49 protein-coding genes, 4 tRNA genes, 1 rRNA gene, 1 pseudogene and 1 other annotated feature (2 of these 56 cut by a window edge) are annotated in these 57671 nt (G+C 47.5%); of the genes and pseudogenes, 13 read left to right on the top strand and 42 right to left on the bottom strand.

The genetic code is table 11. From position 1 onward, the window contains the following. From RIL182_RS00400 to RIL182_RS00330, 15 genes are all read right to left on the bottom strand, one after another. Nucleotides 1–1199: the 5' portion of a sensor histidine kinase gene (locus RIL182_RS00400; RefSeq protein ID WP_006857123.1), read on the bottom strand. Its footprint begins 115 nt before the window's first position; the window shows 1199 of its 1314 coding nt (coding positions 1–1199); its start codon is at nt 1197–1199; the stop codon falls past the left edge of the window. After that, nucleotides 1196–1867 carry a response regulator transcription factor gene (locus RIL182_RS00395; RefSeq protein WP_006857124.1) on the bottom strand — a complete coding sequence of 224 codons (672 nt, stop codon included), beginning with the start codon at nt 1865–1867 and terminating at the stop codon, nt 1196–1198. The genes RIL182_RS00400 and RIL182_RS00395 overlap by 4 nt, the downstream gene beginning before the upstream one ends. Nucleotides 1868–1896: 29 nt before the next feature. After that, a complete protein-coding gene (locus RIL182_RS00390) occupies nt 1897–3657 on the bottom strand; it encodes a Na/Pi cotransporter family protein (RefSeq protein WP_006857125.1) in 1761 nt (586 codons plus the stop codon). 178 nt (nt 3658–3835) lie between these two features. Then, nucleotides 3836–4492: a phosphate signaling complex protein PhoU gene (phoU, locus tag RIL182_RS00385; RefSeq protein ID WP_015561527.1), complete on the bottom strand. Its 657-nt coding sequence runs from the start codon at nt 4490–4492 to the stop codon at nt 3836–3838. A 92-nt stretch (nt 4493–4584) separates the two neighbouring features. Further along, nucleotides 4585–5337, bottom strand: coding sequence for a phosphate ABC transporter ATP-binding protein PstB (pstB, locus tag RIL182_RS00380; protein ID WP_006857127.1), 753 nt, complete (start codon nt 5335–5337; stop codon nt 4585–4587). Between the two features lie 14 nt (nt 5338–5351). Further along, a complete protein-coding gene (gene pstA, locus RIL182_RS00375) occupies nt 5352–6245 on the bottom strand; it encodes a phosphate ABC transporter permease PstA (protein WP_006857128.1) in 894 nt (297 codons plus the stop codon). 15 nt (nt 6246–6260) lie between these two features. After that, complete coding sequence (gene pstC, locus RIL182_RS00370) at nt 6261–7115, bottom strand: phosphate ABC transporter permease subunit PstC (protein WP_006857129.1); 855 nt, start codon at nt 7113–7115, stop codon at nt 6261–6263. A gap of 135 nt (nt 7116–7250) precedes the next feature. Then, a complete protein-coding gene (locus RIL182_RS00365; RefSeq protein ID WP_044998996.1) occupies nt 7251–8258 on the bottom strand; it encodes a substrate-binding domain-containing protein in 1008 nt (335 codons plus the stop codon). A gap of 151 nt (nt 8259–8409) precedes the next feature. After that, nucleotides 8410–10479 carry a polyphosphate kinase 1 gene (gene ppk1, locus RIL182_RS00360; protein WP_006857130.1) on the bottom strand — a complete coding sequence of 690 codons (2070 nt, stop codon included), beginning with the start codon at nt 10477–10479 and terminating at the stop codon, nt 8410–8412. A 21-nt stretch (nt 10480–10500) separates the two neighbouring features. Continuing rightward, nucleotides 10501–11196 (bottom strand): GTP pyrophosphokinase, encoded by a 696-nt coding sequence (locus tag RIL182_RS00355; protein WP_006857131.1) that lies wholly within the window; start codon nt 11194–11196, stop codon nt 10501–10503. Then, complete coding sequence (locus RIL182_RS00350) at nt 11177–12553, bottom strand: MFS transporter (RefSeq protein WP_006857132.1); 1377 nt, start codon at nt 12551–12553, stop codon at nt 11177–11179. Before RIL182_RS00350 ends, RIL182_RS00355 begins: the two co-directional genes overlap by 20 nt. Next, nucleotides 12534–13535: an alpha/beta fold hydrolase gene (locus RIL182_RS00345; RefSeq protein WP_006857133.1), complete on the bottom strand. Its 1002-nt coding sequence runs from the start codon at nt 13533–13535 to the stop codon at nt 12534–12536. The genes RIL182_RS00350 and RIL182_RS00345 overlap by 20 nt, the downstream gene beginning before the upstream one ends. Continuing rightward, entirely contained in the window at nt 13532–14359 is an 828-nt protein-coding gene (locus tag RIL182_RS00340; RefSeq protein WP_006857134.1) for a glycerophosphodiester phosphodiesterase, read from the bottom strand. Before RIL182_RS00340 ends, RIL182_RS00345 begins: the two co-directional genes overlap by 4 nt. Nucleotides 14360–14699: 340 nt before the next feature. After that, on the bottom strand, nt 14700–15554 hold the full coding sequence (locus RIL182_RS00335) for a DMT family transporter (RefSeq protein WP_006857135.1): 855 nt from the start codon (nt 15552–15554) through the stop codon (nt 14700–14702). Nucleotides 15555–15572: 18 nt separating this feature from the next. Further along, nucleotides 15573–16718 (bottom strand): SLC13 family permease, encoded by a 1146-nt coding sequence (locus tag RIL182_RS00330; protein WP_006857136.1) that lies wholly within the window; start codon nt 16716–16718, stop codon nt 15573–15575. A 163-nt stretch (nt 16719–16881) separates the two neighbouring features. On the opposite strand from RIL182_RS00330, the gene RIL182_RS00325 reads away from it, so the two are divergent. After that, the gene (locus RIL182_RS00325; RefSeq protein WP_006857187.1) at nt 16882–18003 is read left to right on the top strand and encodes a 2-oxoacid:acceptor oxidoreductase family protein; all 1122 of its coding nucleotides are present in this window, start codon (nt 16882–16884) and stop codon (nt 18001–18003) included. Next, on the top strand, nt 18003–20384 hold the full coding sequence (locus tag RIL182_RS00320; protein ID WP_006857137.1) for a transketolase C-terminal domain-containing protein: 2382 nt from the start codon (nt 18003–18005) through the stop codon (nt 20382–20384). Before RIL182_RS00325 ends, RIL182_RS00320 begins: the two co-directional genes overlap by 1 nt. Before the next feature lie 3 nt (nt 20385–20387). Here the strand turns inward: RIL182_RS00320 and RIL182_RS00315 are convergent, their stop codons facing one another. The 9 genes from RIL182_RS00315 to RIL182_RS00275 all read right to left on the bottom strand — a co-directional run bounded on the left by RIL182_RS00315 (nt 20388) and on the right by RIL182_RS00275 (nt 28423). Beyond that, entirely contained in the window at nt 20388–20603 is a 216-nt protein-coding gene (locus RIL182_RS00315; protein ID WP_006857138.1) for a hypothetical protein, read from the bottom strand. A gap of 84 nt (nt 20604–20687) precedes the next feature. Continuing rightward, on the bottom strand, nt 20688–21878 hold the full coding sequence (gene bioA, locus RIL182_RS00310; protein ID WP_006857139.1) for an adenosylmethionine--8-amino-7-oxononanoate transaminase: 1191 nt from the start codon (nt 21876–21878) through the stop codon (nt 20688–20690). Nucleotides 21879–21959: 81 nt separating this feature from the next. Then, the gene (bioD, locus tag RIL182_RS00305; RefSeq protein ID WP_006857140.1) at nt 21960–22700 is read right to left on the bottom strand and encodes a dethiobiotin synthase; all 741 of its coding nucleotides are present in this window, start codon (nt 22698–22700) and stop codon (nt 21960–21962) included. Between the two features lie 13 nt (nt 22701–22713). After that, nucleotides 22714–23709, bottom strand: coding sequence for a biotin synthase BioB (gene bioB / locus RIL182_RS00300; protein WP_055195646.1), 996 nt, complete (start codon nt 23707–23709; stop codon nt 22714–22716). 94 nt (nt 23710–23803) lie between these two features. Beyond that, entirely contained in the window at nt 23804–24361 is a 558-nt protein-coding gene (locus RIL182_RS00295) for a biotin transporter BioY (RefSeq protein ID WP_055195643.1), read from the bottom strand. A 184-nt stretch (nt 24362–24545) separates the two neighbouring features. Beyond that, nucleotides 24546–25385, bottom strand: coding sequence for a hypothetical protein (locus tag RIL182_RS00290; RefSeq protein WP_006857142.1), 840 nt, complete (start codon nt 25383–25385; stop codon nt 24546–24548). Nucleotides 25386–25460: 75 nt separating this feature from the next. Further along, nucleotides 25461–26291 (bottom strand): HAD family hydrolase, encoded by an 831-nt coding sequence (locus RIL182_RS00285; RefSeq protein WP_006857143.1) that lies wholly within the window; start codon nt 26289–26291, stop codon nt 25461–25463. Between the two features lie 210 nt (nt 26292–26501). Beyond that, on the bottom strand, nt 26502–27932 hold the full coding sequence (locus RIL182_RS00280) for a DUF4367 domain-containing protein (RefSeq protein ID WP_006857144.1): 1431 nt from the start codon (nt 27930–27932) through the stop codon (nt 26502–26504). A gap of 2 nt (nt 27933–27934) precedes the next feature. Then, nucleotides 27935–28423, bottom strand: coding sequence for an RNA polymerase sigma factor (locus tag RIL182_RS00275; RefSeq protein ID WP_006857145.1), 489 nt, complete (start codon nt 28421–28423; stop codon nt 27935–27937). Between the two features lie 270 nt (nt 28424–28693). Beyond that, nucleotides 28694–28952 (top strand) — a binding site (T-box leader). A 50-nt stretch (nt 28953–29002) separates the two neighbouring features. On the opposite strand from RIL182_RS00275, the gene tyrS reads away from it, so the two are divergent. Next, nucleotides 29003–30229 (top strand): tyrosine--tRNA ligase, encoded by a 1227-nt coding sequence (gene tyrS / locus RIL182_RS00270; protein WP_006857146.1) that lies wholly within the window; start codon nt 29003–29005, stop codon nt 30227–30229. A gap of 4 nt (nt 30230–30233) precedes the next feature. Here the strand turns inward: tyrS and RIL182_RS00265 are convergent, their stop codons facing one another. The 10 genes from RIL182_RS00265 to RIL182_RS00215 all read right to left on the bottom strand — a co-directional run bounded on the left by RIL182_RS00265 (nt 30234) and on the right by RIL182_RS00215 (nt 41659). After that, nucleotides 30234–31067, bottom strand: coding sequence for an alpha/beta hydrolase (locus RIL182_RS00265; protein ID WP_006857147.1), 834 nt, complete (start codon nt 31065–31067; stop codon nt 30234–30236). Between the two features lie 119 nt (nt 31068–31186). Continuing rightward, a tRNA-Cys gene (locus tag RIL182_RS00260) sits at nt 31187–31257 on the bottom strand. A gap of 89 nt (nt 31258–31346) precedes the next feature. Then, a complete protein-coding gene (locus RIL182_RS00255; RefSeq protein WP_242655563.1) occupies nt 31347–33542 on the bottom strand; it encodes a beta-propeller domain-containing protein in 2196 nt (731 codons plus the stop codon). A gap of 63 nt (nt 33543–33605) precedes the next feature. Further along, nucleotides 33606–34118, bottom strand: a complete 513-nt coding sequence (locus RIL182_RS00250) for an RNA polymerase sigma factor (RefSeq protein WP_022111773.1) — start codon at nt 34116–34118, stop codon at nt 33606–33608. Nucleotides 34119–34560: 442 nt separating this feature from the next. Then, complete coding sequence (locus tag RIL182_RS00245) at nt 34561–36612, bottom strand: alkyl/aryl-sulfatase (RefSeq protein ID WP_134522968.1); 2052 nt, start codon at nt 36610–36612, stop codon at nt 34561–34563. Between the two features lie 14 nt (nt 36613–36626). Next, on the bottom strand, nt 36627–38000 hold the full coding sequence (locus RIL182_RS00240) for a DUF1254 domain-containing protein (RefSeq protein ID WP_015561501.1): 1374 nt from the start codon (nt 37998–38000) through the stop codon (nt 36627–36629). A gap of 103 nt (nt 38001–38103) precedes the next feature. Next, nucleotides 38104–38502, bottom strand: a complete 399-nt coding sequence (locus RIL182_RS00235; protein WP_006857150.1) for a TetR/AcrR family transcriptional regulator — start codon at nt 38500–38502, stop codon at nt 38104–38106. 123 nt (nt 38503–38625) lie between these two features. Then, nucleotides 38626–38850 carry a hypothetical protein gene (locus RIL182_RS00230; RefSeq protein WP_006857151.1) on the bottom strand — a complete coding sequence of 75 codons (225 nt, stop codon included), beginning with the start codon at nt 38848–38850 and terminating at the stop codon, nt 38626–38628. 350 nt (nt 38851–39200) lie between these two features. Next, a complete protein-coding gene (locus RIL182_RS00220; protein ID WP_006857153.1) occupies nt 39201–41264 on the bottom strand; it encodes a PQQ-binding-like beta-propeller repeat protein in 2064 nt (687 codons plus the stop codon). Between the two features lie 50 nt (nt 41265–41314). Beyond that, the gene (locus RIL182_RS00215) at nt 41315–41659 is read right to left on the bottom strand and encodes a response regulator (RefSeq protein WP_243128754.1); all 345 of its coding nucleotides are present in this window, start codon (nt 41657–41659) and stop codon (nt 41315–41317) included. Nucleotides 41660–41864: 205 nt separating this feature from the next. Between RIL182_RS00215 and RIL182_RS00210 the strand changes: the two genes are divergently transcribed. Then, nucleotides 41865–42587, top strand: a complete 723-nt coding sequence (locus RIL182_RS00210; RefSeq protein WP_006857154.1) for a LytR/AlgR family response regulator transcription factor — start codon at nt 41865–41867, stop codon at nt 42585–42587. Further along, on the top strand, nt 42587–43903 hold the full coding sequence (locus tag RIL182_RS00205) for a sensor histidine kinase (protein ID WP_006857155.1): 1317 nt from the start codon (nt 42587–42589) through the stop codon (nt 43901–43903). Before RIL182_RS00210 ends, RIL182_RS00205 begins: the two co-directional genes overlap by 1 nt. Here RIL182_RS00205 and RIL182_RS00200 read toward each other — a convergent pair whose 3' ends face one another. The 3 genes from RIL182_RS00200 to RIL182_RS00190 form a co-directional block, all read right to left on the bottom strand. Next, nucleotides 43904–44332, bottom strand: a complete 429-nt coding sequence (locus RIL182_RS00200; RefSeq protein ID WP_006857156.1) for a hypothetical protein — start codon at nt 44330–44332, stop codon at nt 43904–43906. A gap of 110 nt (nt 44333–44442) precedes the next feature. Further along, on the bottom strand, nt 44443–45282 hold the full coding sequence (locus tag RIL182_RS21040; protein ID WP_006857193.1) for a hypothetical protein: 840 nt from the start codon (nt 45280–45282) through the stop codon (nt 44443–44445). An 80-nt stretch (nt 45283–45362) separates the two neighbouring features. Beyond that, nucleotides 45363–46484, bottom strand: a complete 1122-nt coding sequence (locus RIL182_RS00190) for a DUF6076 domain-containing protein (RefSeq protein ID WP_006857157.1) — start codon at nt 46482–46484, stop codon at nt 45363–45365. 130 nt (nt 46485–46614) lie between these two features. Between RIL182_RS00190 and RIL182_RS00185 the strand changes: the two genes are divergently transcribed. The 8 genes and pseudogenes from RIL182_RS00185 (at nt 46615) to RIL182_RS00150 (ending at nt 52099) form a co-directional block, all read left to right on the top strand. After that, nucleotides 46615–47100 carry a CHC2 zinc finger domain-containing protein gene (locus RIL182_RS00185; protein WP_006857158.1) on the top strand — a complete coding sequence of 162 codons (486 nt, stop codon included), beginning with the start codon at nt 46615–46617 and terminating at the stop codon, nt 47098–47100. Further along, on the top strand, nt 47097–48455 hold the full coding sequence (locus tag RIL182_RS00180; protein ID WP_134522966.1) for a DNA primase family protein: 1359 nt from the start codon (nt 47097–47099) through the stop codon (nt 48453–48455). The genes RIL182_RS00185 and RIL182_RS00180 overlap by 4 nt, the downstream gene beginning before the upstream one ends. A gap of 68 nt (nt 48456–48523) precedes the next feature. Continuing rightward, complete coding sequence (locus RIL182_RS21035) at nt 48524–48877, top strand: hypothetical protein (RefSeq protein WP_006857194.1); 354 nt, start codon at nt 48524–48526, stop codon at nt 48875–48877. Then, nucleotides 48877–49095, top strand: a complete 219-nt coding sequence (locus tag RIL182_RS00170; protein ID WP_006857161.1) for a phosphoribosylglycinamide formyltransferase — start codon at nt 48877–48879, stop codon at nt 49093–49095. The genes RIL182_RS21035 and RIL182_RS00170 overlap by 1 nt, the downstream gene beginning before the upstream one ends. 273 nt (nt 49096–49368) lie before the next feature. Next, nucleotides 49369–49686, top strand: a complete 318-nt coding sequence (locus RIL182_RS00165) for a DUF3847 domain-containing protein (protein WP_006857162.1) — start codon at nt 49369–49371, stop codon at nt 49684–49686. Nucleotides 49687–49688: 2 nt separating this feature from the next. Beyond that, a pseudogene (gene mobQ, locus RIL182_RS00160) lies at nt 49689–50597 on the top strand (MobQ family relaxase); the annotation flags it as partial. A gap of 157 nt (nt 50598–50754) precedes the next feature. After that, on the top strand, nt 50755–51804 hold the full coding sequence (locus RIL182_RS00155) for an IS30 family transposase (protein ID WP_006857164.1): 1050 nt from the start codon (nt 50755–50757) through the stop codon (nt 51802–51804). After that, entirely contained in the window at nt 51791–52099 is a 309-nt protein-coding gene (locus RIL182_RS00150) for a hypothetical protein (RefSeq protein WP_006857165.1), read from the top strand. Before RIL182_RS00155 ends, RIL182_RS00150 begins: the two co-directional genes overlap by 14 nt. A gap of 180 nt (nt 52100–52279) precedes the next feature. On the opposite strand, the gene RIL182_RS00145 is transcribed toward RIL182_RS00150, so the two are convergent. The 5 genes from RIL182_RS00145 to RIL182_RS00125 form a co-directional block, all read right to left on the bottom strand. Then, nucleotides 52280–54340, bottom strand: a complete 2061-nt coding sequence (locus tag RIL182_RS00145; RefSeq protein ID WP_242655564.1) for a methyl-accepting chemotaxis protein — start codon at nt 54338–54340, stop codon at nt 52280–52282. Nucleotides 54341–54624: 284 nt separating this feature from the next. Continuing rightward, nucleotides 54625–54695 (bottom strand) — tRNA-Cys (locus tag RIL182_RS00140). Between the two features lie 15 nt (nt 54696–54710). Beyond that, nucleotides 54711–54782: transfer RNA gene (locus tag RIL182_RS00135), tRNA-Glu, on the bottom strand. A 48-nt stretch (nt 54783–54830) separates the two neighbouring features. Then, nucleotides 54831–54903: transfer RNA gene (locus tag RIL182_RS00130), tRNA-Asn, on the bottom strand. A gap of 146 nt (nt 54904–55049) precedes the next feature. Further along, nucleotides 55050–57671, bottom strand: a 23S ribosomal RNA gene (locus RIL182_RS00125); it runs 294 nt beyond the window's last position.

Below are 57671 nucleotides of genomic sequence, written 5' to 3'. Positions count from 1 at the left end.
GTGGATTTTGACCGGCTCTTATCGACACGGTAGAAACGCTCAAAGACGCGTTCCTGCTGTTCTTTCGGGATTCCGATACCGGTATCTTTTACGATCAGGACCGGTCTGGTATTTTCGATCGTAGTCACGATCGTGACACTGCCGCCTTTTTTGTTGTAGCGCACCGCATTACTGCACAGGTTAAAAAGCAGTTCCTCAAGCAGCGTCTTGTTTCCGCTCATTGGAACAGACGCCCCCTCTAAGTGCAGCGTCACCTCATTTTTATCTGCCTGCATCTGCATGGAATGAATGCACTGCTCCCCAAGGTCATGCAGATCTACCGTCTCAAATTCAAGTTTCAGATCACTGTCATCCAGTTCCGACAGTTTTATGATGTCGTTGATCAATGCCTGCAGACGCTCTGCACTCTTATGGATCTCATTTGCAAAATGCGCGGTATCCTCCCCGCCCGTCATTCCGCTTGCGATCAGTTCCGCATATCCGGAGATCGCAGTCAACGGCGTCTTTAATTCATGGGAAACGTTGGCTGTAAACTCCTGACGCATCTGCGCATGATTTAAAATATCCATATGCTGTTTTTTGATCATGGAAATAAACGGGCGCATTTCCTCGTAAACTTCCGTCTCATCCACCAGGATAATATTATCTGCCATTTTCCCGATCGGTGCCATGAGTCTCCGTGTCAGACGGTAAGAATAAAATACACACATCAGAAATACCATCAGGCCGACCGCTAAGATCAGTCCTGACATCGTAGACACCAGATGATAAATACTTCCGCTCTCTTTCGCAACACGCACAACGCTCCCATCTTCTTTTCTAAGTGCATAATAAAAGGTATGCTTTGACGACGTAGCTGAGACACGGATTGATTTTCCCTCGCCATTTTTTATGGCCTCCGCAATTTCCGGGCGTTCCTTATGGTTCTCCATAGAAGACGCATCTTCCATACTGTCATACAGGACCGTGCCATCCGTATCCACGCAGGTGATGCGCAGCCCGTCATTTTCCAGGGAATACGTGATATCCTTCGAAAGTTCATTCGGACTGATCACCGAGACAACATGTGCACTTGCCTTTAAATCATCAAATATCTGTTCCTCCAGGATCTGATAAAAAAGAAACATAGAACAAACGGCAGTCACCACAATGGCGATTGCCGCAATCAACATAAAACCGGTATTAATTCTTTTTTTCATTCGATCATGTACCCCACATTCCGCACGGTCTTGATGCAGCCTCCTGCTGCTCCAAGTTTCTGCCGCAGTGTTTTGATATGCATATCAACGGTACGGCTCTCTCCTTCGTACTCAAATCCCCATACCTGATCCATAATCTTGTCTCTTGATAAAACGATTCCCTGATTGAGCATCAGGTACTTTAACAATTCAAATTCTTTAAATGTCAGCTCACACAGCTGCCCTGCAACCGTAACGGCATGTTTGTCCATATCCATAAGGATATCTTCATGTATCAGCTGTGAATCTTCATTTATGCGGCTTGTTCTTCGAAGCAGTGCTTTCACACGGGAGATCAGCTCCATGACTCCAAACGGCTTTGTGATATAATCATCTGCTCCAAGATCAAGTCCCTTTACCTTATCAAGCTCACTTGTCTTTGCCGTTACCATAATGACCGGGACATCCGCAGTCGCCTTGTCTGCCCGGATCCTTGTTAAAATATCCAGTCCGTCTTCCCCCGGAAGCATGATATCTAAAAGGATCAGGGATGGGATATTTTTTTCCAGACGCTTAAAAAATGATGCGCTGCCCTCAAATTCTTCCACTTCATAACCGCTGTTTTTGAGCGCATAACGTTCAATTTCACGAATATTAATATCGTCTTCCACTATATAGATCGTTGCCATATTTTTCCTCAATCCCCATTTTTGCGCCCTTAAATCTGATATATCTTCTCGAACTCGTTTAACTGTTTTGTAAACTCTGCGCTCTCCTCTGCATCCAGCTGCTCGGTAAAACTGTGTTCCTCTAACTGGGTATCCTCTAACTGCATCATATATACCGCGATATTCGAACAATGGTCTGCAACACGCTCATAGTTCATTGCAAGATCTGACAATACAAGACCAAGCTCAATGGTACATTTCCCTTTTCTAAGACGCTTCATATGGTTTTTCTTTACTGTCTTGTTTAACTCATCAATGACTTCTTCTAACGGTTCTACCGTACGCGCAAGTGCCTCATCACCATCCACAAATGCGTTTGTGGTACGCTCTAAGATATCACGGAGTGCTGTGCTGTATATCTTCATTTCTTCCTTTGCTTTCTTGGAAAATACAGCGCCCTCTTTATACATCTGCTGTGCATTTTCCACCACGTTGATGGAATGGTCGGAAATTCGCTCAAAATCTGTCAGACAGTGAAGCAAGGATGTTACCTTCAGACTGTCTTTATAAGATAAATTCTGGCTGCTTAACTTCGTTAAGTATGCACTGAGTTTATCATCATAGGTATCTACAATATTTTCTTTTGCAATGACATCCTCGATTTTTTCTTCGGAGTACTCATCCAATACGGTCATCGCCTCTAAAAATCCTTCGTGTGTGATCTTTGCCATCTGATTGGCAAGAGAATGGCACTGCTCAATCGCAAATGCAGGGCTGTTTAAGAAACGGTCGTCTAAAATAACAAATACATCCTCTTTCTGATTCTGTTCCTCTGCTGTTTTCGGGATCGTCAAGTAAGCCAGCTTCTCTAATCCCTTTGTAAACGGCAGTAAAACCAGGGTTGCGAACACATTAAATATGGTGTGGATCATTGCGATTCCCGCTGCTCCAACGACTTCATTGGTAAACTCAAATCCGATCAGCGCATTGCCTGTATAAAACAATACCAGAAACAGGATCGTACCGATCACATTAAAATAAAGATGCACGAATGCCGTTCTCTTTGCACCTCTGTTTGCCCCGATTGCTGAAATCATTGCCGTCACACAGGTACCGATATTCTGTCCCATGATGATTGGGATCACAGAGCCATAGGTAAATGCTCCTGTTACAGACAGTGCCTGTAAAATTCCGACCGATGCAGAGGAACTCTGTATGATCGCAGTAAGTACAGCTCCTGCCAATACACCAAGGAACGGATTGTGGAACATCGTTAAGATATTCGTAAATTCCGGCACATCTGCAAGCGGTTCTACCGCCCCGCTCATGCTCTCCATACCGTACATTAATACTGCAAATCCAAGTAAGATCTCACCGATATCTTTTTTCTTGTCGCTCTTTTTCGACATACAAAGTATGATACCGATCATTGCAAGGATCGGTGAGAAGGAGGATGGTTTTAACATCTGGATAAAAAAGTTATCCCCCTGCAGTCCACTTAAGCTCAAAAGCCATGACGTTACCGTTGTTCCGATATTTGCACCCATAATGATGCCGACTGCCTGTGACAGCTTCATAATACCGGAGTTCACAAAACCAACCACCATAACCGTCGTCGCCGATGACGACTGGATCACTGCGGTTACACCTGCACCAAGCAACACTGCCTTGATCGGGTTTGATGTCAGAGTCTCTAATATCTTCTCTAATTTACCTCCTGACATCTTCTCCAGTCCGGCACCCATTACATTCATTCCGTACAGGAACAGTGCCAATCCACCAATGAGGGTCAGTACTCCAAAAATATCCATCTCAATCTCCTTTTGTATGCCGCTTTTCTTATTCTTTACGTTTTTTTGACATATAATTTATTTATACAGCATTTTTCGTCATTTTGCAATTAGCATAAAAAGGAGTATGTAAATTCGCCGTCAACTTTATGTAAAATCTATGTAAAATCTCAAAGAAACCATTTATTTTTGTCTATTTTTAATTTTCATGCTGTCCGGTAATGGAATAGATCACCCACTCCGCAATATTGGTCGCATGGTCTCCGATACGCTCAAAATATTTTGCAACCATCAGCATATCCGTTGCCTGCTCCCCATTTTTTACATTCTCATTGATCTTTTTGATGAGCTGCTGTTTGAACTGGTTGAACAGATCATCCACCACATCATCTTCTTTGATGACCCAGTGTGCCATATCCATGTCTTTCTGCACGAATGCATCCACACTCTTGATGACCATGTCAGTTGTTTCTTTTGCCATTTCCTTGATCAGGTCAAGATTGATCGGATCCCCGGTTTCATAAGCAGCGTCCGCCATTAAGATTGTCATTTCCGAAATATCGGATGCATGATCCCCGATACGCTCCATATCCGTGATCATTTTCAGTGCTGCTGAGATCAGGCGGAGATCTTTTGCCACCGGCTGCTGCTGCAATAATAATTTCATGCAGAGGCTTTCAATATCGCGCTCCTGATGGTCGATCTCCTCATCAAAGCTGATCGCTTTCTGCGCTTTCTCCACATCCTGTCTGACCAGTGCCGAACATGCCATCTCGATCGCCTGCTCGATCAGGCTTCCCATCTCAATCAATTCATCGTTCAATACCTGAAGCTGTCTGTCAAATCTGTTTCTCATGATTTTCCACTTCCCTCTTTCTTTTCCTGTTATAGATTGCTCTACATTTCTACACTTTTTTCTGTATGTCATGGCTGACCCAGCCCGCAGTATCATCCAAAACGTCCGGTGATGTAATCCTCTGTCCGCTTATCCTGCGGCACGGAGAATAACCGCTCTGTCTCACCCGACTCGATCACTTCCCCTAACAGGAAAAATACGGTCTTATCCGAGACACGGACTGCCTGCTGCATGTTATGTGTTACCATAATAATCGTGTACTGTTTTTTCAGTTCAATGACAAGATCCTCGATCTTTGATGTTGAGATCGGGTCAAGTGCTGAGGTCGGCTCATCCATTAAGATGACTTCCGGGTTAACAGCAAGTGCCCTTGCGATACAAAGTCTCTGCTGCTGTCCACCGGACATGCCGAGCGCACTTTTTTTCAGACGATCCTTTACCTCATCCCAGATCGCCGCATCCCGCAGGGATTTCTCCACGATCTCATCCAACTTTGCCTTGGAGCGGATACCGTGTGTTCTTGGTCCATATGCGATATTGTCATAGATACTCATTGGAAACGGATTCGGTTTCTGGAATACCATTCCGACACGTTTTCTTAAAATGTTGACATCCATGCCGTTGTAAATATCCTCTCCATCCAAAAGAACACTGCCGGTGATCTTACATCCCTCGACCAGATCGTTCATTCTGTTTAAACTCTTCAAAAAGGTGGATTTTCCGCAGCCGCTCGGTCCGATAAATGCTGTAATCTCGTTCGATGCGATCGACATATTGATATTTTTTAGTGCATGAAAATCACCATAATATAAATCCAGGTTTGAAATTTTAAATTTTTCTGCCATTTTTTTTCTCCATTCTACTGTTTCGGCGCTTCAAATTTTTTTGCGATCAGGGAGGATACCCCGTTGATGATCAGTACCACGATAAGAAGTACAACCGCCGTCGCATATGCCTCATTGGTATGCATACCCTCACGCGATAACGAATACATGTGGATCGCTAAGGTACGGCCGGAATCAAAAAATCCTGCAAGGTTTGCAACTGTACCTGATGTATAAATGAGTGCCGCCGTCTCTCCGACGATTCGCCCGATCGCTAAGATAATGCCGGATAAAATACCCGGGATCGCACTCGGAAGCACAATTTTAAATATGGTACGCAGTTTTCCTGCGCCGAGTCCGAAACTCCCCTCACGGAATGAATCCGGTACGCAAAGAAGTGCTTCCTCCGTCGTTCTCATGATGACCGGGAGTACCATGATTGCAAGCGTCGCTGCACCTGCCATCATTGAGTAGCCCCATTTTAATGCTGTCACGAAAAACAACATACCAAAGAGTCCATAAATAATAGAAGGAATACCGGAAAGTGTCTCCGCCGTCACACGGATGATCCCGACTAACTTGTTTCCCTTTTTTGCGTATTCCACGAGGTAGATCGCTGCGCCCACACCAAACGGTACGGATAACAAAAGCGCCAGCACCGTCATAAACAGTGTGTTGATCATCGCCGGGAGCATCGACACATTATCCGAATTATAAGTCCATGCAAACAGCGATGTTTTTAAATACGGGATACCGCGGATTAAAATATAACCCACCAGAAATACCAGGACACCCACAGTCAGCACTGCTGCGACAAGCACTAAAAGCAGCAATAAGAATGAGCCCGGATGTTTCGTATATGATTTGATCTTATCTTTGAAAGACTGCTGATTGATCGCAGCAATCTCAGTTTCCATATGTTTTTCCATCTTAATCTCCCCTTTCTAATTGTCCTTTGTGCGTCTTTTTAAAATAGAGAAAGAGACATTGATGATGAGGATAAACACAAACAGTACCACACCGGTTGCGATCAGTGCTTCTCTGTGAAGATCCGTTGCGTATCCCATTTCCATTACAATATTTGCCGTTAAGGTACGGACACCTTTAAAAATACTCGATGGAACCCGCGCCTGGTTTCCGGCTACCATCATAACTGCCATCGTCTCACCGATTGCACGTCCGACACCGAGCACGACTGCTGCCATGATACCGGATTTTGCTGCCGGAACGATCACGGTAAAAACACTTCTCTCATGGGTTGCTCCAAGTGCAAGTGCCCCCTCGTAATAGCTGTTTTCCACCGCACGGATCGCAGACTCTGACACACCGATAATGGTCGGCAGGATCATGATTCCAAGCAGGATCGAAGCGGTTAAGATACTGTTTCCATTTCCTTTAAAATGTTCTCTGATAAACGGCACCAATACGACCAGACCGAAAAATCCATATACAATAGAAGGGATGCCTGCTAAGAGATCCACGATCGGTTTTAAAATGCGGTACAGTTTTTCCGGACAGAAGCGGGCCATAAAGATTGACATCAGTATTCCAACCGGGACTCCGATTAAAAGTGCTCCTCCGGTTACATAAATACTTCCTAAGATCATCGGAAAGATTCCGAATATATTATTGGTCGGTTTCCATACTTTTCCCGACAAAAACTGCCATACACCGATTTTCTGCATTGCCGGAAATCCGTTTGCAAACAAGAACACACAGATTAAGGCTACCGCGATAATGGATATGACTGCCGTAAAGAGGAAAACGCCTTCCATTACTTTTTCTTTGATATGATTCATTATTTTTCTCCAGACTGATAAAAAGTTATGTACGTTATTTATGTAAAGACCGGCAGAGTAACTGTCTCTCCCGGTCTTTACCTGATGTTTTATAATAAGGAATTCTATGAAATATGTTGTTTGTATCTGTCTGTATTACTCTGTAACGCCATCCCAGGATGTGATTTCGCCTGTGTAGATGCCTTTGACTGTATCTTTGGAAAGATCTGTAGTCGGGTTGTCGTTGTTTACGATGACTGCGATACCATCCATTGCGATCACGGCTGCTGTTAAGCCGCCCTCTGTCTCAGAATCTTTTAATTCACGGGAAGCCATACCGATATCACAGGTTCCATCCATAGCTGCTGTCATACCTGTGGTGGAATCGCTCTCCTGGATCTCGATCTCTGCACCGCTGTTGACTGCGACATATGCCTCTTTTAATTTTTCCATAACAGGTGTTACGGAAGAAGATCCTGCTACAACAACTTTTCCGCTTGCGCCGTTTGACTCGAATGCTGCTGCACCGTCATCTACCGGGATGTATTTATTATCAGAAATAACTGCCTGTCCGTCTGCACTCATGATAAAGTTGATAAAATCCTGTGCCACATCGCTTGGTGTTCCTTTGGTTGCAATATTAAATGGTCTTGCGATCGTGTAATCTCCGCTCTTGATATTATCTACGGTAGCTTCTGCTCCATCGATGGAAACTGCTTTTACACTGTCGTTTAGGGAACCAAGTGATACATATCCGATGGAGTATTCATCACCTGAAACTGTTGTTAACATAACGTCGGTACTGTTTGTGATGATTGCTTCATCGGTTGTATTATCAATTTTCTCACCGGCATCATTTTTCTCTTCCACACCGAACAGCTCGATGAATGCTCCTCTTGTACCGGAACCATCCTCACGGGATACAACGTTGATGTACTCGCTGTTGTCAAAATCTCCGGTTGCTGCTGATGCTGAATTTGCAGCTGTCGTATCTGGTGTAACATCTGCTGACTGATCTGCTGAACTGTCCGCTGCATCTGCACTTGCATCTGTATTTGTATCTGCTCCGGCATTTGCACTTGCATTTCCACTGTTACCACAGCCTGCGATCATGCTGGCTGCCATCATACCTGTTAATAACATACACATTACTTTCTTTTTCATTTTCTTAATCCTCTCTTTTTTCAATTTGCAGGGCGTCCATCCTGCTGTTTTCTTTTCATTTCCTTTTGACAGTTTTTACTTTAATGCACTTATGTAAAATACATGAGAGAGGTTTGGTAAAATGTATGTAAAATAATGGTAAATGTTTCGCTTACTTTTCCGTATTTTCCGCCTGCTGGTAGCTCATGGCAAAGAAGTATTCCTGTGAATTGAGCTTTACATCCGAATCCGTCACCCTCGAATAATTGCCGTCGCTGCCGAGTTCCCTTGCTTTTACATTGTCTTTTAACATCAGGTGGAACATATCCATAATGCGTTCTTTGATCGCCTTATCCCAGACCGGTGCTGCGACCTCAACACGCTTTGTTGTATTTCTGGTCATAAAATCTGCAGATGCAATGTAAACTTTTGCTGTTTCCTCCTCTGCTCCAAACAGATAGATTCTGGAATGCTCTAAATACCGTCCGACAATACTGATCACCCGGATATTTTCCGTATATCCTTCCACGCCCGGAATCAGGCAGCAGATTCCACGGATGATCAGTTCTATTTTTACACCGGCTTTTGATGCCTCGACTAGTTTGTCAATGATGACCTTATCTGTCAGGGCATTCATTTTTGCTCCGACATAAGCCGGTTTTCCTGCTTTTGCTTTTGCGATTTCCTCATCGATCATTACAATTATCTTACTCTGCAGACACTTCGGTGCCACCAGAAGATATTTCGTTTTCTCCACGAGCTGCTCTAAACAGAGAGCATGAAAAACTTCTGCTGACTCCTCGCCGATTTTTTCATTTGCAGTCATAACAGATAGATCTGTGTATAATTTCGCCGTCTTTTCATTATAATTACCGGTTCCAATCTGCGTGATATGACGAATCTCGCCGTCTTTTTTGTAGGTGATCTGACAGAGTTTCGAATGCACTTTGATATGGTCGATACCGTAAATAATGCGGCAGCCTGCATCCTCTAACCGTCTTGACCATTCAATATTATTTTCTTCATCAAACCGGGCACGCAATTCTACCAGCACAACAACTTCTTTTCCGTTCTCGGCAGCATCGATTAAAGCCTCTACGATCTGTGAATTTTTTGCCACACGATAAAGTGTCATGCGGATGGATACAACTCTCTCATCCTCGCCAGCTTCTTTCAAAAGTCTTATAAAAGGCTTCATGCTCTCATATGGAAAACTTAAAAACCAGTCTTTTTCTTCGATCTGGTCGATCACAGGCAGATCATTGCGGATGCATGCCGGCTGCTGCGGCACTCTCTTTTCAAAAAACAGTTCTCTTTTTTCTCTCAGAGAATCCTGGATTTGCGAAAAAAATGATAACTCTAATGGTGCCTCCGAAAAGTAAACCTGGTCTGCTCCAATTCCAAGTTCTTTGCGCAGATTTTCAATGATCGTCACATCCAGCACCCGGCTGTGTTCCAGTTTTACCGGGCAGAGTCTGCGTCTGGTGCGGATCAGTTTCTCCATGGAATCCCGGTAGTCAAGATCCTCATCATAAAACGCTTCATCCACATCAATGTCCGCATTGCGGATGATACGGATCAGTGATTTGCTTTTTACTGTATACCGTTCAAACACCAGTGGCAGAAAATGAAGGATCAGTTCTTCCACCAGCATATAGCGCTCTTTTCCTGAAGGAACTTTGATCAGGCGTTCAAACACTTCATTGCTGCATGGGATAATTCCAAGCTTTTCTCCATTTTTTGTTCCAAGCACAACAACTGCATAGATTTCCTTATTTTTCAAAAATGGAAATGGCTGTTTTTTTCCAATTACCTGTGGGGATAACAAAGGCATCAGCGCCTCCTTAAAATAATGCTCCAGAAAAACTTTATCGTCCGGCTGCATATCTGCAAAACTTAAGAGTTCTACCCCCTCCGCTTTCAAAAGCTGCATATAATTCCTGTACACCAGATCTTTCTGTTCCGATAAGATTCTTGCCGCATCAAAAATTGCCGCAAGCTGTTCCTTTGCTGTCATTTTTGTTTTGTTATCATGTGCTGTTTTATCCACATGCATCTGATCGTGAAGTGATCCGACTCTCACCATAAAAAATTCATCCAGATTGCTCTGAAAAATAGATAAGAAAGACATGCGCTCACACAGCGGCACGAATGGATCCGCTGCCTCCTCCAGCACACGCTCATTAAATTTTAACCATGATAATTCCCTGTTTTCCAAATATTTTTGTTTTTTTTCTGCCATCCTCTTTTCCTCCGTTGCTTTTTACATCTTTTCAATCTGTCTGCGCAGTTCTAACATCTGATTGTCAACTTTTGCAATCACATCCGAGTAATCTTTTGTTTCACGCTCCACATTTTCAATCTGTCCTGCGCTCTTCTTATAACACATCTGATTGTCAAGCTCAGCCCAGTAGTCCATTGCAAATGACCGGATCTGAATCTCCACCCGGATCTTTGTTGTTTTCTCTAAATAGGTAACCGGGACCTCCACAATCAGATGAATACTCTGATAACCGCTCTTTTTGGGATTTTTTACATAATCCTTCTCTTTGATCAGGGTAATATCCTTTTGCTTTTTTATATAATCCGCCACGCGGTATATATCATCACAGAAAAAACAGACAACACGGATGCCTGCGATATCGTTTAAAGTGGTCACTGCTGCCTGAAATGTTACTTCTCTTCCTTTTCGCATCAGCTTTTTTGCAATGCTGTCCGTCTGTTTGATCCGGCCTGTCATACTACGAATAACCTGACGGTCAAACTGCTCCGTCAGGTCCGCATTGATCATTTTTAATTTTGCCTGCACCACATCCATCGCATAAGTATAAGAAAGCCGTACCATAGGTGCTTCGATCTGTTCTTTTAATTGTTTTTCCATGAGCGAAGTATCTGCTCCCGCTAAAGTCTCTTTTATTCCTATGCTTTTTTTCTGATTTTTAGAATCTTTCTTCGGCAAAATCCATATCTCCTATTTCGTAATCATCCTCATATCCATAGTCATAGTCATCATAATCATTTTCCGTTTCCGCTTCGAACTCATCCCAGGTCCTGCTTACCGCCAAAGAACGTTTTTCCCCTCTCTGCATTGTCTGTGACTGGATCTTAAAAATAACAAACCCGATCACAAACATTGACGCGATCACGATAACACCCGCTTTTGAAGTGTGGAAAATCTGTGTGGAAATACCCATGAGCATCGTTCCCATAAAAGATGCTCCTTTTCCAAAAATATCGAAAATCCCAAAATACTCACTTGATTTTTCCTTCGGAATGATCTTTGCAAAATAAGATCGCGACAATGCCTGGATCGCTCCCTGAAATACACCCACAAACGTTGCCATTACCCAGAATTTCCATGCCGCATCCAGCCAAAGTGCATAGACTGCAACCAAAAAGTATGCTCCGATACAAACCGCGATCAGACGGGCTGTTTCAAATTTCTGTGCCAGTTTTCCAAAGATAATGGCACAGGGAAATGCGACGATCTGTGTCAGAAGCAGTGCAAGAAGAAGACTTGTATCACTGATTCCAACATCCTTTCCGTAAGAAGTTGCCATTTCAATGATCGTGTATACACCATCTATATAGAAGAAAAATGCAACGAGAAAGAGAAACACTTTTTTGTCCTTTTTGATCTCACCACATACAGTCCCCAATCTTTTTATGGTTTCTTTTACTCCGTTTACTTTTGTCTCCACATAATAATTCTGCTTATAATTTTTTAAGAGCGGGATTGTGACAACTGCCCACCATAAGGCATTGATGATAAATGCTCCTGCTGTCGCTACCGTACCGCTGATTCCAATATAATCCGCTCCAAAAATCAATGCCAGACTGACAACAAAAGGCACACAGCTTCCTATATATCCCCATGCGTATCCCTGGGATGACACGTCATCCATGCGCTCATCCGTCGTCACATCCACGAGCATAGAATCATAAAAAATAAGGCTGCCGGAAAACCCGACTTTGGTGATCACAAATACAACCAGAAATAAAATGGCACTTTTCGGAAGTGCAAGTGCGGCACACCCAAGAACACCGATCAGCATAAACAGCGTAAATAAAGGTTTTTTCCGGTTCTTTCCATCTGCAACCGTTCCGAGCACCGGCCCTAATATTGCCACGATCAAAGTGGAAATAGAGATCGCATAGCTTAAATATGCGGTGGAGTCCGAAGCGGATATGCCATTTCCGGCTGCCATGTTTTTAAAATAGATCGGTATGATCGTGGACACTAAAAGCGCAAAGGCAGAGTTGCCTACATCGTACATTACCCAGTATTTTTCAAGTTTATTTAATTTCTGTTTCATGTTTTTCCCTCCTGTTTTGCAGGATAAAATCAAAGATCTCCTGATAATATCTGCACCTGGTCTGATAGTCCGCATTAAAAATTTCATGTTTGGAAGCCGGCATGCAGACAAGCGCTGCCGTCTCCACACGATTTTCAAAAACTGCGATCGCACGATTATCCACCATTTGGTCATTCCCTGCTATAAAGATCAAAATCGGAATTTTAATCCGCTCCAGATTCTTTTTCCGCATCAGCGTTTCTGTTGCACGCATCGCTGCCAAAAGCCATCCATAAGTACTGCCATTGGTCTGATATCTGGAATTTTTCAGCCTCTTTTCAAAAATATAATCATAGCGCTCTCTTGAAATACAGCTGCTGTGTTCAAAATCCGGCCTGCTGTCAAACCCTGTCTGTCCCGCTGCATAACGTTCACCTCTTTTGGTTCTCACATAAAAATCAGCTGTCATTTTTGCCACCCACCACGGATACTTTCCGGTCTGCATCCGAAACATCGGTGAAGAAAGGATCGCACGTTCAAATACTTTCGGATGTTCCTCGATATAACGCGCCGCGACCGCACCTCCCATGGAATGTGCAAATAAGATGCGGTGCCGCTCCATCCGGTAATTCATTTTTTTCATAAAGCAGTCTAAATCTTTGATATAATCTTCAAAATCACGGATATATACTTTCTGGTCATCCGAAACCTCACGTTCTGAATAGCCGTGCCCGCGGTGTTCTAAGATATAAACGGAACAGCCCTGCTGCAGAAAATAATAAATAACCTCGTTATATTTTTCTGCAAACTCGCTGAATCCATGTGAGATCACAATACAGGTATCCGCCCCCGCTGCCAGATATTGCTGATAAAAAATGGCCGCCCCGTCATAACTGTGAAAATAAGCATACTTCTGGCATTGCTTCAGGTACGGTTCCACCAGATTTTTCTGCCAGGTCAGATACCCTTCGTCTGCAAAATACAGACTGCCTGCCGCATTCATAACGCCGCCATTTCTTTATGCCTCAACAATTTCACCAGCTCCGGTGTCAATTTCCCATCACTGTACTCTTCCGCAATTTTTTTGCCGCGGTCCGGATAATTTGTGATCATTGCATCGGCACGCGCCGCACAGACGAGCCGCATATATTTTTCCTCATTTACAGTCCATACATGGACTTTCTTTTTCTGCCTCCTGCACTCTTCCATAAATCCTTCATACTGAATGTTGTAAAGTGCCGGGTGCAGTGCATCTGCTCCCACAACATACGAAGCGTAACTAACCGGATTGATGATTCCATCGCAGTAAAGCATTCCTGTCTCTGCTTCCGGATTGATCTCTTTGATCTTTTGTATGGTATAGTGATTAAAGGAGGAAAAAATCACACGTTCCATGAGTCCCATCCGCTCTGTGAGATCTAACACACGCTCCTCAATTTCCGGATAAAACACGACTCCGGTCTTGATTTCCACATTAATGGTCAGATCTGTCGGTTTTATCAACGCATAGACTTCCTCTAACGTGGGTATCTGTGCATGTTCATACTCCGGATGTGTACGGTTAAAATTATGTTTGATCAGCTTCGCGTAGGTATAATCTTTTACCCAGCCGCTTCCATCACTCACACGGTCGATCGTTTCATCGTGGATGACAACAAGTTCTCCGTCTTTTGTGAGCTGCACATCCAGTTCAATTCCATCTGCGCCAAGCTCTACCGCTTTCTCAAAAGCTGCCATTGTATTTTCCGGTGCATAACCGCTCGCACCGCGGTGTCCCCACACGAGTGTTCTTTCCATCTCTTCTCCATTCCTGCCGGTTTCTTCCATCTGCGCACTAAATCCGCCTGTCCGGCATCGATTCTTTTATTTCTCTCATCTTTACCCTATATCCTAAGCGGATATTGTAAAATGGGTGTGGGGGTTTATGTAAAAAATGGGTAAAAAAATACAGAACCACGTTTTTGTGATTCTGTAATATACCTTATAATGTTGTTGGCACAAATAGTGCGTTCAGGTTTATTGATTGACAAATTGCGCAAAGCCGTGCCTGTTTTGTTCCGTTGTCCGAAAATAAGAAAAGCATTCTCGGCTTTGCGCAATTTGTCAGCCGCCATGTTGTGAAGCACTATTTGGTTTTAACATCATATATTTTGATGCCGGAATTCCTTTAATCCTTATGCGCCGCCTCATAAACGTTATAGCAGGCTGCCGCTCCGATCACAAGCACTGCGCCAATGACTGCCGTGCGCCCGATTGTCTCACCGCAGAAGATCGCAACTAAAATTGGATTTAAGATCGGCTCTAATGTAGAAGTTAAGGATGCCGTGACCGGCGAAACACGATCCAAGCCCCTCGATAAAAAGATGTAGGATAAGCCAAACTGGATCACACCGAGAAGGATAATACAGATCCATGCCTTCGCAGAATGATCGGTCTCCCCCAAAAACGAAGGCAGTCCGATGCTAAGGCTGATCACATGGGATGCCAGCAATGACGATTCAAAATCAGCTCCCGGAAAACCTTTCATCATCATAACCAGCGCATAGGTAAATCCCGAAAATACCGCAAGCAGATTTCCCGCCATTCCCCCGGCGCTCAGGGAATCTAAAAAGAAGCATAAGATACCGGCAAACACGACCGCACATGCCACCACTGCCGCTTTTTTCGGTTTCTTCTTATATAATGCCCACATCAGCAGAATCACAAAGATTGGTTCTGTAAACTGAAGCACGATCGCATTTGCCGCCGTTGTCATCTTTGTTGCTGAAACAAACGTTAAAGCCATAGCCGTATTGCAGACGGCTCCAAACAACACCGTTTTGTTCCATACAAACTTTCGTTTTGTGATGACCATATATGATGCGATCAGCATAAATGAAAAAATACTGCGGATTCCCTGGATCGTGATGGAACTCCACGGAATCGACTTTATCAGAACACCTCCGGTGCTGAAACATACTGCAGAGAGCAGCACATAGATGGTTCCCTTCATACTTTCTTTATCTAATTGTTTTTCCTGCATTTTATTCTCCCTCCCATTTTACCGCATTCCCAGCGCAAGCAGCACAAGTACCGCGAGAAAAATGATATTTGCCAGATGAAACCACAACAGATAATACCCCTTCGTGCGGTTATAATTATGCGCATATATTTTATAGGAGATCAGGCTCGCCATGGAGGCGATCAGTGTGCCAAGTCCCCCTAAATTTACACCAAGCAAAAGCTGCTTTAAATCACCCGAAAAACCGGACAATAACAGTGCCGCCGGAACATTGCTGATCACCTGGCTTGTGGCAATTCCCACCAGAAGTTCCCTTCCGTTAACCAATGAATGCAGTACTTCCTGAAACGCCGGCAGCCGTCCGATATTTCCTGTAAAAATAAAGAAAGCGATAAACGTAAAGATCAGGCAGTAATCCACCTGCCCCAGTACTTTTCTATCTGATAAAAACACAGACACAGCTACCGCCGCAAGCAAAATATAATACGGCAGGATCCTTGCCACGACCAAAAGCGCCATAAGGAATAAAACCGCATACATGCCGGTCAGTTTTTTGTTCATTTCCTTTTTTTCTTCCGAAAAATGACAGTCTGTCAATCTGATTTTTCTTTTTCTTGCACTTAAAACGAAAATCGTCAGGGCAAGCAGCACACCGGAAACAACCGTATACGGAAGCATCAAGACAAGAAACTCCCCAGCATTCATTTCTGAGAGATTATATAAATACAAATTCTGCGGATTTCCAATCGGAGTCAGCATACTTCCAAGGTTCGCCGCTATGGTCTGAAGCACGATGACCGGCACCATAAGACGCTCCTGCCCGCATTTTTGCAGCGTGAGAAGTGCAAACGGAACAAACGTCAAAAGCGCAACATCATTGGTAATGACCATGCTTGAAAAGAAACACAGAAAAACAAGAACAAATGCCAGCTGCGCCGTATTTTTCGTATGCGCAAGAAGCCACCGCCCGATCTCATCAAAGATTCCATTATTCTGCACGCCCGCCATAATGATCATCAGCGAGAGCAGGATCCCAAGCACGCGAAAATCAATATAATCGATATATGCCTGATCCGGATGCACAAAAAAAGCGGATATTACAGCTAAAATGGCTGCAACGACCAGCACTGTTTCTTTTTTTACAAATGCTATGATTTTCTCTTTCATATATATGACACCACCCATAAAACCTACCTGTCTATTCTAATCACTTTCCCCCCGGATGTAAACAAAAAAAAGCGCATGATTCGTCTGCTTCTGTACACACTATAAAATAACAGACACATAGCTATGTAAAATCACATTTGCTATGTAAAATCAAACTTTTGTATATGAGTGAATCAATAAAATGCGTGAATATAGCGCAAGAATGGAGCATATGATGTACACCCCAGTTACACTTCCGGTTACAAATGAATACGGTTATTTTGAAATACGGTTAGAGAGCATCGGCGGTCTCGGCGCAAATCTCTGCGGAAAAATGCTCGGCGAACTCGGTGCCTTATACCTTTCCTTAAACTCCTTAAGTTTTTCCAGCTACGGATCTGAAAAACGAGGTTCACCGGTAAAATCCTATATCCGCTGGAGTCCCGCTTCCCATCCACTGCGCATCAACAGCCCGGTATTACAACCGCATGTACTTGGCATTTTTCACGAAGGGCTGATCGGGACTTACCCAGTATTAGACGGGATTTCCGCCGACACAAAAATTGTTTTAAATACACCTTTATCCTGTGATGAAGCGGCAGAAAAATACAATATTCCAACTGGAACGCTGTATTGTCTGGACGCACTCTCCATCGCCATGGAATCCAGATCCCGCATTAACATGGTTATGCTCGGTGCGATCACCAGAGCGTGTCCTTTTATCCCGATGGATTCCATTGAAACACTCTGCAAAAATACTATTGGGAAAAAATATCCGGCACTGATCGGGGCAAATCTGCAGGGTTTAAAAATGGGGTATGAAAAAACAGCTGAAAAAAAGATTCCTGACAGAACTGCTTCCCCTTCTCTCGCAAAAGAAACTTATATCTGGGGCTACAAAAACGCCCCGATCGGCGGGATCAATACACGCCCCGGCAGCACGGTATCAAATGACCTCTCCCCCTCCCGCGAAGGTTATATTCCTCTCTTTTTGCAGGATCGGTGCATCAACTGCGGACTCTGTGATTCTACCTGTCCGGATATGGTATTTCAGTTTGCACCGGGAACTTATAAGGGGAAAGAGGCAATGGTCAACCAGGGACTTGATTACAGACACTGCAAAGGCTGTCTCCGCTGTGTGGATGTCTGTCCGACTCACGCTCTGGTAAAAGCAGAAGAAAAAGATTACCCGGACAAGCCGCATTCCATGCCGGATCAGGATCTGCTGCCAGACTCTGTCCGGTACCAGAAGACCGGCGCAAATTCCTGGATCACCAGTGATTCTTATCTTGATGAAAAACGTATTGACGGAGGTATCGTATAATGTCAGATCAGCAACAATCAACAACACAGGCTTTTCCATCATCGGATCAGCAGCAATCATCAACACAGGCTTTCGTAAAGAAAACCGCTGCCCAGCGCAAACTTTACGAAAGTGGAAATGAGCTTGCCGCCTACGCAGCAAAGCAGATCAATTATCATATCATGGGATATTATCCGATCACCCCCTCCACACAGATTGCGGAAAATCTCGATCTTTCGGGTGCAAGAGGCGAGCACAACATCCGGCTGATCGCCGCCGAGGGAGAACACAGTGCCGCCGGTATCTGTTACGGTGCTTCGGCGGGCGGCGGACGCGTATTTAATGCCACCAGCGCCAACGGTCTGCTCTATGCCTTAGAGCAATTTCCGGTTCAGTCCGGCACACGCATGCCGATGGTCATGAATGTCGCCTGCCGTACCGTCTCCGGCCCTCTGTGCATCAAAGGTGATCACAGCGATATCATGTATCTTTTAAATACCGGCTGGATCATTCTGTTTGCGGATGACCCGCAGATGGTCTACGACTTCAATCTGATTGCCTTAAAACTTGCCGAAAAAGTGAATCTCCCGGTTGTCGTTGCCTTTGACGGTTTCTTTACCAGCCATCAGAAACAAAAATGCATGGTCTTTTCTGAAGATGAAACCGTACAGCACTTTATCGGGAAAAAACTCTCCTGTGACAATCCCGAAATCTCCGCTTTTGCCGGAAATGACTCCACCGGGGAGAATCGTTTTTACAGTGTACTCGACCTGAATCACCCGGTCTCTGTCGGCTCCTATATGAATGAACCGGACATTATCAACAACAAATATCAGCTTTTTCTCGCCATGGAAGAAACACGAAAAAAACTTCCCATGCTGTTTGATGAGTTCGCCTCCCTCTCCGGAAGAATGCATACTTTTTGCCGCGGATATCTGTGTGAAGATGCAGATATTATCCTTTTTCTGCTCGGTTCCTCTTTTCACCCCGCCACAGTTGCAGCAGATACGCTGCGCAAAGAGGGCATCCGCGCTGGCGTTGTCACATTAAATGTGCTTCGTCCATTTCCATCTGACGAATTACGCCATCTCTGTATGCATGCAAAGACGATCGTTGCCGCAGACCGTCAGGACAGCTACGGCGCCGGCGGCGGAAATATGTCCTTAGAACTGCGCGCCGCCCTGCAGGATATCACGGATTCCACACACCCGATCCGGGTACTGACCCGCATTTACGGACTTGGCGGGAAGGATTTTTTTGTGGAGGATGCTGTTGCACTGTTTCGTGAGGGACTTTCGCCTGATGCCAGGGCTTTTGATTACTATGGAATCACACCGGGTACGACAGAAAATTGCCCACAGCCACAGTATTATGCACCCCTCACCAAAGATCGCCAGTCCCCCGGTGTCACAACCTGCACTTTCGATCCTGCAACCGGAAAAATGCTTGTAAAAGGTGGATTGATCAAAGACGCCACCGCCATGCCCAAGCGGATCGCCCCGGGAATCGGAACCTGTCCCGGCTGCGGTATACCGGTCAACTTAAATCTGCTGTTAAAAGGGATCGAAGGAAATGTGGTCTTTCTGTTCCAGACCGGCTGCGGCATGGTGACAACCACTGCCTACCCAAAAACGGCATTCCGCATCCCATATATCCACAACCTGTTTCAAAATGGAGCTGCTACTTTAAGCGGTCTGGTGGAAGTATTTGAGGAACGGCAAAAACGCGGGGAATATCCCAAAGGCGAGATCACATTTATCATGGCAAGTGGTGACGGCGGCATGGATATCGGCATGGGTTCTGCACTCGGAACGGCACTGCGCGGACATCATCTGCTCTTATTTGAATATGACAACGGCGGATATATGAACACCGGTTACCAGCTTTCCTACTCTACCCCGATGGGTGCGAAAAGCTCCACCTCCCACCTCGGAAAAACACAGTACGGAAAGACCTTTTTCCACAAAGACATGCCCCAGATCATGGCTGCGGCCCACCTCCCCTATGTGGCAACCGTCGCCGAGTCGAACCCACATGATTTTATCAAAAAGGCTGCAAAAGCAGCTGCCTATGCAAGGGAATTCGGCACCGCCTATGTAAAAGCGCTCTCCGCCTGCCCGCTCAACTGGAATGACCGTCCGGACACAGAACGAAAAGTCATTGCTGCCGCCGTAGACTGCTGTTATTTTCCGCTCTATGAAATCGAACGCGGCATCACATCACTGAGCTATGATCCAAAAAAATCGCATAAAAAAATCCCCGTCACGGAATGGTTTTCCATGATGGGGCGCACGAAACATCTTGCCACCGAAGAATATAAATCGGTTGCAGACCAGATTCAGGCAGAAGTCGACAGACGCTATGAACGTCTGGCAGCATGTGCCGAACATCCGCTATTGTAATTTTTATGTCAACGATTTGACCACCGACACAATTCCTGCGATTACAAGCAGTATCAGTGCAATATAAACCAGTCCTGAAACAAATAACCCGATCAAAAACAACGGGAAGATAATGATCGTAAGTAAAACTTTTAAGATCCCCCAGGATGCCTTGAAAGCAAACAGGATCAATTTTCCAAATACGGCAAACATTAAAATAATAAACAGTGCTGTTAACATAGTCTTTTCTCCTTATCATGCAGATTTTTCATACAGTGATTAATTCTATGTTAACAGTTGTCTGTCTAATGTCAAGTACCTGCTTTAACCTCTGCGAAACCATGCTTTCATCACATCAAAAATCTGAACCAGTTCCTCTTCCTCTATAATGTAAGGAACCATGGAATACATGTACTTTAAGAACGGACGGCAAAAGACTCCTCTCTCATATGCAAACTGCTGGAATCCTTCAAGGGCTGCTCCATCGTGCACTTCCACACAGGTACAGCCGCCCATAATACGCACTTCTCTGATCCTCGGATCCGTAAATCCGTCCATCTCACGGTGTGAAATTTCTTCAATGCGTTTGATTTTTCCCATATAATTTTCACGTTCAAAAATCTCAATCCCTTTGAGTGCCACGGCACAGGCAAGTGCATTTCCCATAAAGGTCGGTCCGTGCATCAGTGCATGACGGTCATTATCGCTGTAAAATGCATCAAATACCTTGTGGTTTGCCACTGTCACCGCATGACCGATATAACCTCCGGTCAGTGCCTTTCCGAGCACTAAGATATCCGGCAGTACCAGATCAGCCACAAAACGGTTGCCGGTTCTTCCAAATCCCGTTGCAACCTCATCAAAGATCAAAAGTACATCATACGCATCACACAATTCGCGTGCGCGTTTCAGGAAAGAAATATCATACATCCGCATTCCGCCTGCGCCCTGCAGCAGCGGTTCCACGATAAAACAGTTCAATTCGTCATGATATTTCTCAAATGCCTCCTCCAGTGCCGCGATTTCGGTCGGTATATGAACCACACCCGTTTTTTCTTCAAATGCGAAATGATAATCCTCATCATCCCCCACTTCCATCGCCTTAAACGTATCCCCGTGGTAAGCATGCTCTAATGCAAGCACAAGCGGACGTTTTCTGCCCTGATTTGTATTGTACTGTAATGCCATCTTTAAGGAGACTTCCACCGCAACACTTCCGGAATCCGAGAAAAAGCAGTAATCCAAATCTCCCGGCAAATACTCCTGCAACTTATCCGAAAGCTTCTGCACCGGCTCATGTGTCAGTCCGCCAAGCATGACATGGCAGAAATGATCTGCCTGTTCTTTGATGGCAGCCGTCAGTTCCGGGTGTTTATAGCCATGGATCATACACCACCAGGACGATACCGAATCGATCAGTTTCTGATCTTTCGTATAAAGATAAACACCCTCGGCATCTAAAATTTTATAAGGTTCCCGCATTGTTTTCATCTGTTCGTAAGGATACCAGATCATATTTTTACTCCTCTTTTATTCTGTTCTCAACTACTTAACAGTCTGCTGCCAGATAGCTGCAAAATTTCATACATATCAACTTTACTCATATAATCCCGCAAGTGCTTCCACATCCATCTTAAGCTCCGTGTCCCCGTCCTGTACCTTCGCAAGTGTCAGCAGTCCGGTCATATATTCGCACATAAAGATGTTATCGTCCTCCATCACATCCCCCGGATGATAATGGTTGAATATGATTCCCTTTAACGGCAAATGATGTGCCTTCATATACTCTGCCGTCAGCACAACACTATTGATCGTGCCAAGCCCGGCATCTGCGATCAGGATACTGGAAAGTCCAAGCTCCGACACCACATCTTCAAGCTGGATCTTTGCCTCATCAAAACAGATCGGGCACAAAATACCGCCGCTGCCCTCCACAGTCACATAATCATATTTATCACATACGGCCTTGTATCCATCTTTTACCACAGCCATCTCCACCGGATGTCCCTCGATCCGTGAGGCAAGGTGCGGCGAATATGCATGTTCATATACATAAGGGCACATCTCCTCAAGCGTCTGTGTAATACCCGACATTTTCTGCACAAACAGGGCATCTCCCGGGATCAGTGATCCGTCTGCCCTGTGGTCATTTCCACTCATTGCAGCTTTATAATAGGCAGCTGACTTTCCCTCTTCTGCCAGCTTTTTTACGATCAGCCCGGTCACATAAGTTTTTCCGATATCCGTCCCGGTACCCGTGATAAATAAAGCTTTGCTCATATCCATCCTCTTTTCTGTATTCTTTCCTTCCACATAACAAGGACATTTCTTTTCCATATGACGATTCTTACTATGCCTCTGACTTTTCTTCTTTCCAGTACTCCGGTGTCACATCACGGCCTAAATCTTCTAACATCCGTCTGTCGCTGCGGATCGTTGCGCATGCCACCGTTGTCAGCATGTTTCCGGTAATGGATGCGGATGCCCCTGCCTGGAATGCAATTTCCCCATCGTTTGTCAAAAGTGCCCTTCCCGCAGCAAGACGGATATTGGCATCCGGGTTGATATAGCGGAAAAATGCGATCGTGCGCAAAATATCAGCCTCAGACAGTCTTGGCAGACCTTCTAACGGTGTTCCCGGTATCGGCATCAGCGCATTGATCGGAATCGAGTCGATGCCAAGTTCTGCAAGACTGACCGCCATATCCAGTCTGTCCTCCCACGTTTCTCCCATGCCGATGATTCCGCCGGAGCAGGCGCACATTCCCTCTGCCTTTACTTTTTTCAATGTTTCGATCTTCATGTCATAGGTATGTGTTGTGCAGATATTTGGAAAATTACGTCTGGATGTCTCTATGTTGTGATGATAGCTGGTAACCCCCGCCTCGTGCAGTCTGTACAGCTGTTCTGCAGAAAGAAATCCCATGGAGGCACACAGATCGATCTTACACTCTTTTTTCATCGTCTCATATGCATGGATCGCCTTGTCAAATTCCTCTCCCGTCAGTGCTCTTCCCGCTGTAACGATAGAAAAACGATCAACGCCTTCCCGCTCATTCATTTTGCATGCTGCCAGAATATCTTCCTCCGGAAGGAAATCATACTCCTCACAGTTTGTATGATGGTGTGCCGACTGCGCACAGTATTTACAGTCCTCCGGGCATCTTCCGCTGCGCCCGTTGATAATTGAACACAGATCTACTTTATCCCCAATCCGTGCTTCCCTGATCTTATCTGCTCCCTCACAGAGCTCCCCAAGATCACAGGTCAGGAAAAATGAAAGGTCATCTTCCCTTGTGATTCTTCTTCCGTTAATAATTTCTTCCGCTAATGTAAGTGCATTCATTTCTTTTTCTCCCGCTTATCTTTCGGATACTGCGCATAATCCCAACGCAGATCCATGTATTTGTATCTCATGAACCATATCTGCTGCAACATCTTTAAGATCTTGCCCGCACTGTCTCATAAGCAAGCACCGGTCTGACACGCTTTGCCACCACTGCCCCAAGAATACTTAAGGCAATGTCCCCCGGCACCGCTAAAACAAAGCAGTACAAAAACAGTGGTCCTGCCGCAATCGGCGTATTAATCACAAAATTACAGATGATATAGTAATAAATCATACCGACTGCATAGACACAAAACAGTCCTGCCAGATTTGCCAGAAGGTACCGTGCAATGGTCTTTTTTTCCATATGTTCCGCAATCCATCCAGTCACAAATGTACCCACTGCAAATCCGATGATATATCCAAAACTGGGTTTAAACACATACCACAGTCCGCCGCCCTCCGAAAAAATTGGAAGACCAGCCAGCCCAAGCAGCATGTACGAAAGTACAGACACCGTTCCCAGTCTTGAACCAAGCAGCAGACCTGCCAGCATCGTAAACAGGTACTGCAGGGTAAATGGCACGACCGGTATCGGAATTTTGATAAATGCCCCGACTGCAATCAGTGCAGTAAATAATCCACAGTAAATTACGCCCTTCGTTTTCATTTTTGTTAACCTCCGCTCATCTTATAGTTAACAATATTACTCAAAAAAGAGTGTAATGTCAACTTTTTATTTTCATCAAGTTAACATTGCACACTTTTCAACAATCAAATCACTCTGTTGTTTCCAACATTAGAATGCACATTCTTCCGTTATAAATGAAAATCATCTATATCTCCATCAGCCTTCACCTGTCATATCCGGCATCTGCTGCACACTTTCGGATCACTTTCGGAATATTCGCCTGATTATAGGAAAGCACCTCTATCTTCACTCCCATTGCGTATTCCTCTTCCCCTTCAAGCTTCTGCTCGCCACCCTTTATCACAACTTTTGGCCGTTTCACATCAAAACTGTATTCCATTCCTGTCAGAACACCGGATTTATTAATGGTATATGCGATCCGCTCATTCTGATAGCCTGTTTTCTGATACTGTTGGTAATAGACGGACATCTTATCCATCTGCTCCGTATCGTCTTCCACCTCCATACCAGCCGGTTCTATAAGATCAAGCGCCTGATCTCTTTTTTCTTTCAACTGCTGCCCTGATAATGAAAAAATGATCTGCGTCGCCCCGTCATCTAAATCTACACATTCCGCAGAAACAACGTCCTCCTCACGGTAGCCAGGATTCGTAAGTGCCTGATAATTTGGAATGTCCGTCGTCGTACTGTAGCCATTCCATTGGCTCCAGACTCCTGCCTGGTAAGAATTGACCGTAACCCCATCACAAAATTCCTTTAAAAACGTCATGGCACCATCGGCATCCGTATTCTTATACTCCGCTGCCCAGGTTTCATCTAACAGGTCAGCCCAGATCTCCTGCGTCTGCTGCACAATGTCCTGGCTCCCGGAATAACTGTTCGTTACCAGATAATGCACATTATTCACTCTGCGCAGTCCCCGCATGCCGTCTAAGACTTTTCCTGTCTCCTCGCTTGCGACTCCGCCTGCAAACATGCTCTCCAAAAATAATACCCCGGAAAAAATAGTGACTGCAACTGCCCGAACTGATTTTTTATCCATAGGGCTCCTCCGATCTCTCATCACGATCCCATTCGTGGTTTTTCCTGCACCATTTCATGGTATCATCATTTTCCATCAAATACAATCGTTTATCAGTCCAAGGCGCTCAAACGCATGCAAAATTCCATCCTCATCAATATGATCCGTCACCATGTCTGCCAGCCGCTTTACCTCATCCCGCGCATTTCCCATCGCTACGCTGATCCCGGCGTACTCCATCATCTGAAGGTCGTTCGGTCCGTCACCGATCGCAATACAGTTTTCCCGTGAAATGCCGACATGGTTCAGATACCGCTCCATGCCTGTTGCCTTGTTAATGCCATTGATCCCGATCTCGCCCGCAAAATCACCCATTCCGTCCAGACTAATCGCCACTGCATCAAAATATGGTTCCATGTCCGCATGAACCTTTGCGACCGGAAACGGTGCGCCGTAATAAATGATCTTCTCATTTTTTTCGTTTTTCCATGGCTCCTCGGTCAGGTGCATCCGTCCGATCAGGCGGTCTAAGCGCTCTTTACTCATTCCGGCATCCCGGTAAACCTTTAACATGCCGTCGCAGCTTCTCTGGTTCAACACCACACCGTCATCCGCCTGGTAACAGAATAAAAATCCATTGCTCTCTAAATAATCAAAACTGCTTTTTCTGTGTTCCTCATCAATATATGCATGATAAAACTCTTTTCCCTCGTCCTCCACAAAGGCTCCGGCTCCGCCGACGATCCCGGAAAATCCAAGTTCTAACAGTGCGTCATAGATCTGAAAACGGCTGCGTCCGCTGCATACCACCATCCGGTGGCCGTTTGCCTGCGCCGTCCGGACTGCGTACTGTGCAGACTCCGGGATCTCGCCTTTTTCGTTGACCATTGTTCCGTCTACATCAAGAAATACTACCTTTTTATCCATTCTACCACTCTGCCAGTCTATAGATTATTACGGTTTGCACTTTAAATTTCCTTTTCGCTGGCTGATCCTTTCTAATCATATCCGATTTCCGATTATTTTATATTATCATGCATTTTACAGGCTTTCAATCATTACACGAAAAGGCACCCGAAAAACCGCTCCTACAATCCGATTTCCGGGTGCACTTTCCTTTTTACCACTGTTCCCTTTTTACTGCCGGATATCCACCAGCCCCTGCGCTAAATCCTGCTCCGTAAATGTATAACTGCTGCCGGAAGTACCGGTATTCAGATAAAGATACGGCAGTGCATCTTCATCCACAACAAACCCCACATGCAATATCTTTGTCTCCCCGGCTTTGATGCTGCCAAAATAATTATTTCCCCTCTCTCCGCCGGTCACATCGTAATATGCCATCTCTTCACCATACTCTAAACTGCTGCTGTCCGCCTGGACTGTATCCCATGCATCCCCCTCTTTTGGCTGTTCCCCGCCGCAGATCTCGTAAACTTCGTTTTCTTCCCTTATCTTCATGACCGAACTAAAGAATAAAACATCCGTCAATTCTGTTTCCCCGGCATTGGTATACTCTAATGTAACGTATACCAGTTTCCGTGGTACCTCCCTGCTGCTTATGACCTCATCGAGCGTATTGATGCCGTCTCCGGCTTTGATGTAAGAAATCGTATCCGGAAGAAGTTTTCCATTTTCATCCACGTCCAGCATATCACGATCCATAAAAACCGGATCAAGGATTGCGACATCATCCGTCACTTTCACATCTGTCACTTTGATCCGCAGATTCTGTGATTCTCCATCAGCTTCTCCCGTCACAGCAAATTCCTCGCCGATCTTATGCAGATTTTTCATCTCCTCCGCAGTGACTGTCGTCTTTAACGCCTCATCCTCACCGCTATTCTCCGCCATAGCATCCTCATAATCGCTCCAGTTATATGGACTTATCACCGTGCCATCCGCAAGTTCCTCCGACGGTGCTAAAATAATGCCCTCTGCAACCTTGCAGGCCTCCTCTTTTGTCACATCATGACCGACATACATCTGCATGACATAATGATATTCCGGATAAGTTACATAGATCATCTGGTCAAATGCAGAGTCATCACCCACAATATTCTGCATTTTTTCATAGACACCATCGTGGTTTCCAACCTGTATATTTTCACTTTCCGTCACATAATGATCCTGCATCCAAAATGCCTCATCACCGGTATCCATCTGATAAAATACAATCGAGATACCTCCCTGCCCCGGTGTCTGTTCATAGCTGTATTTTCCTTCTTCCGTCTCTGTCATTCCATCCGGCAGATAAGATAATTTCATTGCAAGCTGCGGTGCCGGATCTATTTTTTCTGTATTTTCTGTCGCATCCGTTTTTTCAATTTTAGTCGTCATACCGTAATTACCCTGCGGACTGCTGCTCATGCGATATAATTTTGTACCCGCAAAAATCGTCGTTCCAAGTACAAACGTTGCCGCCAGTGACGCCACTACCGCTTTTTTCAGGGAAAAATAACCTCTCTGCGGTGTCACTTTTACCTGTTTTTCCACTTCTTTTTCTATCATGTCCCGCATGCTCTGTGGCATTTTCGGAAATTCCTGTTCCATATTTTCAATATTCATACTCAACTCTCCATTCCGTAACTGTTTTCCTGTTCCAATTCGTTTTTCAGTTTCGCCCTCGCACGCGACAGACGGTTCTTTACGGCGCTCTCTGTCACACCTAAGATCCCCGCTATCTCCCGCACACTGTACCCCTCCATGTAATACAGTGTGACAGAAAGCCTCGCATCCTCTGACAGACGGCTGATCGCCTCATATAATTCCGAATAATCTTTTGTCTCTGCCGCACGCTCCTCCATCTGATAATCCTCAAGCGACACCACTTTCTTCTCTTTCCTCATCACGGTATAACATTCATTGATGAGAATCCTTGTCAGCCATGTCTTCGCATAGACATCCGATTTTAATGTATGCAGTTTGGAAAATGCTTTCACGATCGTCTCCTGGATCGCATCTGCGCAGTCCGCATCACGGTACAGAAGCGTTTTTGCCACATGATACATCATATCCTCGGATGCGATGATCAGCTCTCCCAATTCTTCTTTTTTCATAACTTTCCTTTCCGCCGGCTTAAATATCCTGTATATTCTGTTGTTTCTTCTGAGCTCATAGAAGGCATGTCATTGCATATCCCATGTCGTTTTTTACCTCTGAGTATACAATGTTTTCATGCTCTTTGCATGATTCCGTGGCAACATTCTGACCACTGAACCTTTACATAGATTAGACGCATGAAAAAGATAAAAGGTCGCAGTCTTTAAAAAAATATTTTCTTGACAAATCCGACGCACCGCGTCTATAATGGCGTTAATTGAAGCAGAACAACAGCTTTGACGGGAAGAAGTAAAAATAAGCGGAACGGACAGAAAGCAACCGGTCGATGAGAGGTGCACGGAAAACTTATTTCGAATACATCCCCGAGCTTCACACCAAATTCGTATTTCTAAGGATGCGATAGTAGGCTGTGACGTAGCGGCGCACGTTACAAGCGCCTGAGTGTTGTCGGACACTCGATGAGGCAGACAATGTGAATTGCCTGCGAACAAAGGTGGTAACACGAGTTTTTTCCTCGTCCTTTTTAGGGACGGGGATTTTTTAATGCAATTTTATTTTCAGGAGGATTTATAATTATGACATTATACGATGAATTAGTTGCCAGAGGCCTGATCGCCCAGGTAACTGACGAAGCAGAGATCAAAGATCTGATCAACAACGGAAAAGCTACTTTTTACATTGGTTTTGACCCGACCGCAGACAGCCTTCATGTAGGACACTTCATGGCATTATGCTTAATGAAACGTCTCCAGATGGCAGGCAACAAACCAATCGCCTTAATCGGCGGCGGAACTGCCATGATCGGGGATCCATCCGGCCGTACCGACATGCGCCAGATGATGACACCGGAGACGATCCAGCACAACTGTGACTGCTTCAAGAAACAGATGAGCCGTTTCATCGATTTTTCCGATGGAAAAGCACTTATGGTAAACAACGCAGACTGGCTGATGGACTTAAATTACATTGACGTACTGCGTGAAGTCGGCGCTCATTTCTCCGTTAACCGTATGCTGACCGCAGAATGCTACAAACAGCGTATGGAAAAAGGGTTAAGTTTCTTAGAGTTTAACTACATGATCATGCAGAGCTACGACTTCTACACCTTATACCAGAAATACGGCTGTAACATGGAGTTCGGCGGTGATGACCAGTGGAGCAACATGTTAGGCGGTACCGAGCTGATCCGTAGAAAACTCGGAAAAGACGCTTACGCGATGACCATCAACCTTCTTTTAAATTCCGAAGGCAAAAAAATGGGTAAAACACAGTCCGGTGCTGTATGGCTTGATCCGAACAAGACTTCCCCATTCGACTTCTTCCAGTACTGGAGAAACGTCTCTGATGCGGACGTATTAAAATGCATCCGTATGCTGACTTTCCTTCCATTAGAGGAGATCGACGCAATGGAAAGCTGGGAAGGCGCACAGTTAAACCAGGCAAAAGAGATTCTTGCCTTCGAGCTGACCAAACTGGTTCACGGCGAGGAAGAAGCAAACAAAGCAAAAGAAGCATCCCACGCTTTATTCGCGGGCGGTGGCGACTCTGCCCACATGCCGACCTTAGAGCTGACTGCTGCTGACTTTGCAGACGGCGATTTAGATATCCTTGCTCTCTTAGTAAAAGCTGAGCTTGCTCCATCCCGCTCCGACGCAAGACGTGCCGTACAGCAGGGCGGTGTATCCGTTGCTGACGAAAAAGTAACTGATATCCAGACCACTTACGGAGCTGACGCTTTCGGTGCTGACGGACTTGTCGTAAAACGTGGTAAAAAGAAATTTGTAAAGATTGTTTTAAAATAATTTTTTACTCATCCCGGAGTGCGATCAGCCACCTCTTTGCCAAAAGAAGCCAGCTCCCGCACTCCTGCTGGATTCCTGTACCATCCCGCATTGCTGTGAGCCTGCTGCAGGTACTGAGTCCATGTTTCCCGACCGGATACATATGAAATTCCACCGGTATCTCATATTTTTTCATTGCCTCGATCAAAAGCAGGGAATTTTGCACCGGGACTGACTGATCTGTGTAAGTATGCCAGATAAATGCCGGCGGTGTATACTCTGTCACCTGTTTTTCAAGAGAAAGCAATTCTAACATTTCTTCTGTCTCATTGCCGCCGAGAAGCTGTTTAAAAGATCCCCGGTGTGCATATTCTCCGGAAGTAATAACCGGGTAATTTAAAAGCATTGCTGCAGGTTTTAATATATCGTTTGTTACACCCGCCATCTCTGCCAGCCACTTTGTATGCCAGAACATCGCAAGGCATGCTGCAAGGTGTCCGCCTGCAGAAGATCCCTGCACCACGATCTTATCTGTGTCCACATACCACTCCTTCGCATGTTCATGAATCAGCTTCATGGACGCCGTTGCCTCTAACAGGGCCGTCGGATAAACTGCCGGTGCCACCGAATAGCGCAGCACTGCCACATGATAGCCAATACTCAGAAAATGCATGGCGAGCGGCTCTGCTTCCCGGTCAGACGTGTGCTCGTAACCGCCTCCCGGACAGATGAGCATCATCGGACGTTTCTCAATCGCAATCGAATCAGAATCATCGAGTATATAGGTACAAAGTCTTGCATCCGCAAGAGATCCTTTTTCGTGTAAATAAAAAACTTCAGTCAGCATTTTTTTCTCCATCTGTATCCACTACATTTCCAACTTGCACATATCTTTATCAACAACCAGATATTTGCTCATCGTTCATTTGATATGTATAAAACAAAAACCTCGAAAATAAATATTTTCGAGGTTTTGAAAGGCACGGACCGGATTCGAACCGGTGATGACGGTGTTGCAGACCGGAGCCTTACCGCTTGGCTACCGCGCCATATTCATCTGCCTGTCGCAGAAGTTCTGTAACGATTTTAACAAAACAGTTCCTCTGCGTCAAGACAGATTTTAAATTTTTTCATCTTCCTACTTAAAACTTATGCTTTTTTTCACACAATATTCCTGTGTTCTGTCATAAGACGTGATTGTTTCTGTACTGACAATATAAAACATATCTCCAACATAGATTCCCCGGTACGCAGAAGTGTCTGCACCTTTTGATGCATCCTGCTTTCCAGCCTGATCGGTCAGATTCTGCGACAGCAATGTTTCAAATTTTTCTCCATTCCATGAAAGTAAAAGATATGCGGCACTCTCCTCATCCCCATAGGACTGCAGTGCAAATCCAAGCAGATTTTCCTCCGCATCCGCAAGCACACATTTATAATTATAGAGTGCCTCACTGTAATTATAATCTTTTAATACGAGACTGTTCATCTCTTTTAAACTGGAAGAATCTGAAATGTCAAACATTGTAATCTTGATACCTGTATGTTCCCCTGTTTTTTCATCCGTCTCATATCCGATCCCGACCAGTTTATCTTCTCCCCAGAAATGCAGATACTCTGAAAATCCACTGATCTTTAATTCACCGAGTACCTTGGGATTTTTGTCATCCGACAAATCCACTGCAAAGAGCGGATCTGTATTGCGATAAGTAACAAAATAAGCCATATTCCCCAGATAACGCGCCGCATAGATTTCTTCTCCCTGCGCAAGACCTTCAATTTTTCCGGTAAGATTCAGATTTTCATCAAACAGATACAGATTATTTTCTGCTTCTCCACTCACCGCATTCTGACCGGACGTTAACACTCTTAATTTTCCCTCGCATTCATTGACCGCAAATGTATCTGTAACTCTTCCATTCGCAGAAACTGCTCCAACGGCATTCATTTTTCCATCAGCAAGCCCAAATTTTGCAATCTGTGTTACCGCATCATTCCAGGAACCTTTTATCTGATACACATAAAACGCACTTTCACTCACATAGATATCCACATACTGACTTAAAATCATGGTATTATCCAGAACCTGATCCGGATTTTTCACATTTACTGAGGATATCAGCAGACTGTTGCTTCCTCCACCGCCATTGTCCACGTAAATATCTTCTGCATCTACCGCCTTATCATTGACTAACGGAATCCATCCACTTACATTTTCTTCCGTAACGGCTTCTTCTTTTGTCTGTTGTGGCATACTGATTCTTTTATTGGTAAAAAGATAAATGATATTTCCGATCTTTCTTGATGTCTGATACCTTCCATCCTGCGTCACACACCCGGTTTTTACAGGCTTTTCCGGATCACTGATATCATAGGTAAGAACTTGTGTCTGTGTTCCCTCACTAAAATAATAAAAGCAGTCTTCCGTATAATTTTCTGTATCATCTGCCTGCATTTCCAGTCCGGAATCTTCACTTTCCACGATCACGCTTAAAATATCACCATCCACATACATCTCAAGCACACGGTCGGATGAAGTTTCAGAAATCTGTATTTTTCCGATCTGTTTTAATGCTTTTTTCCGGATATCCGTAATCAATATTTCATTGTGGCTTACCGTGTAAATATAAGAACCATCTGTTTTGACAAAATCGCTCTCATCCACGCCTTCTTTCTGCAGATTTGTCCCGGAATACCGCTGTTTTGCCGTATCTGATGATATATCTGCCGCTGTCTGTCCCTCCTGTGCTCCTGCGCCCTTTATCATCTGTGTACCACCGATTTCTTCCACTCCGTCTACAGCCGCATCCACGGTATCTGATGTGTCATCCATAATATATGTCGCTGCATCACCAGAGTTAGAACTATCTCCCTCCGCAACCGCTATTCCATCTGCTTCCTTTTCCTGACCACTGCCAGAGCAAATTGCATCATAGACCTCTCCATAATTTTTTGCGACTGTATACAAAGATCCTGCATCTTTTTTTTGTGCATTTTTCTCTACGCCTGCAGTCGCTCCATCTTTTAATTCGCTGCTGCCTTCTGATCCTTCATCTGACTTTTGCCCGGATGCCGCTTTTTCTATACCCACCGGCGCCGTCATAAGCCCTGTGCCGCCCCCGGTAACCGCATGGATTCCTCCTGCTGCGCCAATGACAAGCACAAGTGCCGCCGCTGCTACAGCCCCGTAATAAGTGATCCCGCTTCTCCGTTTTACCTTGTTTTTCTGGTTCTCCTTTAATTTTCTTTTGATCTGCTCCGGTTCAATACTCTCTGGAATTTTTTCCTGTGCGGCAGATTTTTCTATTTTATCTAAAATTTCTTTTTCTGACATAGGCACCTCCATTCTGTAATGAAAAATCCCTTTTTCACTACCTCATTAACTACTGATAGCAATTTATTGTAACCACTCACCCATTTTTTTTAATGCCCGGCTTTCCTTCGAGCGCACGGTATTTTCATTCATATGTAATATTGCAGCGATCTCACGGCTTGTATAGCCTGCGAACTGGTGCATACTGATGATCAGCCGCTCCTCATCTGCCAGTTCAAAAAACAGCTTCCTCACCTGGATACATTCTGTCATCTCCGATCCGGTATCAAGCGCGAGTTCCTCTATATCTTCCATCCCGGTCTCATTTTTACCCGCGTATTCACGCAGTTTATCCTTGCATTTATTGGATAAAATCCGAAATATCCAGCTCTTAAATGCCTCTTCACTGCGCAGTTTCCGGATCGATGCAAACGCATCCGTAACAGCATCGCTTACCGCATCTTCCGCATCGCTCGTATTTCGGAGTGTGTACAATGCAAATCGATACATATCCTTATATATTCCGGCATATAATTCGGCAAATGCATCCACATCTCCGCGTTTTGCCCGCCGCACAAGCTTCATATCATTTTTCATAAAATCCTCATTTCTGAGCAACTTGTTGTGAAGATACGATGAGAATCTCAAATTTTCATCTGCAATCAAAGCTATTTGTTTTTGCTCAGAAACAAATAGCCGTGCGAAAAATAAGCTATCAAGCTTATTTTTCGCACTACTTTCTCCATGGGATCCTGGTTTCATGACAGTTATTTGGGATATCCATTTTTTCTGTCATATATATAGTCCGTAAAAGTGCCTATTCTGTTGCAGAAAAACCCCGAAAATTTGGCTTAACAGTGATAAGGAAGTAATTCTAATTTTTACTGTTGGCTGACAGATTCGGGTGTGCAGGGCAACCGTAAGGTTGCAAAAGCTGTCTGTTTCCAACAGAAACAGACAGCTTTTGATTTTCGTTGAAAGCATCTCGCTGTTTTCTCTCGAGCGGGGCGGTCTTCCCACGGACCGCCCCGCGAAGCCGTTACGGCTCGATGATGTTGAAGGGGTTGGCTCCGGTGATCGGGAACTGGTTCATATTCTCCATCATCAGCGTCAGCAGCTCTGCGCTGCCCTCGACCTTGACGACCTGTGTAACCGTTTCCTGATTGTTAGTCAGGATCGCAAACAGCGCATTCTTCGGGCAGGTAATAGACACGTCCGCATCATCAGACAATGTATCCGCATAGACCAGCAGCACACCATTCTTCACGCGGAGCATGTGCTGTTCGCCCACGTCAGGCAGGATCACGTTCATGGTGAAGTCGCGGTCAGCCAGCGCCTGCTTGTCCATGACAATGGCCATATAGTCAAACAGCATGGGCGCGGAGAGGGCCTTGACCATGTCGCCGGTAGATTTGGTGGAAGCGGTGAAATTGGCGTTTCCATGGCGCAGCTCCTGCGCGGCGGTCAGATATTCGTTGCGCCACGGACCGGACTCCGCCTGATACCCCAGCTGCTCCAGTGCATCGGCGCACAGAAGCCGTGCATCGGTGTTCGTCGGGTCGGCAAAGACGATGGTATTTGTGACCTCGGCGACCCACTGATATTCACCCTTGTCAAAATCCGCCTTTGCCATTTGCAGGACATTGTCAACATCCCCCAGGTACTCCACCCATTTTTTTGCGCTGTCGCTTGGCATGAGGGGGTTCAGGTTGACAGGGTTGCTGTCATACCAGCCCATGAACTTCTGGTAGACCGCCTGGGCGTTGTGGGCGACCGTCCCGTAGTACTGGCGGGTGTACCAGATTTTATTGAGTGCCTCCGGCAGCTCGATCATGTTGGAGATCTCATCGCTGGTGTAGCCCTGATTGATATAGGTCAGAGTCTGGTCGTTGATGAACTTATACACGGCAGCCGTGTTGACCATGTAGTCGTTCACCACGTTGTTTCCCCAGTGCGGCCAGTTGTGGGACTGGAAGGTGACCTCCGCGTCCTTGCCGTAAAGGGAAATGGCCTCGGTGATATAGCTTGCCCATGCCGCGCCGTCGCGCACCTCCGCGCCGCGCAGCGTGTAGAGATTGTGGAGCGTGCCGGTGCAGTTTTCCGCCATCCACAGCGCCTTGTACTGGGGCAGCCACGTGTTCATTTCGGCGGGTGCTTCCGTACCCGGCGTGAGCTGGAACTCCAGCTCCACACCGTCGATCGTCAGCTTTTCGCCAGACTGCGTGATTTCATAGCTGGGCGTCATGAACGAGACCGTTCCGGTGGACTGTCCCATGCCGATGCCCTGCGCCAGCTTGCCGGTCACGCCGGGGGTCAGAAGGATGCCATACTGATAATTGCTGCGGCGGCCCATACCCTTACCGGCGTAGACATTTTCCTTCACGGAGTGCTCCGTGAAGCCCACAGGCGTGATCACGGGGATCTTGCCGCTGGCGAGCTGATCTTCAATAGAAAGTGTCTCGTCTGCCTTATCCTCTTTCGCCATCACGCCGGCGATGCCGCCAAAATGGTCGACGTGGGAATGAGAGATGATGACGGCCTTGACCGGGAATTTACCAAGATTCTTTTCGATCAGCTGCATGGCAGCCTGACTGCACTCCACGCTCATCAGCGTATCAAAGACGATCCAGCCGGTATCGCCCTTGACAACGGTGAGGTTTGCCATGTCATAGCCGCGGACCTGATAGATGCCATCCGTCACTTCAAAAAGGCCATAAGCGTGGTTATTTTTCGTGTTCTCCCAGAGACTTGGATTTACGCTGTCAGGCGCTTTTTCGTAATCGTCCAGGAACGCATAGGCTTCCTGACTCCAGAGGATCTTCCCATCCTCGTCCTTTAGTTCCAGTGTTTCCGGCGCGTCGATCAGTCCACGGGTGGCGAATTCATATTCCTGCTTATCATCGAAGTCAAGTTCATCGTAGATGGCGGCATTTGCCTTTGCCGTAAAGTCTGTGGCGGGCTTGACATCGGCAGTCAGACCCAGGTCTGCCTTTTCCGCGCCCGGCTCTTTGCGCCCATCCTGCGCACAGCCGACGCAGGACAGCAATAGTACCAATGTAAGAAGCATTGCTGCAATACGTTTCATAGCCATTCTTTTCCATCTCCTTATTGTTCGCGGATAACAGGTGGCTGCCAGCTATCCAGTGCTGTCATATCCGGTACATAGATCCGCATGAACAGATGAAATTCCCCGTCGGAAACAGGCAGCCAGTTAGAGGTGTCTTCCGGTGCATCCTTGGACAGGATAATATCCAATGTGCCGTCCGCATTCAGCTTGAAGTCGGAGCGGTCGTTGATGCAGTAGCGGTCGATGGAATTGTCAATGAGGAAATCATCCTCTCCGTAGGCGGTCACGGACCAGAAGCCGCCCTCCAGCGTGGGAGGAAGGGTTTCAAAGTGGAGTGTATACTTCTTTTCTCCGGTCAGCGCTGCGCCGGTCTCATCCACCGCTGTCTTGGGATAGATTGCCACGTCCACGGTGTTGGCGCCAAGCCCCACCAGCGCTACCATCGCGCGGTAGGTATACTCCGTGCCGAAGTCGCCGATGGGCTTGCCGTAATAGACCCACTGGCCGAGTTTCTGCGCATACTTCGCGCCGTCGGCGGCGAGCGTGGCGCGAAGCCCCTGAAGCATCTGCGTCCAGCGCTCGGCAGCTCCTTCGCCCAGGAGAGCGGCGTCGAAGGTCTTACCCGCGCCCACGTTGATGGCGGAGAGTTTCTTCAGCAGTTCCTTATCCGCATCGGCGGGCGGGTTGACCTGCATCAGAGCGTTAGCCGTATTGAAAAACTCTGCTGGCGTCATGGAAAGCACCTTGTTCACGGGAACAAAGTCATTTTCCTCTTTATAAGCTCCCTGCGGTGCGGCATACTCGCCTCCCTGTACATAAGCCGAAAGCGGCAGGAGCTGCATCTGCTCCTGAATAGCATAGACATTGGGCAGGTCCTCGTTCCCGGACAGCACCGTGCGGGTGATCGACCACATCGTTGCGGTGGGCACGTCCACGCGCGTCACACCGTCGGGCAGCTCGCCCTCCCAGCCGGGAAGCGCAATGGCATAAGCACCCGCCTTGTCCAGCACGGCGGCGGTGTTCGTCCACGCATCCAGAAGCTGCACATTGCAGAAGCGATCCGTTTCCGGCAGGACGTAGACCATAGGCTCTGTGCTGATGTCAAGCCATGCCTGCGAATAGACGGTATCGACGTTCGGCGTCACGACGGTGCGGAAAGAGGCGTCCGCCAGCTTTTTTGCATGGTTGAACTGATTGATGGGCGCACGGCCAGTCATGGTCCCGTCCGTATTGGTCGATAATGTTTTGGTTGCGTCGGTCAGCACCAGCGGGAACGCATAGATGTATGCCTCACTGACCATTTCCCACACGGTTTCAGTATCCGGTGTATCCGGCTGCGTTTTTTCGGCAGAGCAGGCGGAAAGAAACCCGCAGGAAAGCAGCGATAGTAGAATTGCAAGTATCTTTTTCATGTTGTCCTCCTATGATTCTCTTCTGTTTTTGGTCATCTCCTCGAAAGGGTTTGTGCGTATGGATTGACTATAAAGTCGTTTGTGATTTTCTCTTTATGGTAAACTATCGATTATTCCGCCCCTTTCTTTCCGCAAGCCGCACAAGGGAAGGCTTTACCTTTTCTCCGTATTCGCGCGACACACATACGCTGACCAGAAAGCGCATGGTAGGCGACATTTTATCCGCCAGCTCACCGAGATGATCCATCATGCTTTTGATGTCACTAATATCTTCAAGCACGATGGCAAACGCGGCTTTTTCAATTCGACTGATCGCTTCCTCGGCGCAGGCAAGAACGATTTCCTCTTTGGTGGAGAAGTAATAGTAGATGCCGCCGTTTTGCAGCTTTGCCGCCTTACAGAGGTTCTTTGTCGTGGCAAGGGTCAGCCCCTTTTCGACAAAGCAGTCAAGGCAGACGCCTACAAGCTCCTGTCTCTTTTCGGCTTTCTTTTCTTCCCGCAAAACACAATCCCCTCATTTCTGTGCATTATCCAGTGTTTCTTATAATAAGATATCAGACTTCACAAAATAAATCAGGCGATTGCTTGAATAAAAATTGTAAATTTTTATGATCACAATGCTTAATCAAACATCACAACAGCCTCTTTCAGCAGCCGCACCTCCGGCAAGCCATAGATGTACCGAATCGCCGTCCTTGCAAAGACATTGGACTTTACCGTATCCAACTCTGCCCCAGACGATCTCCGCTGTGCCGGTTGCAAAGTCAAATCTGATCTCTCCCCATTCGCCGTCATTGTCTACCTGATATAGGTAGACAGCGGCGGCTATTTTTTGTTCCTTTTGCGGCATTCGGTCTGCTTCAGCGTCACGGTATGGACAAGCCTGCTTTCAAGCAGCTTCAGGCACAGCTTGTCAAGCGTACGCCGGTAGAATCGCTTCGCGCCACTGGCGGTTGTACCCTCGAAATCCACCGCCAAGTCCTCAAAGGTAGACTGCATGGACAAAGGGCTGACGCGTCCACAGGTCATGCAGAGGCTTTCGCCGCCGACAGTTGCTCTGATCTGCTGGTTTTCCTTCTTGACATGAACAATGCTCCCTTCGTGATTGACAGTGTTTTTATTTCACTGTCCCTCATAAAGGGAGCATATCAATCAGAAACGGGGGTGATTTTGTAGTTTTTTGACAGCTTTCCTTGAGTCTTACTTTGCAAGTACAACGGAAATTTTGATTTCCTTTTCCGTCTCGCTCAGGTCGAACGCGCCGCCGTCTGCGACGCTCACACGCAGCTCATACAGTGTGCCGTCAGAAAGCTTATCCACGGCACTGCCTGCTTCATCCGTGATCGACCACAGTTCATTGCTGACCTCCACCAACGTTCCGTCCGCACCGTAGGCATAGAGCTTCAGCTCGGCAGTGCTTCCGGAAAGATTGTTCATTCGGAACGAGACCGTCGTGTTGGGGTGGACGTTTTCGACTGTCACGGTGTTGCGCCAACTTGCAACCGCTCCCTCGCCGCCGTCCTGTTCAAACTGTGCCTGCGACAGCACGTTCCGCGCGACCTTATCGAGATCGACCTTGCGGTACGGCATTTCGGGAAGATAGACGAAGCGGTCCTGCAAGCACAGCAGCTCCAGATAGCCCGTCGGGCAGTAGAGCGCGTTGCCGCTGTTTCCGGCGTACATCCCGATGGCCATATTGTTGTAGCCAAACTTGTTGGAAACATCCATCGTAAAGATGGTCTCGCCGGTCTCAAAGTCCAGAATGATGTATTGCCACATGCCGCTTTCCAGATCCTGCACATAGCCGTAGATATAGCCCGTCGCGGTGGAAAGTTTGAGAATCGATGTATCGCTCAGGTCATTTCGAGACCAGATACTCTTCATCTCATAGCCGGAATCGGTTTTAACCGTATCGACACGCTCCACACCGGGAGCAATCATGCTGTTGCCCTTCGTCAGCCAGTTTGTGTCATAGATGTTGGCGTAGCTCTGGATGGAAGAGTCACTGTTTGGATCGGCAAGGCCTGCGCTGCCTGCGCCGAACCAGTTGCACACGATAGTGCTGACGGTGCCCTCACTGTCGTCATAGACGATGGCAGAGTTTTCAACCGCCACCTGATAGCCATCGGGCAGCTCATCCAGCACCGGCAGACTTGCAACGATCTCACCGGTCTTCATATCGAGCGCCAGCAGCTTGACGGGGTCCGCGTTGTCGGTGAACATCACAAGCTCCGGCGTCAGCGACGGAGAGCAGCCGCCGCCCCAGGCAAGACCGCCGCCGGTGGTCTTGTCGCCTTCGCCGCTGACTTTTGCGCCGACGCTCTCATACGGTGTGCACCAGACGGCATCAACGCCGTTATTCGCGCGCAGCAGATAGCAGTTCTGGTTTGTCAGGATGACCGCTCCGTCCTTGGAGGCGGCAATGCCGTTTTCCGCGCCCTCGCCGGGGGTAAGCTCATAAACAAAGACCGCGTCGGAGAGGTCAGCCTGCTCGCCATTGAGAATTGCATCGATGGCGGGGCGCGCGATATAGCCCAGCACACCCTGCTGCTCACGCTCCGGGTAGATGCGGAAGCCGCCGGTTGCAAACCAGAGGTTTCCATCGTAGTCAAAGACCACGGACAGAAGATTCTGCGTCAGCTCCTTGCCGAGCGCAGCCTCGGCTGCCGCCTTGATGTCAATGTCCAGTACCTTTTCAAATTCAGGCAGGACGTTTCCTGCTTCATCGGTTGCCCGCAGCATCAGCACATGATTGTTGCTGGTTGGGCAGACGATGCGGTTTTCTGAGTCCATGAACGTATAGGAGCTCTGGATGACGTAACCGCCGCCGTCATGCTGCTTTGGGGAGAAATAGCCCAGCGTCGTGGTTTCCTCCGCGTTCAGATCGCGGATGGCGATGCCGCCGAGAAGCGGAACGACTGCGTGGCCGTAGCTGTCAAAGTAAATGGCAGGCGAAGCGTTCGCGTTGGTTTTTTCATAGGAAACATTGATCTCCGGATAGATGCCGAGTGGCAGGACTTCATCCGTAGAGTCGGTATTGTAGCCGTCGTGGTGAATGTTGGCGTCGCTCTTTGCCATATATGGGTTTTCGTCAACACGTTTGGCATTCATGGCCTTTACCGGCAGGGCAGTGCTTACCGCGGAGTCTGTATTCGATGCAGGCATGTCGGAAGACTGCTTCGCACCGCAGGCTGCCAATGTCAGGCACAACACACCTGCCAGCATAAGGGTTGGTACAGAACATTGTAACTTTTTCCTTTTCATTGATATCCTCCATTTTTGTGCTTATTGTCCCGGTTTGGTTCGATGCCCGTTTATTCAATCCAGGCATTAAGTCCTCGCTGGAATGCTTCTTCGGAAACCGGCTTCATCAGGAAATAATCGGCCCGCAGCCGGAAGGCATGAAGAGAGAAATCCAGGTCACTGCACCATATCATCCGGCATGCGGGGCATAAGGACCGAAGGTGCTCCGCCGCATTCAACCCTGCCACCCCGGAAAGTGCAATGACGGCATTGGTTAGATCAGCTTTCTGCGCTATTTCAAAAAAATGTTCCTGATCGTCATATTGCATGACCTGCGGAAACAGCCCCTTCGCTTCACAAAACCGGGTAATTTGCTCGGCGTAGCGCTGCCGCTCTGCTTCCTGTTCTGCCAACACTGCAATACGATACACAGATCTCACTCCTTCCTTCATCCGATTTAGCATCTTGCTTGCGCTCAGTATAAAAAGGCCATTCGGTTTTTTCAAGCGCCGTAGCACGAAAGGGTCGATTTTGGCACGAATTCCGACAGCAGTTCTTAGTCATCCTCGACAAGCTGTGATATAATTATCTTGGAATTTAAGCACAAGGAGAGGACCCTGCATGAGAATTGCGATTGTTGATGATCTTGCCGCGGAACGCACACTGCTGAAAGGCCGGCTGGAGTGGCAGCTTCAGCGGAGAAACGTACAGGCGGATATTCTGGAATACGAAAGCGGCGAGATATTTCTGGAAGCGGCAAGGAAAGCGCCCTTTACTGCCGCATTTCTGGATATTTATATGGATGGCATGACGGGCATGGAGGCGGCAAAGAAGCTGCGGAAAACCGACACGGACTGCCTGCTGGTTTTTATCACGACCTCGACCGACCATGCGCTGGAGGGCTTTCAGGTACGGGCGCTGCACTATCTGGTCAAGCCCTTTACCGAAGCGGACATCGACGCGCTGACGGACGAGCTGCTTGCCCGCATACCGCAGCCGGACAAATATATGGAGCTAAAGGTGGAGGGAAGCGAGATCCATCTGCGCTATCAGGACATCGTCTACGCAGAACACTTCGCCCACTTGATCTACGTCCATACGACGGTTCAAAAGACGCTTGCCACACGCCAACCCTTCAAGACGTTCATCGCCCCACTAAAGGATGACACACGCTTTTTTGTGTGCGGGCGCGGAGTGATCGTGAATCTGGAACACGCGAAGGAGCTGGAAGGTGCCGCCTTCCGCATGGCGGACGGAAGCCGCGTATTTGTCAGTCAGGACCTTCTGAAAAGCGCCCGGCAGGCGCTTATGGAATTCCTGCTTCAAAGGGGGCGGATGGTATAATGGAGCTGCTGCGTCCAATTCTGGAACTCGGCGTGGTGATTCCCGGCATGCTGCTTGCCTGCTTCCCGGTAAAATCCAGTTTAAAGCAGCCGCTGTCAAAGCTTGTTTTGTGGCTTGCCCCGCTGCTTGCGCTGCTTTGTGCCGCCGGAGGCATGGTGTGCTATGCGCGCCGTATGCCGACTGCGCCGGTGCTTGCGGGGCTGACCTTGCTCGCAGCCGTGATCTACATAAAAACGCTCCGGATCACGCTTTGGAAATCCGGAACGGTTGCGTTGTCCGTCTGTGCGGTATTTGCCTGTATCAACAGCCTTTGCCGGGCGATCAACGCCGCTATGCTGGCCGGTTTGCCGCAGGCGCAGGCTGCGCCATGGTTCTGTCTGCGGGCCGTGATTTGCTATCATGCGATCTGCTGGCTGTTTGCCGCCATCGCCTATTATCCTGCGACGCACAGCGTGCGGAGGATGGTCGAGGACGAAAATTTTGCGCAGACCTGGTATGTGTTCTGGGTGCTGCCGCTGGTGTTCATTGCGCTGAATCTGTTTATGATCCCCAAGTATGCGGACACGCTCTATACCGGACGTGTTTTGCAGGGGTATTTTGTGATCAGCATCGCACTTTTGTTTTTGATGCTTTTCTTCAACGCAATCTTTCTTCTGATGGCGATCAGCATCAACCGGAATGTGAGATTGCAGCAGGAGAACCAGCTGCTTTCCATGCAGCAGCAGCACTACGAAAGCCTGAAAGCTGCCATTGAGGAAGCACGGCAGGCGCGGCACGATCTGCGTCACCAGCTATGTCAGCTCGCCGCCCTTGCAGAAGAAGGGAATCTTGAAAAGATCAAAGCCTATCTTTCCGGCGCAGTTTCCAGAATCCCGAGTCTGGAGCTGCATTTCTGTGAAAACCGGGCGGCAGACGGCGTGGTCGGGCATTACTGCGCACTTGCGAAGCGGGAGCAGATCCCATTTTCCGTGCAGCTCGATCTGCCGGAATGTCTTCCTGTAGACGAAATCAATCTGTGTCTGGTTCTCTCTAATCTGCTGGAAAATGCGCTGGAAGCCAGCCTGCGTACTGCACCTGCCAGACGCAGAATCGAGCTGACCGCCTATCTGCATGGAAACAGTCTGGCCCTGATTCAGGTTGAAAACACCTATGACGGAGTCATCCGCGAAAAAGGTGGCATATTCCAGTCCTCCAAGCGAAAAGGAGACGGCGTCGGACTTCAGTCTGTCCGTCACATCGCAGAAAAATCCGGCGGGGTGAGTACGGTTACCTATCAGGACGGCCTGTTCTGTGTAAAGGTCATGCTCTGCGGGTAATTATGCCCTGCCTTTCCAAAACGGCACGACCACAGATTTCAGCAGTCTCGCTTCCGGTAATCCCTGTATGTACCGGATCGCCATTTTTGCAAAGACGTTAGATTTCACTGTGTCCCAATCTGCCAGTTTTACTATCTCGGCTGTGCCGTTCTCAAAGTCAAACCGCAGCTCGCCCCATTCGCCGTCGTTGTCCACCAAATATTCGTAGACAGCGGCGGTAATCGTTTCACCTGTTTTCCGACACTCCGTCTGCCGCAGAGAAATTGTGTGTGCGGGATTGATCTTCGTTGCTTTTGCCGTGCTCGTCGGAAGAGCTGGTTTTTCCGAAATCCCCATCTCAAACGGCACAACGGCATCTTTCAGCAGTCTTGCTTCCGGTAAGCTCTGAACAAACCGGAGCGCCGTTTTTGCGAAAACGTTGGACTTCATCGTATCCCAATCCGCCAGCTTTACGACCTCCGCTGTGCCGTTTTCAAAATCGAACCGAATTTCGCCCCATTCGCCGTCGCTGTCCGCCTGATACAGGTAGACAGCGGCGGCTATTTTTTGTTCCTTTTGCGGCGCTCGGTCTGTTTCAGCGTCACGGTATGGATCACACCGCTTTCCAGCAGCTTCAGCCGCAGCTTATCCAGTGTGCGCCGATAGAATCGCTCCGCACCGCTGGCTGTCGTTCCTTCAAAATCCACCGCTAAATCTTCAAAGGTGGACTGCGTGGACAAGGGGCTGACGCGCCCGCAGGTCATGCAGATGGCGTTCCGCTTTTCCAGATACCATTGCTCTTTGTAGGAAAGCTGCTCAAACGCTGCCGTGACCGCCTTTGCCTGTATTCCGTTCCATAGGATTTCGGCGTAGTTCCAGCTATCGTCGCGCGTCACATCCTCGCCGGTTTCTTCGCCGTCCTCGTCCTGCTCCGTGCGGTAGAGGGAAACAATGCTGCGGTTGCGCTGGGCAATGGTCAGCAGCTCATCTGCGGATACGCTATCGTCCTTGTACCCGCTTTGAGCGGCAAACGCGGAAACTACCTCCGCGCGTCTCTTACCCGAATTGTTATAGATTGCGCCGATCTGGCGTACACGTCGGTACTCTGCAAGACTGGCAAAGGAACCGGCTTCGCCTATCATGCGGCAGAACAGCAGTCCGTCCCGGATATAGTGCTTCGCATATTTCAAAAACTCCGTTTTCTGCTCCGGGTCGAACTTTGGCAGACAGTATAGCAGCATTTGCAAAACTTCCAGCTTGTAGTCCAGAAACCGCGCCGGGTCATAGCGGTCATATCCGTTGCGGGTAAGAAAACGGTAGATCACGCCATTCAGCTGCTTTTCAAAGTGGTGCAGGAAGAAGGAAAAGTAGGATAAATCTCTTTTCCGGACAGCTCCCATGTGTAGCCCGCAAGCTGTGCCGGTATCAGTTTGTCACGGTTATCCTCCATGTCTGCACCTCCCACCGCTATGGCGTTCCATTACCGCTCTATCGTTTCTTTCACTTCCGCCAGCAGAGCCGCCTGCTCCATCTCGGCGGCATAGCCGCCCTGCGCATAGCCACTGTCTTGCAGGGCCTTTTCCAGCTTGCTTTTTGCCAGTGCTTTCATTGCGGCGGCGGTCTGCTCGTCCAGCGTACCGCGGCCAAGATACTGCGTGATCGTGTTAAACCGCTTTGTATAGATTTTCTTGATAGGATGGTCGGCGGCAAGCTCCCGCTGCTCCCGTCCACGAAGATTCCCGACTTGACGGCAGGTGCGCCCGCGTTTGTCTCCGGGAGCCAGACCGTCACAGTACTTGGCATATCTTGCGTCGGTAGTCAGGAACCATTTCCCGCAGACGGCGCATTTTCTCGGCGCGTGTCCGACGCATAGACCCTCGTACAGATCGGAGCGGAACATAGACACAAAAGACATATAGTGCATCCGGCGCATGAGCTGCGGCGCGTCTTGCGCGGAGCGGACGGAAGATACATATTGAATTGTTGTGTTGGAAAATGCCTGCCATGACTTGTCATCCAGCGACAGCTTCGGCTGTCCGGAGAATATCCTGCCAAACACCTGCGCATAGCCGTCCGGAGTCCGTTTCCCCTTATGCAGCTCGTCTGCAAACGCCGTCATACCACTTTTGTAGTTGAGAATGGTGGCGGGGAGTTCCTCCGCAAGGGTGATGATCTTCGTTATGCCAACGCCCTGCCTGAACTGTTCGTTGAAGGTGGCCAGCAGCCCAACCACGGCGGCAGCCTGCACATAGGCAAGGGTATTCTGAATCCCTTCCTCCGAGAAGATATGCTCCACACGCCCGTTGTAATAAGCAGCGTCGGCACGGGAAAACGGCGGTGTATCCTTCGCAAGCTGTATCATATGCAGAACACTGCCCTTGGCAGGACGAAGCAACTCGGCAGTCAGATTGTTCTCTTTGATTGCCGCGACGATCTTCTGCAAGGGAATACTTGCCTGTGCCAGCTTTTCCCTCAGCGTATCCGGGATGTTCAGAGCTTCACAGCCAATGGTGCCGCCGGGTACGGTTTTGCCCTCGTAGGTCACACTGTCCTGCCAGTAGTCCAGCGTCAGCAGATTGTGGTCAATGATTGGTGTAGCCATGCGCTTACTCCTGTCATGTTTTTTGAAATGAACTTGTCATGCCATCCGCCTGTCCGCAAAGAATCTGAACATAAAACAGACAGAGAGGTGAAGAAACAGCCTCTTGAATCTATTTTACGGAGGATACAGCATGAACCTTTTTCAAAACGTCAAATATGGCGTGAACTGTCGGGAAGCTGCGGAACGGTACGGGGTATCTATCAACCGGCAGGGCAAAGCCCTCTGCCCGTTTCACAACGACCGGCATCCCAGCCTGTATGTGGCAGACGACCACTTTTATTGTTTTGCCTGCGGCGCACATGGGGATGTGATCGACTTTGCCGCGAACTTTTTTGATCTGCCGCTTTACGAAGCCGCCCAGCGTCTTGCGGCAGACTTCGGCGTTGATGCAAACCAGCCGCCGACAAAGGAAGTTCTTGAAAAACGCAGACAGAAAGCAGAAGCACCGGATGAACGATTTGAGGAAGCCTGTCACAAGCTGGACGAGGCGGAATATTACTTGGATATTCTTGCTTTCGGGGATTCCTATGAACGTGCCGAAGTTGTCAATTATCTGCTTGTAGACGGTCGGTTGGACAAGCTCAAGGAAAAAATCAATGGGAGGGATGCAGCGTGAACAAGAAGTATGCCGGGTTGGATTTTCCAGCATGGTTCGATGGCAAGGATGTTAATGAGGCGGCTTTTTGCCGGGAATTTCTGTCAAAGAACAAGCTCATCTATGCGGACAACGCATTTTTCACACCGGACGGACGGCTGACAGACCCGCTGCTGCTGAAAGAAAAAATCTACGCCGAGTTGGAGTGCTACGCCGCAAAGAACATTCCGCGCACCATTTCCAATATCGTGGAGATCATGAAGCTGGCGGCTCATGCAGAGAGCTTCCCGCCGAAGCCGGATGAGATTCATGTGCAGAACGGGACGCTCCGCATCGACGGCAGCTTTCTTGCGGGACGGTCTGAGATCGTGCGCAGCCGGTTTCCCATCGACTACAATCCGCAGGCAGGAAAGCCGGTTGTCTGGCTTCGGTTTCTTTCCGACCTACTCTACCCGGAGGACATCCCAACCTTTCAGGAGTATATCGGCTATTGCCTCATTCCCAGCACCAAAGGGCAGCGCATGATGATCCTCAAGGGCGAGGGCGGCGAGGGAAAATCGCAGATCGGTCCTGTGCTGGCGCGTCTGTTTGGCTGCAATATGAAAGACGGCAGCATCGCCAAAATTTCCGACAACCGGTTTGCCCGCGCCGATCTGGAACACATTCATCTTCTTGTGGATGACGATATGAAAATGGAGGTGCTGAAGCAGACCAACTATGTCAAATCCATTGTTACCGCACAGGGCAAGATGGATTTGGAACGCAAAAGCGTCCAGAGCTATCAGGGGTGGATGTACGCCCGCCTACTGGCGTTCTCCAACGGCGATTTGCAATCCCTCTACGACCGCAGCAACGGTTTTTACCGCCGTCAACTGATCCTGACCACAAAAGAGAAGCCTGCTGATCGTGTGGATGATCCCGACATTGCCGAGAAGATGAAACTTGAGATCGAGGGCATTTTTCTCTGGGCATTTGAGGGCTTACAGCGGCTGGCGGCAAACAACTTCCGTTTCACGGAAAGTCTCCGGACGCTGAACAACCGGAAGTATGTCAAGCGCGACGCGAACAACGCCATCGACTTTATGGAGTCCACCGGCTATATACGGCTGAAAGCGGATATGTCCGTCACCTCCAAGGAGCTGTATGCCATTTATGGAATCTGGTGTGATGAGAATGGGCTGACACCCATTCGGCAGCGCTCGTTCAGTGATTTTCTGATGCGGAATCTAAAAACGTACAATCTGGAGCATACGAACACCGTCACGAATGCCACCGGGCGCAGAGTGTGGGGGTATCTGGGCATCGAGCCGCTGATCAGTCCCCGTATATCTGAGAATTGGGGCAAATCGCTATGTACGTATGTACCGGAAAGCTGACGCGCACCCAATCGTGAACAAGTCTGCCCATGCCGTGAAATGCTGCCTGCCCTGCACCGCCGGTACGTATGTACACAGCAAAATGCCGTAATTCCGCTATCTACAGAGTGCCGGTAGGATGCCAAAAACGGCACATTGAAGTCAATCCTTGTGAAATTCATGGAAATTTTCACCGCAAGCCGAATGCAATGCACCGCCCGGTGATTTACCAAAGCGTGAAGCTGCTGCACCGGACTGCGGCATATCCTGCCGTTCCGCATGACCTCTCGCAGAACGATGAAGCCGATAGGGGGCTGCTGCGTACAGGGCATCACAAACGGAAATTTGAGCGGATTTGCGGCATGGCAGATTTTTCATCTCCCCGCACACCAGCATCACCGATACGAAACCACACTACACGAAATTATGGAGGTAAAAATTGATGAAATCCAATCTGAGAAATGAGAGCAAGTCGTACATCGTCCGTCAGGGAATGACCATGCAGGAGGTGGTCGATCTGTTGCATGACGAACACGGCTGGTCTGACAGCGTATCCAACCTATCCAATAAGCTCCAACGGGAGTCCCTGCGCTATGTTGAAGCCGTTCAGCTTGCCGATGCGCTGGGGTATGAGATCGTCTGGCAGCGAAAGAAAAGCTGACGAACCGAGAATATCCCGAAAGTCCCACCGGGACTAAGGGCGCACTTCTATACTCTCCTGACGGGAGTATGTGCGTCCTGCGGAGCCTATCGCCCAGACAGTTGCGTGTCCGGGCTGTTTTGCGTCGCGTTGCTCCGTACAAGTGGCTGCACCCCTTGCGATGCTTGCGCATCTATCCCTGCCCACTTCGCAGCGGAAACAATCTGCTGACGCAGACAATTTCCGCCGCAAAGTCTGAACAACTATTTCACTAATTTCGAAGGAGGTCACACAATGCCTAAACAGAAAAACCTTGCCGAGCTGAATGCCGAGAAAGAAAAAATTGAGCAGCAGCTTGCACAGGAGCAGCACAAGAAGCAGCGTCTGGAAAACCGAATCGCCTACTATGAGCGCGGCGACCGAACCAAACGCGCACACAACCTGATCGTCCGCAGTGCGGATATGGAAAGCATCGCTCCGCTGACGAAGCTGTTGACACGCGCTGAGTTTTATGCCTTTGCCGAAAAGACATTTGACCTGCCGGAGGTCAAATGTCTGCTCATGGAAGCGGTCAACGAACACAACCGGACTGAACAGAAAGAGGGGTGCTGAGTATCGCGCTATTCCATTTTCATGTAACGCAGATCAAGCGCGGCGCAGGGCAATCCGCTATTGCGTCTGCCGCCTACCGTGCCGGGGAAAAGCTGCACAGCGAATACTACGTCGAGATCAGCGACTACACCCGCAAAGGCGGCGTGATCTGCTCGGAAATCCTGCTGCCGTCCCATGCGCCGCCAGAGTATGCAGACCATGAAACACTCTGGAACGCCGTGGAGAAAGCCGAGCGCGGAAAGAAAGCGCAGCTTGCGTACAGCTTTGACATTGCCTTGCAGAACGAGTTTTCCATGCAGGAGAACATCGCTCTGGCAAGGCAATTTTTGTTGGAGAATTTTGTGAGCCGGGGCATGATGGTGGACTTTGCCGTTCACTCGCCAGACAAAGAGGACGCCAGCATTTCCAATCCGCACTTTCATGTCATGTGTCCCATTCGTCCTTTGGACGAACACGGCAGATGGGGCAACAAGCAGCGGCGGGAATATCTGCTGGACGAGCATGGGGATCGCATCCGGGACGAAGCAGGAAACTATGTGTTCAACGCTGTGCCAACCACCGATTGGGGCAAGCCAGAGACGTTGGAAGAATGGCGGCAGGCGTGGGCTGATCTGTGCAATCAGAAGTTTGCGGAGAAAGGTTTGGATTGCCGGATCGACCACCGCAGCTATGAGCGGCAAGGCATCGAGCAGATTCCTACCGTCCACGAGGGACCGCCTGTCCGCGCGATGGAAGCGAAGGGCATCCGTACCGACAAGGGCGACTTCAACCGCTGGGTTCGCAAAACCAACGCCATGCTGCGGGAAGCAAAGAATAAAATCGCCTCTTTGCTGAAATGGCTGAAAGCGGTTAAGGAAGAACTCTCCAAGCCGCAGCCGCCCATGCTGAACGATCTGCTGATGACCTATTACAATTTCAAAGGAGGTTCGAAACCATCTCCAGTACCGTAAAGTGGGGGCTTATCATCTTACCTATAACGCTTGCGTCAAACGTGTTTCCTGTCTGAAATCCCATATCTGCACAGAATGCCATGCTTCCAGAAAGTATACCTTATGCAGGCGCTGTTCCATGTGCAATGCTTTCTGTAAGGATTTCGAAAAAAAAACCTGCAGACGTCTTCTAAAGCCGCCCTATGTCTGTAACGGCTGTGGAAAACGCTCTGTATGTAGTCTGGAAAAACGGCTATATATAGCTGACTTTGCCCACCGGGAATACCGTGATATTCTTTCGGAATCCCGCACCGGTCTTTCTTATTCCGAAGATGAGATCCGTTATCTTGATGAATTCATTTCTCCTCTGATCCGTCAAAACCAGTCTCCACATCACATCTGCGCAACCAATGCGGATTATCTTACGGTAAGTGAAAGAACCATTTACCGGCTGATCGATGCACGCATCATCTCAGCCATGAATATCGATCTTCCAAGGAAAGTACGCTACAATGCGCGCAAAGTGGAGTGCCACCTGAAAGTCGACAAAGCCTGCCTGATTGGACGCACTTACGAGGACTTTAAGGGATATCTTCTGGAATATCCTGATCTCGCTATCACCCAGCTGGATCCTGTGGAAGGGAAAAAGGGCAACAAGGTCCTTCTTACCATTCACTTCGTAAAAGCAGAACTTATGCTTGCTTTTCTCCGTGATCACAATGATTCCCAGTCCGTGATCGATATCTTTGAACGGCTTTACTTTGAACTGCGTCCGGACCGTTTCTGCTCACTGTTTAAAGTCTGTCTTGCAGATAACGGCACCGAATTTTCAAATCCGAAAGCAATCGAATACGACCGGCAGGGAAATCTGCGCTCCCGTATTTTTTATTGTGATCCGAGCGCTCCTTATCAAAAGGGCTCTGCGGAACGTAACCATGAATTTATACGCTGTTTTCTTCCGAAAAGAACTGACCTTGCTCCCTATTCGCAGGAGGATATCCGTCTCATGATGGATCATATCAACTCTTACAGCCGGGAAAGTCTGGGAAATAAATGCCCTTATGATGTATTTTCTTTTCTCTATGGACAGGAGATTCTGGATCTTCTTGGGTGCCACAAAGTTCCTCCCCAGGACGTGACACTCAATCGATCCATTTTTCACAAAGAGGGCAGCCATGAGAGTAGATAAGGATTCCATTGATTACCAGGTTAATTTAGTCGCCTTACAGGAGATGGAAGAAGCCGTTCCCATGACGCTAAGAGAACGACGGTGTCTCCGAAAGTGGGTTCATAAAGGCAATGAAGTCGAATCAAATCCATGGAACTACATGAATTCTGACGGAATGCCCCTGAACTACCTGCAGGCTTTTCGCATCAGATTTGGCTATTCCAACGGTCCATGGGACTACTGGAAAGGCTCTGACACAGAGCTTCTTTGGGATGAACAGCACCACTGCTTTCTCTCCAAAGATGAATTCTTTTAACTGACATGACAAACCGGGACACAGCTGCATAGGCCTACTCATACGGGTGGAATTTACTAAGGCAAAAAAAACAGGAAAATCCCCGTCCGACATGCGGACAGGGATCAACCAGACATTTACTTTGACAAACCGGAATTCACTTTGTCATTTGACCTTTTTAATTGATGTTCTACTTATTTATTATTCTGTTTTAAATACAGAAATCTCCGATTTCAGATCATTCATATTATCACCCAGTGACTGAGCCGTCTGATTCATGGTATCTACATTCTCCTGCAGTTTTGCAGCAACACTCTGAACCAGTTTTGTTCCCTCTGCTGTTTCTGCAATAATATCCGAAATATTCTTTACTGCTGCCAGAGTATCTTCACGCTCTTTATCCGCCTGCTCTGTACTGGATACGATTTCTTTTAACGCATCAAACAGTTTCTGCATGCATTGGTTCATATCATCAAACACTCCAACTACTTCCTGCACTGCCTCTGTCTGAAGTGCAACCATATCCCGTGCCTGTTTTGCATTTTCTACGCTGTTTACAGTCTGATCTGTGATATGAGTTACATTGTTCTGAATTTCTCCGGCTGCCTCTGCAGAATGATCTGCAAGTTTCCTGATTTCCTCTGCAACCACTGCAAATCCTCTTCCTGCTTCTCCTGCTCTTGCAGCTTCGATGGAAGCATTTAAGGAAAGCAGATTTGTCTGTTCTGAAATATCTGTAATTGTCTCTACAAACTCGTTGATAATCTCAGATTCTTTTTTGAGCTCCTCAATACTGGTCTCAACTTTGATTGTTACATCTGTTGTCTTTGTTGCTCGTTCGCCCAGAGTCTGAACCATCTGCATACCATGATTGATCATATTTTCAGCTTCAGAAACCAATCCTTCAACCTGACCTGCAATACTGCTGACATTCTGGATCTCTTCAGAAAGCGTATCTGTTTTTCTTACACATTCCTCTGCATGTTCGGACTGTTTTGTAATACCATCATTGATCTCATCAATTGCCTGAATGATATTCACGGAATAATCTTTCATAACATTCGATGCCTGACGTACTTCCTGTGCCGATGACTCTAATGTATCGGTTGCTCCGCTTACCTTTTGGACAAGCTTTTTATTATTATTAATCATATGATTTGCAACCACTGCAAGGTTATTAAATTCATCATGACCTTTTACGCTGACTTTTGTTGTAAGATTTCCCTCTGCAACCTCTTCAAGTCTGCCGGAAATGCGTTTCATATTTTTCTGGATTCCGGTACTGATGATAATGCCAATCAGCACTGCAACAACGCACGCAATCAGTACGACTGCAATCGTCACATTGCGGATATCATCTGCCTGTCCATTAACGATCTCCATTGGTACAAGTGCACATACAGCAGCATTTGTACGCTCCATCCTGCTGTAAAAGAACAGATAACTTTTTCCGTTTATGCTGACTTCTTTCGTGGTCTGCTGATCTTCAAGATTATTAAAGAAATCCTGTCCATAAAATACAGTTTCTCCATCTGCTCTTGTACTTTCCTGACCATCCGGAAGTTTTTCTGAAATAATCTCTCTTCCCGACTGGGTTACAAAACCAATAATGCTGCCTTCCCCCATGTCAAGACTGTCAAGGAACTGTTTAATTGCAGATGCCTTGATATCGATAACGATAAATCCTTTACCTGACTGTGGTGTCGTCTGATATGCCATAATATAATCTGACTGTTTTAAACCAAGTGTATCATCTAATGTATTATGGTAATCAACCCATTCCGGTATTTTTTTTCCATTATCAGAATATCCCAGCATTTCATTCTTATAATCTTTGTAGATACCCATCACTGTTCCGCCTGCCTTTGTGGATAACATCTGGACATCTTCTTCTGTCACAATATGTATATTACTGATAAAGTCATTTCCTGCCTGAGACGCACGAATACTTGATCCAACGCTGTTAATAACCGTTTTTCTCTGAACCGCATCTGTTTCATACAACCCTATCATGTATTTTCCCAGATCCGATTGGAATGCATACTTTAATGCTTCAGCTTCAATAAACGAGTTACTTACGTCTAGATATTGGTTTGCCATATTAATGGTCTGTTCATTGGAATCCCGGAATGTATCATACATACCTGCGGCTGCTTTTTTATAAGAAAATACCCCAACCAAAATTAAAAACAGAATCGGTACCAGAAAACATAAAAAAATCTTCGCACGTATACTGAACAATACACCTTTTTTATTCTCCATGCTTTGCACTTTTGTGCGTTTTAAAGCTTTTTTTGTCCTTTGCTTTTTTACACTTTTCACAGCTGTTTTCATCTTCTTATTGGCCATAATACTAACCCTTTCGAGCAGAATATTCTGCCTCTTCCCCATGTAATATTTTTAAAATATATACTAGAATATCACAAAAAATAGATTTTAAAAAGTCAATTTTTGTAAATTTATACTTTTTATTGCCTTTTTTGTTTCTTTCTAATTACGAATACAACAAAAGACTTTAGGAAAAACCTAAAGCCTTCTATTTTCAGAGGCGACAATCGGAATCGAACCGATGATAAGGGTGTTGCAGACCCGTGCCTTACCGCTTGGCTATGTCGCCATATAATATTTTTAATGACTCCGACGGGAATCGAACCCGTGTTACCGCCGTGAAAGGGCGATGTCTTAACCGCTTGACCACGGAGCCGGAGTATCATCCGTATTAACAAAAACTATGATTTACCGGATAAAAAAACTCCCCGAGTAGGACTCGAACCTACGACAGCGCGGTTAACAGCCGCGTGCTCTACCAACTGAGCTATCGAGGAATATGAAATATATAACAAAACGACGTATTTGATACGTCATTTATATCATATGCATTGTATGTGGATACCTTCAAAACTTCATACAGAACTCCGTCAACCAACTGTGAAGTTGCAAAGCAACTTCCAATGCGAACATCGTTCGCTATTTGGTCAAGCCCTCGATCGATTAGTAACAGTCAGCTCCACATGTTACCATGCTTCCACCTCTGCCCTATCTACCTTGTACTCTTCAAGGGATCTTACTTCCTTATGGAAGGGATATCTCATCTTGAGGGGGGCTTCACGCTTAGATGCCTTCAGCGTTTATCCCTTCCGGACTTGGCTACTCTGCCATGCCGTTGGTCGACAGCAGATACACCAGTGGTCCGTCCATCCCGGTCCTCTCGTACTAAGGACAGCTCCTCTCAAATATCCTCCGCCCGCGCCGGATAGGGACCGAACTGTCTCACGACGTTCTGAACCCAGCTCGCGTACCGCTTTAATGGGCGAACAGCCCAACCCTTGGGACCTGCTACAGCCCCAGGATGCGATGAGCCGACATCGAGGTGCCAAACCACTCCGTCGATGTGAACTCTTGGGAGTGATAAGCCTGTTATCCCCAGGGTAGCTTTTATCCGTTGAGCGATGGCAATCCCACTTTATGCCACCGGATCACTAAGTCCTACTTTCGTACCTGCTCCACCCGTCGGTGTCGCAGTCAAGCTCCCTTCTGCCTTTGCACTCTTAAAATGGTTTCCGACCATTCTGAGGGAACCTTTGAGCGCCTCCGATACCCTTTCGGAGGCGACCGCCCCAGTCAAACTCCCCGCCTGGCATTGTCCCACCGCTGGATCACAGCGGCTGGTTAGAAACCCAATACTGCAGGGGTGGTATCCCAACAGTGACTCCATTGAAACTGGCGTTCCAATTTCTCAGTCTCCCACCTATCCTGTACATGCAGTACCGAATCCCAGTACCAAACTGGAGTAAAGCTCCATGGGGTCTTTCCGTCCTGGCGCGGGTAACCAGCATCTTCACTGGTACTTCAATTTCACCGGATGCATTGTCGAGACAGTGCTCAAATCATTACGCCTTTCGTGCGGGTCGGAACTTACCCGACAAGGAATTTCGCTACCTTAGGACCGTTATAGTTACGGCCGCCGTTTACTGGGGCTTAAATTCAAAGCTTCATCTTGCGACTAACCTCTCCTCTTAACCTTCCAGCACCGGGCAGGCGTCAGCCCATATACTTCACCTTACGGTTTCGCATAGACCTGTGTTTTTGCTAAACAGTTGCTTGAGCCTATTCTCTGCGGCCCACCCTGAAGTGGGCACCCCTTCTCCCGAAGTTACGGGGTCATTTTGCCGAGTTCCTTAACAATGCTTCTTCCGTCGGCCTTAGGATTCTCTCCTCATCCACCTGTGTCGGTTTACGGTACGGGCACATATAAAACGATAGCGGCTTTTCTCGGCACATGGCTCACATACTTCGCTACTTTTATTTCGCTCCACATCACGTCTTTGGCTTGCCAGGCGGATTTGCCAGCCTGACGCCTCTTCCGTTTGTACCGGTATTTCCATTCCCGGCTTATGCTTTCCACATGCGTCCCCACAGTTCTGTTTATATGTGGTACAGGAATCTAAACCTGTTGTCCATCGGATACGTCTTTCGACCTCTCCTTAGGCCCCGACTTACCCAGAGCAGATCAGCTTTACTCTGGAAACCTTAGATATTCGGCCGGAAGGATTCCCACCTTCCTCTCGCTACTCATTCCGGCATTCTCTCTTCTTATCCCTCCACTGCTCCTTCCGGTACAGCTTCGTCGGTCTTAAGAATGCTCCTCTACCAATCACTATGTGATTCCTAAGCTTCGGTGTCGTGTTTCAGCCCCGGACATTTTCGGCGCAGGACCTCTCGACCAGTGAGCTGTTACGCACTCTTTGAATGTATGGCTGCTTCTGAGCCAACATCCTGGTTGTCTTTGAAATCCCACATCCTTTTCCACTTAACACGCACTTTGGGACCTTAGCTGTAGGTCTGGGCTCTTTCCCTTTTGACCACCCAACTTATCTCGTGCAGTCTGACTCCCATTCATCATCTACATGGCATTCGGAGTTTGATATTCTTTGGTAAGCTTTGACGCCCCCGCGGAAATTCAGTGCTCTACCTCCATAAGACTAAAATGAGGCTAGCCCTAAAGCTATTTCGAGGAGAACCAGCTATCTCCGGGTTCGATTGGAATTTCTCCCCTACCCACACCTCATCGCCACCCTTTTCAACGGATGTGCGTTCGGTCCTCCATTGCCTTTTACGGCAACTTCAACCTGGACATGGGTAGATCACCCGGTTTCGGGTCTACGCGTGCTGACTGAACGCCCTGTTCAGACTCGATTTCTCTTCGGCTCCACACCTTAAGTGCTTAACCTTGCCGGCACGCGTAACTCGCCGGACCGTTCTACAAAAAGTACGCGGTTCATCATTTAAAGATGTTCCACAGCTTGTAAACACAGGGTTTCAGGTTCTCTTTCACTCCCCTCCCGGGGTCCTTTTCACCTTTCCTTCACAGTACTATGCGCTATCGGTCACTAAGTAGTATTTAGGCTTACGGGGTGGTCCCCGCTCATTCCATCAAGGTTTCTCGTGTCTCGATGTACTCTGGATCCCGCCATGTCGTCTTTCCTTTCGCTTACGGGGCTTTCACCCTCTCTGGCAGGCTTTCCCAAAACCTTTCTGCTAGGATCAACGAATCAATTATGCGGTCCGAACCCCACGGTGCACGCACCATGGT

Origin of the sequence: Roseburia intestinalis L1-82 (assembly GCF_900537995.1) — a bacterium.
Classification (GTDB): domain Bacteria; phylum Bacillota; class Clostridia; order Lachnospirales; family Lachnospiraceae; genus Roseburia; species Roseburia intestinalis.
Note: the sequence above shows the minus strand (reverse complement) of the source record. Positions and strands in the feature narration are given on the sequence as shown.

Excerpts from the sequence above, each read along its gene's own strand:
- RIL182_RS00395 (WP_006857124.1), bottom strand. The coding sequence starts at position 1,867 with ATGGCAACGATCTATATAGTGGAAGACGATATTAATATTCGTGAAATT.
- RIL182_RS00390 (WP_006857125.1), bottom strand. The coding sequence starts at position 3,657 with ATGGATATTTTTGGAGTACTGACCCTCATTGGTGGATTGGCACTGTTC.
- phoU (WP_015561527.1), bottom strand. The coding sequence starts at position 4,492 with ATGAGAAACAGATTTGACAGACAGCTTCAGGTATTGAACGATGAATTG.
- pstB (WP_006857127.1), bottom strand. The coding sequence starts at position 5,337 with ATGGCAGAAAAATTTAAAATTTCAAACCTGGATTTATATTATGGTGAT.
- pstA (WP_006857128.1), bottom strand. The coding sequence starts at position 6,245 with ATGGAAAAACATATGGAAACTGAGATTGCTGCGATCAATCAGCAGTCT.
- pstC (WP_006857129.1), bottom strand. The coding sequence starts at position 7,115 with ATGAATCATATCAAAGAAAAAGTAATGGAAGGCGTTTTCCTCTTTACG.
- RIL182_RS00365 (WP_044998996.1), bottom strand. The coding sequence starts at position 8,258 with ATGAAAAAGAAAGTAATGTGTATGTTATTAACAGGTATGATGGCAGCC.
- ppk1 (WP_006857130.1), bottom strand. The coding sequence starts at position 10,479 with ATGGCAGAAAAAAAACAAAAATATTTGGAAAACAGGGAATTATCATGG.
- RIL182_RS00350 (WP_006857132.1), bottom strand. The coding sequence starts at position 12,553 with ATGAAACAGAAATTAAATAAACTTGAAAAATACTGGGTAATGTACGAT.
- RIL182_RS00345 (WP_006857133.1), bottom strand. The coding sequence starts at position 13,535 with ATGAATGCGGCAGGCAGTCTGTATTTTGCAGACGAAGGGTATCTGACC.
- RIL182_RS00340 (WP_006857134.1), bottom strand. The coding sequence starts at position 14,359 with ATGGAAGAAACCGGCAGGAATGGAGAAGAGATGGAAAGAACACTCGTG.
- RIL182_RS00335 (WP_006857135.1), bottom strand. The coding sequence starts at position 15,554 with ATGCAGGAAAAACAATTAGATAAAGAAAGTATGAAGGGAACCATCTAT.
- RIL182_RS00330 (WP_006857136.1), bottom strand. The coding sequence starts at position 16,718 with ATGGGTGGTGTCATATATATGAAAGAGAAAATCATAGCATTTGTAAAA.
- RIL182_RS00325 (WP_006857187.1), top strand. The coding sequence starts at position 16,882 with ATGCGTGAATATAGCGCAAGAATGGAGCATATGATGTACACCCCAGTT.
- RIL182_RS00320 (WP_006857137.1), top strand. The coding sequence starts at position 18,003 with ATGTCAGATCAGCAACAATCAACAACACAGGCTTTTCCATCATCGGAT.
- RIL182_RS00315 (WP_006857138.1), bottom strand. The coding sequence starts at position 20,603 with ATGTTAACAGCACTGTTTATTATTTTAATGTTTGCCGTATTTGGAAAA.
- bioA (WP_006857139.1), bottom strand. The coding sequence starts at position 21,878 with ATGATCTGGTATCCTTACGAACAGATGAAAACAATGCGGGAACCTTAT.
- bioD (WP_006857140.1), bottom strand. The coding sequence starts at position 22,700 with ATGGAAAAGAAATGTCCTTGTTATGTGGAAGGAAAGAATACAGAAAAG.
- bioB (WP_055195646.1), bottom strand. The coding sequence starts at position 23,709 with ATGAATGCACTTACATTAGCGGAAGAAATTATTAACGGAAGAAGAATC.
- RIL182_RS00295 (WP_055195643.1), bottom strand. The coding sequence starts at position 24,361 with ATGAAAACGAAGGGCGTAATTTACTGTGGATTATTTACTGCACTGATT.
- RIL182_RS00290 (WP_006857142.1), bottom strand. The coding sequence starts at position 25,385 with ATGGATAAAAAATCAGTTCGGGCAGTTGCAGTCACTATTTTTTCCGGG.
- RIL182_RS00285 (WP_006857143.1), bottom strand. The coding sequence starts at position 26,291 with ATGGATAAAAAGGTAGTATTTCTTGATGTAGACGGAACAATGGTCAAC.
- RIL182_RS00280 (WP_006857144.1), bottom strand. The coding sequence starts at position 27,932 with ATGAATATTGAAAATATGGAACAGGAATTTCCGAAAATGCCACAGAGC.
- RIL182_RS00275 (WP_006857145.1), bottom strand. The coding sequence starts at position 28,423 with ATGAAAAAAGAAGAATTGGGAGAGCTGATCATCGCATCCGAGGATATG.
- tyrS (WP_006857146.1), top strand. The coding sequence starts at position 29,003 with ATGACATTATACGATGAATTAGTTGCCAGAGGCCTGATCGCCCAGGTA.
- RIL182_RS00265 (WP_006857147.1), bottom strand. The coding sequence starts at position 31,067 with ATGGAGAAAAAAATGCTGACTGAAGTTTTTTATTTACACGAAAAAGGA.
- RIL182_RS00255 (WP_242655563.1), bottom strand. The coding sequence starts at position 33,542 with ATGTCAGAAAAAGAAATTTTAGATAAAATAGAAAAATCTGCCGCACAG.
- RIL182_RS00250 (WP_022111773.1), bottom strand. The coding sequence starts at position 34,118 with ATGAAAAATGATATGAAGCTTGTGCGGCGGGCAAAACGCGGAGATGTG.
- RIL182_RS00245 (WP_134522968.1), bottom strand. The coding sequence starts at position 36,612 with ATGGCTATGAAACGTATTGCAGCAATGCTTCTTACATTGGTACTATTG.
- RIL182_RS00240 (WP_015561501.1), bottom strand. The coding sequence starts at position 38,000 with ATGAAAAAGATACTTGCAATTCTACTATCGCTGCTTTCCTGCGGGTTT.
- RIL182_RS00230 (WP_006857151.1), bottom strand. The coding sequence starts at position 38,850 with ATGCCGCAAAAGGAACAAAAAATAGCCGCCGCTGTCTACCTATATCAG.
- RIL182_RS00220 (WP_006857153.1), bottom strand. The coding sequence starts at position 41,264 with ATGAAAAGGAAAAAGTTACAATGTTCTGTACCAACCCTTATGCTGGCA.
- RIL182_RS00210 (WP_006857154.1), top strand. The coding sequence starts at position 41,865 with ATGAGAATTGCGATTGTTGATGATCTTGCCGCGGAACGCACACTGCTG.
- RIL182_RS00205 (WP_006857155.1), top strand. The coding sequence starts at position 42,587 with ATGGAGCTGCTGCGTCCAATTCTGGAACTCGGCGTGGTGATTCCCGGC.
- RIL182_RS00200 (WP_006857156.1), bottom strand. The coding sequence starts at position 44,332 with ATGAAGTCCAACGTTTTCGCAAAAACGGCGCTCCGGTTTGTTCAGAGC.
- RIL182_RS21040 (WP_006857193.1), bottom strand. The coding sequence starts at position 45,282 with ATGGGAGCTGTCCGGAAAAGAGATTTATCCTACTTTTCCTTCTTCCTG.
- RIL182_RS00190 (WP_006857157.1), bottom strand. The coding sequence starts at position 46,484 with ATGGCTACACCAATCATTGACCACAATCTGCTGACGCTGGACTACTGG.
- RIL182_RS00185 (WP_006857158.1), top strand. The coding sequence starts at position 46,615 with ATGAACCTTTTTCAAAACGTCAAATATGGCGTGAACTGTCGGGAAGCT.
- RIL182_RS21035 (WP_006857194.1), top strand. The coding sequence starts at position 48,524 with ATGTACACAGCAAAATGCCGTAATTCCGCTATCTACAGAGTGCCGGTA.
- RIL182_RS00170 (WP_006857161.1), top strand. The coding sequence starts at position 48,877 with ATGAAATCCAATCTGAGAAATGAGAGCAAGTCGTACATCGTCCGTCAG.
- RIL182_RS00165 (WP_006857162.1), top strand. The coding sequence starts at position 49,369 with ATGCCTAAACAGAAAAACCTTGCCGAGCTGAATGCCGAGAAAGAAAAA.
- RIL182_RS00155 (WP_006857164.1), top strand. The coding sequence starts at position 50,755 with ATGTGCAATGCTTTCTGTAAGGATTTCGAAAAAAAAACCTGCAGACGT.
- RIL182_RS00150 (WP_006857165.1), top strand. The coding sequence starts at position 51,791 with ATGAGAGTAGATAAGGATTCCATTGATTACCAGGTTAATTTAGTCGCC.
- RIL182_RS00145 (WP_242655564.1), bottom strand. The coding sequence starts at position 54,340 with ATGGAGAATAAAAAAGGTGTATTGTTCAGTATACGTGCGAAGATTTTT.